Here is a 56535-nt window from a genome sequence, read left to right on the forward strand (position 1 = left end):
AGGTCGTACGGCAGGGTGTGGGCCATGCCCGTGAGGGTCCGCCAGACGCCGGGCATCAGCCGCATCGATCCGACCATGAACGCGGGCATGTTCTGCGCCTGGACCATGAACGCCTTCACGGCCTCGCTGCGCCGGTCCTCGGCGAGCAGGGTGCCGATGTGGCCGGCGAAGCCCTCGGGCGGACCGAAGTCGTCCCGGGTGACGGAGAACGGCGGTTCGTAGAGCGCGAGCCGGTCCACGTCCAGACCGGCGGCGGCCGCACGCAGCGCGAGGACCGCGCCGGAGGAACTGCCGAACACGGAGGCGGAGCCGCCCGCGTGCCCGATCAGGGCCGCTATGTCCTCGACCTCCCGCTCCACGGCGTAGGAGGCACCGTCGGAGCTGGCTCCCCGGCCGCGGCGGTCGTAGTTGATGACGGTGAAGTGCCCCGCGAGGATGCCCGCGAGCTTCCTGGTGTCGGAGCGGTCGGCCAGGGCCGAGGACACCAGGATCAACGCGGGTCCACGGCCCGATTGTTCGAAGGCGATCGATGTGCCGTCGCTCGACCGGACCTCGGTCTCGACGGTTCTCCCACTGGCTGTGGACATGTTTCCTCCGGGTGATCGGTAGCCGTCTGCAGGGGGTAGACCGGAGCGGGGGCGAAAACTCATCGGCGGGCCTCTTCCGGACCGAGACGTGCCGGCCGCCGTGCCGAACATTTCCGCGTTACCACTTCCCGGTTCACCGGAGTGCGCAACTCCACCCCCCAAGTACACGACAGTGCGCAGTCGTTCCGGGACGCTGGTCACCGCAGGTGAGGGCCGTCAGGCTCTGCTCATGGAACAGAAGAGTTCACCGGGCCCGACGCCTTCCTGGGTCCCCGCCAGTGGGCACGCCCTTCGGCACACGGGCATCCACTTCGACACCGTGCGCATCGCCGGGCTGCCGGGTGAGCAGGTGGCGTCCGAGCTGATGCGGTTCACGGACTTCCGCGCGGGTCCGATCGTGCGGTCCGGGACCGGTGAGCGGAGCGTGTACTTCCTGTTGCCGCCGCACAGCGCGGCCGTGTACCGGTGGCCTGCCGGGGCGCGGCTGATGGGCAGGGACGCGCGGTGCGACGCCTTCGTGGGCGTGCCCGCCCTGGACGGGCGGACGTGGCCGCTGGAGTGGCGCTCGCGGCCCACGGCCGAGACACCGTTCGTGGATGCCGGGCTGCTGCACGAGCTGGCGACCCTGACCCTGGAGGGTGCCTGATCGAATGCGTGTGCCTACGGCATATGTGTAAGGGGTGTGCGCGTCGTGCAGTAACGTGATCGTGTCATTACGCTCTGTGCGCACGGGTGCGCAGGGCGGCCCCCGGAGGTGCTACCAACACCGGCCCGGGGACCTACACCCACGAGTGGAGAGAACCCACCGAGATGATCCGGCATGTTATCGCGCCCTCCCGGCGCTTCACCAAGGCTTCGCACGATGTCGTGCGCCATCCGCGACTCACCAGCGACGCGAAAGTCCTCCTCCTCTATGTGCAGGGCCTCCCCGACGAGCAGAGCGAGAAGCCGCTGAGCGAGCTCGCGCGGCAGCTCGGGATCACGGGCCGGGCGTACCAGAAGACCAAGCAACTCCTCCTCGGCCACGGCTTCCTGCACGAGCAGCGGCGGCAGGGGGACCGCGGGCTGTGGACCACGGCGCAGCTGCTGTCCAACGTGCCTCTGACGGCGGAGGAGGTGGCCGGGATCCGGACCTCCGAGGGGGCACCGGCGGCCCTTCCGGTCCCACCGGTGCCTCCGGGTGTGCAGGCTCCGGTGGTCGGTGCGCCAGCGGATCGGGCGGTCGGCCGCCAACTACCGGTAGACGAAGAACGTGAGAAGAACTATCCCCGCCCACCCTCCGAAGCGGAGCCGGAACCTGGGCCGCCGCCGCCGCCGGAGTCGAGTCCGGAGCGGGCCCCGGAGCCGGAGCCGGAGCCCGAGCCGGAGTCGGCGGACGTCGTGGAGGGCGAGAAGGTGTTGCTGTCGCTGCGGCACGTACGCCGCGAGCTGTACCTCGGCGCCAAGGAGGCCCGCGGCCTCGCGGCCCTGGCGGGCCAGTGGCTGCTGCGCGGGATCACGGCGGCCCAGCTGCGCCAGGTGCTGACGAGCGAACTGCCGGAGGGCGGGGTGCGGTCGGCGGTCGGGTTCCTGCGGTACCGGCTCGTGAACAAGATGCCGGAGGAGGTCCGCCGGCCCGAGCCGCGACCCGATCCGCGGGCCGAGGCGCTGCGGGTCGCCCCGCTGATCGCCTGTGCCGGACCCGGGGACGACCACGTGTTCCGTGCGCTGGACGGCGAGACGCACTGCGGGGACTGCCGGCGCGAGGAGGCGGTGCGGCAGTGGCAGGCGCGGCGGGCGCGGGAGGCGCTGCTCCCGGCGGACCGGTCGTGGCGGGAGCGGTTCGCGGCAGTCGCCGCAACGGCCGGTGATCCGTGCTGACCGTACGATCAACTGGCCGGGCAGCCAGAGGACTTCACCGGAAGGGCGGCGCGGCGCAGCACCCTTCCGGGCAGCGGGGCGAGGACAATGGCGCACGCGCCATGCAGAGGTGACGAAGCCCTCTTCCGCGCTCGCGACCCCGCTCAGCCGTCGCCGCGACAGTCGGAGATGTGGCAGACGAAGGAGGATCCGTGGTGGATGTCCCGGTGGACCAGGTGACCGGCACCGTCGACAGGGCTCGTGTGCGGGCCCAAGAGCAGCTTCTTGACGCGGGACGGGAGATGTTCGGCGTCTACGGCTACGCGCAGACGTCGGAACAGGCGCTCTGCGAGGTGGCCGGAGTCCCGGAGGAGGTGCTCTGGGAGGAGTTCGGCTCCAGGGAGGGCGTGCTGATCGCCCTGCACAACCAGGTGACGACGTCCGGGCTGCGGGCGGCGGAACAGGCGCTGCTGTCACCGGGGATGGACGACTGCCCGGTGGAGCAGCGGTTCCGGATCCTCTTCGACGCGTACGTGTCCGCGGTGACGCGGGACCTGCGCGAGGCCCGGGTGACGTTCGTCGAGGTATTGGGTGTGAGTCCGGCCGTCGACGAGCACTGCAAGCGGTGGCGGGACCTGTGGGCCGACTTCCTGACCGGCGAGGCCGAGCGGGCGGCGGTCCGCGGCGAGGCGGAGGAGCGGGACCACCGGGTGGTGGTGATGGTGATGGTCGCCACGGTGCACGAGCTCATGGCCCACCACAGCCGCCGCCCCCGCAGGGCCCGGCCGGAAGAGGTGTCGGCGGAACTGACCCAGCTGGGGCTGGCGATGCTGGGGAGGGAGCCCGGATAGCGGCCCGAGGACATCCGGGGCCGGCTGACGGCGCGCGGCGTGTGCCGCAGAGGCCCGCCGGGGCGGGTGGGGTGACCCGGCGGGCCTTCGGGGCGGCCGGGTCAGGCGGGCGCCGGACGGCCGGGCAGGGGGTGCGTCAGGAGGAATTCGGTCGCCCGGGCGATGGCCTCGGCGGAGGTGGGGTGGACGGCCTCGGACTCCTCCTCCCGCTGGTCAGCGGCGGTGGCGGTGTACCACCAGGCGTCGGCGTCCGGGTCGTGGTGGATGACGGCCGAGCCTCCTGCGTAACGGAGGGGGACGGACTCGCCGGCGGATTTCTTGACCACGGCGTACGGCCACTTGAGACGGGCGGACTGGCGCTTGATGCCACCCCAGGCGGCGCCCAGCTGGGTGTAGTTGGCCCCGTTGCGGCCCGCGACGGTGGCGGCGCTCTCGGCCAGCCTGTCGACGGACCGTCTGGTCTCGTGCAGGGACCGCAGCAGGGCCAGCTGGACGTCGGGGGAGGCCATCAGGGCGGCGTCGAAGGGCTTGCCGGCGGTGCGGTAGGCCAGTGCGCGCGTGGAGATCCGCTCGGCCAGCGCGCGGGCCGCTTCGAGCACCTTGTCGTCCATGGTGAACGTGTCGTCGTCGGTGGGTTCACTCCAGGGGGGTTCCACCAGGGTGGTGACGGTGGACCAGAAATTCTCGTCGTCCCTGTCGGGGACGGGGATCGCCGCTGCGTCGTCCATGCGACAAGGTTATCTGTCGATCGGATCGCTTGACAAGGAAAACTGTCAACGAGGTCGGCGACAGCTTGGATTGTCGTCGCCCCGGCCTGATGTCGGCGGTCAGGGGCGGGCCGGCGTTTCCCGTCGCGGGCGCGTTGCACGCGGGTGGCGACCCCTGGCCCGATGCCGGCCCTGGGATCCACGGGCCGGTGGCGTAGTTCGGGGGCCGCGGCGGACCTCGCGCCGGTCGCCCGCGGTCAGGACCCGCAGGGTCGGCTGCCCGTCCCCGATGGTGTCCACGGCGCGGCCCGAGATCCGTCCGGGCCGGTGCGGACGCAGGTCAGAACCTGATACGGGCGGCCACGGGCAGATGGTCGCTGCCCGTCCCGGGCAGCGACCAGACGCGGGTGACCGTCGCCGACCGGGCCATGACCTGGTCGATCCGGGCCAGGGGCAGCTTCGCCGGCCAGCTGAACGCGAAGCCGGACTCGGCCCCGGCCAGTTGTGAGGTGACCGGTTCCAGCCCCCGGTCGTCCAGGGTGCTGTTGAGGTCTCCGAGGAGGATCACCCGGTCCAGCGGCTCGGCGGCGACGGCCGCACCGAGGAGGGCCGCGCTCTCGTCCCGCGGGCCGGAGCTGAATCCGCTGCCCGGACCCAGCCGGACCGAGGGCAGATGCGCGACGTACACGGCGACCTCGCCCCGTGCCGTCCGGGCCGTCGCCCGCAGCCCGCGGTCCCAGCCGTCCCCGACGGACTCCGGTTTGATGTCCACCTTCCGCACGTCGGACAGGGGGTGCTTCGACCAGAGCCCGACCGTGCCCCGGGCCGCGCGGTGCGGATAGTCCGCCGACAGGGTGGCCTCGTACGCGGGCAGAGCGGCGGGCGTCAGCTCCTCCAGGGCGATGAGGTCGGCCCCGGCCCGGAGCAGCGTGCGCACCGTGCCCGCCGGGTCCGGGTTCTCGTCGCTGACGTTGTGCTGGAGGACCGTGAGGGTGGGCGCGGAATCGTCGGCGGGGAGCAGATGACCGCCGAAGAGGCCGAGCCAGGCGGCGGCCGGCAGCAGGGTCGCGGTCAGCGCGACGTACGAGCGGCGCAGCAGGGCCAGGACGAGCAGGACGGGGACGGCCAGGCCCAGCCAGGGCAGGAACGTTTCGAGGAGGCTGCCCGCGTGGCCGGGCGTCTGGGGCACCGCGGGGTGGAAGACCAGGAGGAGGGCGGTGAGGACGGCCAGCAGCCCGAGGACCCGCCCCCTCCGCGAACCCCATGGCCCGCCGCTGTTCTCCGGCTTCGTCATCGCACGTTCCTCCCCGTTGCCGTCCACGCCGTCGCCGTCCCCCACCGGACCGGTTCCGGGCGGGCCCTGCGGCGCCTCAGGCGAAGGCGGGCACGCCCGCGTACGGGCCGCCCACTTCCCACGCCTGGTGCATCGCGTCCGCGAAGGCCCCGGCCAGTTTGTGCTCGCCGCTGGGGCCCGGGTGCGTGCCGTCGTACGTGTCCGTGCGGAGGTCGTATCCCGCGGGGTGCGAGGCCAGCAGGAGCGGGGAACGCGGGTCGTCCAGGTCGGCGACCACCTTGGCGAGCAGCATGTTGAAGCGGTCGCACTCGGCGGCGAAGGGTGCGTCGGACTCGGCCCGTATGTTCGGTATCACGGGCAGCAGCACCATCTTGACGTGCGGGTTCGCGGACCGGGCGGCGGTGACGAACGCCCGTGCGTTCCCGGCCGTCTGCTCGCTGTCCGTGTAGAAGCCGAGGTCGATCAGGCCGAGCGAGACGAGCAGGATGTCCGCGCGGGCCGCCGTGACCGTGTCCGCGATGACCGGAGCCATGTGGAGCCAGCCCTCGCCCCACCCGGCCAGGTGCCGCCTCGCGGGCGCCGGGAAGGCCGGGTCGCCGTACGCGTGGGACAGCGGGGCGTCCGCCCCGGTGTCGTACAGCCCGGCGCGCGGGCCCGTGATCGCGTACCCGCCGTCGCCGACGGTCGCTTCGAGGTGCTGCCACATGCGGTAACGCCAGGTGAAGTCACCGGCCTTGCCCACGGTCATGGAGTCGCCGACGAAGAGAAAACGCATGGCGCCATCATGGCCGATCACGGCTCCGGCCTGATACGTGACGGTGGACACTTGTGCCATGAGATCGCTGACTGTCTGCGCTGCCGCCGCCGTACTCCTCCTCACCGGGGCGGTGCCCGCCGCGGCGGACGACGGGGACGGGGCCGACCGGACCTTCACGATCGAGGACCCCCGGATCACCGAGTCCAGCGGCCTCGCCGCCAGCCGCCTCCACCCGGGGGTCTACTGGACGCACAACGACAGCGAGGACGGGCCCTACGTCTACGCCGTCGACTCCCGGACCGGGAAGACCGTCGCGACGATCACCATGCGGGGGGTGGGGGAGCCCCGCGACGTGGAGGCGATCTCGCTCGGGCCGGACGGCAGTCTGTACGTCGGGGACATCGGCGACAACCTCGGCGGGTCGTGGGACCACGTCTGGATCTACCGCTTCCCCGAGCCGAAGCAACTCGCGGACGCCACCGTCCAGGCCACGCAGTTCGACGTGAAGTACGCCGACGGGGCACGCGACGCCGAGGCGCTGATGGTCCATCCGAAGACGGGGCGGGTGTACATCGCGTCGAAGAACGAGGACGGCGGCGGTCTCTACGAGGGCCCCGCGAAGCTCACCACGGGCGGGGCCAACGTGTTCCGGCGGGTGGGCGAGGTGCCGTGGGTGACGGACGGGGCGTTCTCGCCGGACGGGAAGGACCTGCTGCTCCGCTCCTACTTCAGCACCCGGGGATACGCCTTCGAGGACGGCAGGCTCGGCGCGGACTACCGGGTGAGGGCGCCGATCCAGGGGCAGTCCGAGTCGGTGACGTACACGGCGGACGGCTCGGCGATGATGTTCGGCTCCGAGGGGGAGCGGAGCGAAGTGGTGCGGGTGGACGTCGAGGGCGGCGGAAGCGACGGGGGCGGCAGCAAGACGCCCTCCGGGGAGGACGGGGCGTCCTCCTCCGGAGCCGGCGGGGACGGGAAGCTCGGTGTGACCGGGGGCGCCGTGCTCATCGGCGTGATCGTGCTGGCCGCGATCGGCGTCAAGCGGCGGCGCGGCCAGGGGTGATGTGCCAGGGGTGATGAGCCGGGGGAGACGCGGCCGGGAGTGATGCGACCCGGGCCGTCCGCGGTGGCGGACACGGCGGGGCGCGGGGCCGGGCGCGGGATCAGTCGTCGTCGGTGAACGGGCGGAGCTCGTAGTGCAGCGTCCGGTCCCGCTTCACCCGGTGGACCAGCGGTACCACCACCCCCTGGAGGGCCGGGTGTTTGCGCGAGATCATCCGCGCCGCGTGGGTGTCCTCCGCCGAACCGGCCTGGAGCAGCCGGGCCCGGGCCTCGATCTGCGGCCCCGTGGGCCGGCCGCCCACCGTGCACGGACCGATCCGCACGACCGGGTGGTTGCGCATCCGGTCCACCTTCCAGGCCGAGGAGAACGTACGGATGTAGGCGTGATCGCCCTCGACGGCGATGTTGACGGGGGTGTGGACCTCGGATCCGTCCTGACGCCGGGAGCTGAGCAGAACGGCGTACTGCTTCACGAACGGCTCGAGCTCGCGGATCGTCTCCATACCTTCCATGGTCCACGGATCCGGTGCCGCGTCACTTCCGCGCGCGCTCCCGCACGAGCACTTCGAAGCCGTCGACGAGACGGCCGAGGCCGAACGCGAAGTGGTCGAACCCGTCTCCGAACGCGTCGTGGGGCAGTGCGGCCATCCGCGGATAGGCACCGCTCAGCATGGCCCGCTCCAGGTAGGGGCGCTGGTTCTCCCAGAAGGCCTCGTGGCTGAGGCCCGTCTCCCGGGCGGCCTCGGTGGCGTGGCTCTCCGTCCGGACGAAGCCCTCCACGTAGCTGTTGACCGTGATGATCACGCCGATCAGTTCGGGTCCGTCGAGACCCATGTCCTTCAGACCGGTCAGGGCCAGCTCCATGCCGCGCAGGGCGCTGGGACCGAGGACGGTGCGCGCCTGGTTGATCTTGAGGAGCCAGGGGTGGGCGCGGAGGTTGTCCCGGTAGGTCCGGGCCATCTCGTCGATGGCCCGCCGCCAGTCGTCCGGTACCTGTGATGCGTCCGCCGCGAGCGGTTCGCCCTGGACGCGGTCGAGCATCAGATCCAGCAGTTCGCCCTTGCCGGGGACGTACCGGTAGAGGCTCATCGTGCCCGTCCCGAGCTCGGCCGCGAGCCGCCGCATCGACAGGGCGGCCAGCCCCTCGGCGTCGGCGACGTCCACGGCGGTCGCGACGATCCGGTCCAGGGTGAGGCCTGGCCTCGGCCCCCGGCTGGGGCGTTCACCGGTGCCCCACAGCAGCTCCAGGCTGCGCGCGATGTCGCCGCTGCCGGTGGTGGTGCCGTCTGCCGCCGCTGCCGGTCCGCTCTTCGTCATGGCCTCAGGGTAAGCCTCCCGCATAGAACTGGGTACGGTGTACTCTCATTTGGGTACAGCGTACTCAGTGGCTGTCGGCAGCGACGGCCGAGAGGGGAGTGAGCCATGTCCGCATCCGGATACGCGGTGCTGGCCGAAGGAGTCGTGAAGCGCTACGGGGGCCGGAAGGGGGCGGCGGAGAAACGCGCGCTCGACGGATTCGACCTGGCGGTCCGCCCCGGGACCGTGCACGGCCTGCTCGGGCCGAACGGCGCGGGGAAGACCACGGCCGTGCGGGTGCTCGCCACCCTGCTCCGGTACGACGCCGGCCGGGTCGAGGTCGCGGGACTGGACGTGGCGCGCGAACCGCGGGGCGTACGGGGCAGGATCGGGCTCACCGGGCAGTACGCCGCCGTGGACGAGGTGCTCACGGGCCGGCAGAACCTGGAGATGTTCGGCCGCCTGTTCCACCTGGGCCGTGCCGGGGCGCGGCGGCGGGCCGGTGAGCTGCTGGAGCGGTTCGACCTGGTGGAGGCCGCCGGTAAAGGCGTCACGGAGTACAGCGGGGGCATGCGGCGGAGGCTCGACCTGGCCGCCTCGATGATCCTCGCGCCCGCGGTGCTCTTCCTGGACGAGCCGACGACCGGGCTCGACCCGCGTGGGCGGGGAGAGGTCTGGGACGCCGTACGGGCCCTGGTGGCGGGCGGTACGACCGTACTGCTGACCACGCAGTACCTGGACGAGGCCGACCGGCTCGCCTCGCACATCACGGTCATCGACCGGGGCCGGGCCATCGCCGACGACAGCCCGGACGGACTGAAGGACCGGGTCGGCGGGGACCGCATCGAGGTCGTCGCCGCCGAGGCGGCCGACCTCCCCGCGGTGGCGAAGGCCGTGGGTCGGGTGGCCGGCGGCGGGCTCGTGGTGACGGACGACACCGGCCGGCGCGTGCACACCCAGGTCAGCGACCGGGTGGCCGCGCTCACCGAAGTGGCGCGGGCCCTCCAGGACGAGGGCATCGCGGTCGAGGACATCGGGCTGCGCAGGCCCAGCCTGGACGACGTGTTCCTGCGCCTGACCGGACACGGCACGGATCTGGAGGTCGCGGCATGACCGTGCTCGAACTGAACGCCCGCACCGGCCCCGAGCGGAGCCGGGCCCACTGGTTGCTCGCCGACTGCTGGAACATCACCCGGCGCAGCCTCACCCACTACCAGCGCCAGCCCCTCGCCATCGTCTGGCAGCTCGGCTTCCCGATCGTCTCCGTACTGCTCTACGGATACGTCTTCGGCAGCGCGATGAAGGTGCCCGGGGGCGGCGACTACCGGGAGTTCCTGATGCCCGGCATGTTCGCCACGACCATGACCATGGGCTTCATGAACACCGCCATGGCCGTGGTGACGGACGCGGGCAAGGGGGTCATCGACCGGTTCCGGTCCATGCCGATGGCCCCCTCCGCCGTCGCCGTCGGGCGCGGGGCCGCGGACCTCGTGGTGGCCTGCGCCGAGCTGACGATCCTCGCGCTCACGGCACTCGCGATCGGCTGGCGGGCGGGCGGCGGACCGCTGGAGGCCGCGGGCGCCTTCGGGCTGCTCCTGCTGCTGCGGTTCAGCCTGATCTGGGTGGGCGTCTGGCTGGGGCTGATGGTTCCCACCCCCGAGTCGGCGGGTGGCCTGTACGCCGTCGCCTTCCCCGTCACGATGATCTCCAGCGCCCTGGTGGCGCCCTCGCTGATGCCGGGCTGGCTGGGCACCGCCGCCGCGTGGAACCCGGTCTCCTCGACGGTGACCGCGGCCCGGGAGCTGTTCGGCAACCCCGTGGCGAGCGGCGGCACCTGGGTCGAGGAGCACGCGCTGCTGATGGCGCTGGTGTGGCCGCTGGTGATCACCCTGGTGTTCCTGCCGCTGGCCGTACGCAGGTTCCAGCGCCTCAGCCGCTGACCTGCCGGGCCGCGGCGCGCCGGGCCGGTGCGGCGGGGGTGTTGGGCGCCTGCCCCAGGGCTCTCGCGCCGGGGTGGGCGCCGACCCGGGGCGGGCGCCGGACCGGGAGCACGGTCACTGATCACGACATGGGGGGAATTGTCTTATACCGTCGGAGGGCGGGGTGCGTGCACGCCGCAGCTCCCGCCAAGCGATCGACGGAGGCCCTGAAGTGGGCGAACTGGGGAGGCTGGAAGCCCTGCGGCTCGCAGGGCTCACCGCCGCTGCCGATCCCGGCATGGACCGGTTCGCGAGGCTGGTCTCCCGGTTCCTGCACGTCCCGGTCGCACTGGTGTCGCTCCTGGAGACGGACCGGCAGGTCTTTCCCGGGATGGTCGGACTCGCCGAGCCCTGGGCGGGGCGGCGCCGGACACCCCTGAGTCATTCCTTCTGCCAGCACGTCGTCGCCAGCGGCCGGCCCCTGATCCTCGATGACGCGCGGCAGAATCCGCTCACCTGCTACAGCCTGGCCATCCCCGACCTCCAGGTGATCGCCTACGCCGGTATGCCGCTGACCGACGCCGACGGACACGTCCTCGGGTCGCTGTGTGCCATCGACCACGTGCCCCGGAAGTGGACCGAGGACGAACTGCAGGACCTCGGTGACCTCACCGCCGCCTGTTCGGTGGAACTGCGTCTGCGGATCGCGAGCGAGCGGATCAGGCAGGACCGCGACCATGCCGGCCTGCTGCTGCGCTCCTCGGTCGAACTGGGCCACTCCCGTGACCTGACGGACATCACCAGGCGACTGCGCCGGCTGTTCCGCGGGCCCGCCGAACCGTCCTACGTGGGACTGCTGCTCGCGGACCACCGGGGGCTGTGGCGGGTGGTCGACCCGGAGAACGTGCTGCCGGTGGAGACCGTCATCGACCGTCTGGAGATGGACGCGGCCTTCCCCAGTACGCGGGCGATGCGGGAGCAGCGCACCGTCTTCGTCCCGGACCGGGACGCCCTCGTGGCCGGCTTCAGCCCCGAGGCGGTGGCGGGGTACGACTCCCTGGGTCTCCACTCCGCGCTCTGCGTGCCGCTGTCCCGGGGCCGTGGCGTGCTGATGTGGTGCTGGGACGCCGCCCACATCCTGGAGGTGACGGAGGAGGCGGTCCTCACCGCGGTGGCCGAGTACGTGAGCCAGGCGGTGGAGCGCACCCTGTTCGTCGAGGTCCGTCTCAGCACCGCCGAACAGCTGCAGGCCGCGATGCTGACCGAGCTCCCGACCGTGCCGGGCCTCGACATGGCCGCCCTCTACCTGTCGGCCACGGACCAGGACATGGTCGGCGGCGACTGGTACGACGCCTACCTGCTGCCGCACCCGGCGGCCGACCGGGCCGCCTTGATGCTGTCCGTCGGGGACATCATCGGCCACGACGTCCAGGCCGCCGCGGTGATGGGCCAGGTCCGCAGCATGCTCCGCCAGGCAAGCCTCGGACATCCCGCCCACTCACCCGCCGCCGCACTGGACGCCGTCGACCAGGCGTTCGACGCACTGCCCCTCGGCCCCGGCGCCACCGCCGTGCACGCCCGTCTGGACCCGCACGGTGACCGGTGGCGGCTGACCTGGTCCAACGCCGGCCATCCACCCCCGCTGCTGCGGACCCCCGACGGCCGGGTCTCGACCCTGGGGGAGCACGACCTCCTCCTGCTCGGTTCCAGGGACGGCCCCGCCCGCCACGACCACACGCACGAACTCCTCCCGGGCAGCGTGCTCCTGCTCTACACCGACGGGCTGGTCGAGCGCCGTGACAACGACATCGACGTGAGTATCCGGCAGACGGCGTCCACCCTGTCGGCCGAAGGCGACCGGCCACTGCCACACCTCCTGGAGGCGCTCTCCCTGGGGCTGGAGGACGTCCCGCAGCGCGACGACGTGGCGGTGCTCGTCGTCCGCGTCACGGGCGGGAGCTGAACGGCCCCCGGGCGAGCCGCACACCACGCCCGTGCGCCGGCTCACGGGTGCCCCGGTCGAGGGGGTGCCGCTACAGTGCCCGACCGTGACCGCCTTCGACTTCCTCCAGAGCACCCGGGCGTCGTACGACGCCATCGCCGACGAGTACGCCACCCGCTTCCGGGGCGAGCTGGCCGCCAAGCCCCTCGAACGGGCCCTGCTGGTGGCGTTCGCCGAGCTCGTACGGGACAACGGCGGCGGGCCGCTCGCCGACGTGGGCTGCGGCACCGGCCGGGTGACGGGCTTTCTGCACGGTCTGGGCGCCGACGTGTTCGGCATCGACCTGTCCCCGGGGATGCTGGCTGCGGCCCGGCGCGATCACCCGGAACTGCGGTTCGAGGAGGGGTCCATGCTCGCACTGGACCTGCCGGACGGCGGACTCGGCGGGCTGCTGGCCTGGTATTCCACGATCCACGTACCCGACGGGCAACTTCCGGGAGTGTTCGCCGAGTTCTTCCGGGTGCTCGCCCCCGGCGGCCACCTCCTGCTGGGGTTCCAGGCGGGTGACGGGGTGCTGCGTCGCACGGAGGGGTTCGGGCACGACATCGACCTCGACTTCCGCCGCCGCGATCCGGAGTGGGTGGCCGGACGCCTGACCGGGGCGGGGCTGACGGTGAGTGCCCGGGTGGTGCGCGAGATCGACGACACGGGCGACTTCCCCGAGACGACCCGCCAGGCCTTCCTGCTGGCGCGGAAGCCCGTTGTCAGTGGTGGGCGGCAGGATGGTGACACCGACTGAGGAGGGGGCTCCGATGGGGACCTGGGGCATGGGCCATTTCGACAGCGACGCGGCCGCGGACTTCGCGGGAAGTCTGGACGACGCGCCGTCCGACAAGCGCGAGAGCGTGATCAGGGAGGCGTTGACCTTCGTCGTCGGGACGGGACCCGAGGAGTACCTCGACGCCGACGGCGCTGTCCTGGCGGTGGCCTCGGCGGCGCTGCTCGCGGCCCAACGGCAGGGCGGCACCCCTGTGGACACCGCGTACGGCCCCGACGAGCCACTGCCCCGGTTCGCCCCCGACCTGGGCCCGCTGGCCGTGCTGGCCCTGGACCGGGTCGTCGCGGACGAGTCCGAGCTGCGGGAGCTGTGGGCGGACGTGGGACAGGACGAGCAGTGGCGTGCGGGGGTGCTCGCCCTCCGCGAGGTCCTGGCGCGGGGTGCGGGTGGCGCGCAGGGAGCCGGGGAACAGGAAGCGGGCTGAGGGCCGACGACCCACGGCACCCGGCACTCGTCACGTCCGGCAGCGTGGTGGCCGGCACGGGCAGAACCTAGCTACGGGGCCGTCCGGCCTTCACCAGGGCGGCCACGTCGAGCGTCACCTCGGCGCCGATCGACTCCGGGAGCGTGACGGTCTGACCGGGAGCGTAGATCTGGTGGCTGTCGTACGTGCCGCCGGCGGGGACGGTCAGGACATGGATCCTGCTGTGTCTGCGGTCGACGATCACATACGCCGGGACCTTCGCCTCGGCGTAGGAAGTGACCTTGTTGCGCAGGTCGTTGTTGTAGTTGCTGGAGGTGACCTCCAGCACGAGACGGAACACGGCCGGGTCGTAGCAGTTGTTCTCGATCAGATGCTCGTCGAAATCCGCGTCGACGACGGCCAGGTCCGGGATGGCGTAGTCCTCGGGGCCGCCGGGCAGCCACAGGCCGATCGCCTGGAGGACCCTGGTCTCGTCGTTGTGGAGACCTGCGGCCAGGAAGGGGATCATGAGTGTGGTCAGCGCATTGGCGTGCGGGCCGTCCGGGGGTGGGGCCACGGTGATGACGCCTCCGATGATCTCGACGCGATAACCCGGAAGCTGCTCCGTGAGGTGGTTGGCCGTCACGAGCATGGGTTCCGGCTCATCGTCACAGGGGTGCTCGACTGCTGCTGCAGACATTGCGGGCCTCCTGGGATGGGCTGGTGTCGAGAGCGTCATCGTAGGACGGTGCGCCCCACTTCGTCCCGTAGGCGGTGCGTCACCCGACCGGATGACGCGGAACGGCCCCGCACTCATCACGTGTGCGGGGCCGTCTCGTACGCGGCGGTGTTACAGCTTGTCGATCACGTAGTCGATGCACGCGGTGAGCGCCTGGACGTCCGCCGGGTCGATCGCCGGGAACATCGCCACGCGGAGCTGGTTGCGGCCCAGCTTGCGGTAGGGCTCCGTGTCGACGATGCCGTTGGCGCGGAGCACCTTGGCGATCGCCGCCGCGTCGATGCCGTCCTCGAAGTCGATCGTGCCGATGACCTGCGAGCGCTTCGCCGGGTCGGTGACGAACGGGGTCGCGTACTTGGACTCCTCGGCCCAGCCGTACAGGTTCTGCGAGGAGGCGGCCGTGCGGCCGGTGGTGAAGTCCAGGCCGCCCTGGGTGTTCATCCACTTCAGCTGCTCGTTCAGCAGGAAGAGCGTGGCGAGCGCCGGGGTGTTGTACGTCTGGTTCTTCAGGGAGTTGTCGATCGCCGTCGGCAGCGAGAAGAACTCCGGGACGTGCCGGCCGGAGGCGTGGACACGCGCGGCGCGCTCCAGGGCCGCCGGGGAGAAGACGCCGATCCACAGGCCGCCGTCGGAGGCGAACGACTTCTGCGGAGCGAAGTAGTAGACGTCCGTCTGGGTGATGTCGACCGGCAGGCCACCCGCACCGGAGGTGGCGTCCACCAGGACGAGTGAACCCTCGTCGGCGCCGGCGACCCGCGTGATCGGGGCGGCGACACCGGTGGAGGTCTCGTTGTGGGTGAAGGCGTAGACGTCGACGCCCGCCTCGGCCTTCGGATCCGGGTGGGTACCCGGTTCGGAGGCGATGACGGTCGGGTCGGCCAGCCACGGGGCGAGCTTGGCCGCCTTCGCGAACTTGGACGAGAACTCGCCGAAGTTCAGGTGCTGGGACTTGTTCTCGATGAGACCGTGCGTCGCGACGTCCCAGAAGGCGGTGGACCCGCCGTTGCCCAGGACGACCTCGTATCCCTCGGGGAGGGAGAAGAGGCTGCGCACACCGTCGCGTACCTCGCCGACCAGGTTCTTGACCGGGGCCTGGCGGTGGGACGTACCGAGAAGAGAGGTGCCCGTGGCGGCCAGCGCGTCGAGCGCCTCCGTCCGCACCTTGGAGGGTCCGGCGCCGAAACGTCCGTCGGCGGGCTTCATGTCAGCGGGAATCTTGATATCGGCCACGATCCGGAGCGTAGTCCCTCCGTGACCCGGTGGAGGGCCGTGTCCGTCGGATGAGACGAGCGACACGGCCCGTGGCCGACATACCGAACAGAAGGATCAGCCGAGGTCGACCGGGAGCTCGTGCAGGTCGTTCTGGGTCACGATCGGCTTGTTGCGGAGCTCGGAGGCCGGTACCGCCAGGTCCAGCTCGGGGAAGCGCTCGTACAGCGCCGGAAGGGCCACTCCGGCCTCCATCCGGGACAGCGCGGCACCGGGGCAGACGTGCGGGCCGTGGCCGAAGGCGATGTGCCGGTTCGGGGAGCGGGTGATGTCGAAGTCGCCGGCGGTGGGCCCGTACTGCTGCTCGTCGCGGCCGAGCGCCCCGAAGGAGACGATCAGCGCCTCGCCCTTGGGCAGGACCCGGTCGCCGACCTCGATGTCCTCGGTCGCGAAGCGGATGAGGACGTGCGTGGTCGGAGTGTTCCAGCGCAGGGTCTCCTCGATCACGTTCTCCCACGGCACCTCCCCGTTCAGCACGCGCTTGCGCTGCTCGGGGTGGGTCTGGAGCGCCTCGACGACGTTGACGATCAGGCTGATCGTGGTCTCGTGACCCGCCGCGATGATCAGCTGCAGCGTGTTGACGATCTCCTCGTTGGTGAGGCGGTCGCCGTCCTCGGAGGCCGCGATCAGCGCGCTCGTCAGGTCGTCGCCCGGGTTCGCCCGCTTGCCGTCCACGATCTTCGTGAAGAGGCTGCCGAGGTCCGCCATCATCTGCGGCACCTCCTCCGGCGGGGTCTGCGTCGAGAAGAACTTCTCGAAGAGCTCCTTCAGCCGCGGGTGGTCGGCCGCGTCCACGCCCATCAGTTCGCTGATGACGTTCATGGGCAGCGGGTAGGCGAATTCGGCCTTGAGGTCGACGCGCTCGCCCTTCGGCAGCGCGGCGAGCCGGTCCAGGCTCGCGTTCGTCAGCGCCTCGATGCCCGCCCGGAGCCGCTCGACCCGCTTCACCGTCAGCGCCTGCGCGACCAGGGTCCGCAGCCTCCGGTGGTCGGCGCCGTCGACCGTCAGCATGGAGCGGCCCGGGTTGACCAGGCCGATCAGCGGCCAGTCCATGGGGATCTCGCCGCGCTGCCAGGCGTTCCAGACGTTGATGTCCTTGACCACACGGGGGTCGGTGAGCAGCTGGCGCGCCTCGGCGTGATGCGTGACCGCGTAGCAGTGCACCCCGCCGGGGAGCTCCACCTCGGCCAGCGGCCCGGCGGCGCGCAGTGCGGCGCTCTCACCGTCCAGGTCCGCGACGAGGGGATCGAGGACGATCCGGGTCATTTCTGGCCTCCAAGTGCAGGGGTCGGGGTGAAGCGCACCGGCAGCTCCGCCAGCCCGCGCAGCCACGGGGACGGGCGCTGGGTCAGCTGGTTCTCGGGCACGTCGAGGTCGATGTCCGGGAGCCGGTCCAGGAGCACCTCGATCCCCGTACGGGCGATGACCTCGGCGGTCTCCTGGGCCGGGAACGGGCAGCGGTGCTCGCCGTGGCCGAAGGAGAGGAAGGCGTTGTTGCCGCCGGTGAGCGTGGAGCCGTCGGTGCGTACCTGCGGGTCGGCGTTGGCGGCGGCGATGCCGAGGAGCAGCATGTCGCCGGCGCGGATGTGCCGTCCCCCGAGGTGGGTGTCGCGGGAGGCCCAGCGGCCGGCCACGTTCTGGGTGGGGGTGTCCTCCCAGAGCACCTCGTTCATCGCCTCGGCGACGCTGTGCCGGCCTCCGGAGAGCGATGCGGCGAAGCGGTCGTCGATCAGCATCAGCCGGAGCGAGTTGCCGATCCAGTCGGCGGCGGGCTGGTGACCGGCCGCCATCATGACCATGAGGTCCTGGGCGATCTCCTCGTCGGTGAAGCCGCCGGGGTCGTTCAGCATCCTGGTCGCGACGTCGTCGCCGGGCTCGGCGTGCTTGTCGGCCAGGAGCTGGTACATGGCCCCGCCGAGGTGCTGCTGGCCGGCCAGGGCCCGCTCGGTGCCGTTGATCATGTCGTTGAGCGCTCCCACGAGCGGCCCCCCGACCTCGTCGCTGAACCCGTAGAGCTTCGCCAGCACCCGGGCGGGGAGCAGCATCGCGTACTCGGCGATGATGTCGGTCCGTCCGGTCGCGCAGAACCGGTCGATGAGACCGTCGGCGAACTCCTCCGCGTACCCCTTCAGCGCGAACGGGTCGACGGCTTCCAGCGCGTTGCTGATCATGGCCGCGCGGACGGTGTGCCGCTCACCGACCGTGTAGAGGATCGACGGCTGCTTGCGGCCGATCATCGGCCGCAGCGGCCAGCCCTCGGGGATGTTGTCCCACTGGTTCCACAGGTCCGAGTCCCGGCTGAAGAGCACCGGGTCGTTGGTGACCTGGTGCAGCTCGCGGTAACCGATGATCAGCCAGGCGGGGATGTCACCGTCGAGCACGACCGGCGCGACCGAACCGTGGTCGCGGCGCATCTCCCGGTACACCTGCGCGGGCTCGGTCTGGAACCGTGGCCCGGACAGGGGGACGGAACCGTGGGACACGGGGCACTGGGTCACAGCGTTGGCTCCGGGGTCTTTGCGGCCGCCGGGGCAGGGCTTCCTGCCAAGGCCGCGTCCGCGGTCTTCGCACGGGCGACGGAGAGTGCGTGGAGGTGTTCGACGAGCGTGATCAGCACGTACTTGCTGGAGGAGCGGTCCCGGGCGTCGCACTCGACGAGCGGGACGTCGGGGGAGAGGTCCAGCGCCTCGCGGATCTGCTGCTCGGAGTGGAGCGGCCCGCCGAAGTCGTTGCACGCGACGATGAACGGGGTGCCGTGGTGCTCCAGCCGGTCGATCGCGTACCAGGAGTCGGCCAGGCGCCGGGTGTCGACGAGGACGACGGCGCCCAGGGTCCCGGAGAAGAGGCGGTCCCACAGGAACCAGAAGCGTTCCTGTCCGGGGGCGCCGAAGAGGTAGAGGACCGAGCGCGCGTCGAGCGTGATCCGGCCGAAGTCGAAGGCGACCGTGGTGGACGTCTTGGACTGCACGCCGTCGAGGTGGTCGACGGCCTCGCCCGCGCGGGTCATGGTCTCTTCGGTGTTGAGCGGACGGATCTCGCTCACGGAACGGACCATGGTGGTCTTGCCGACCCCGAAGCCGCCGACGACGACGATCTTCAGTCCGTTGTCGGCTGTCGCCTGCAGGGCGGCACGGTCAGAGGTTGCGGAGTCCAACGAGTACCTGTTCCAAGGTGTCGGTGTCGGGGAGCCGGTCCGCGACACGGGCAGTACGGGGGTGGCGGGCGCTGATCCGGCCGGTGTCGAGCATGTCGCAGAGCATGATGCGGACGATGCTGACGGGCAGGTTCAGGGTTGCCGAGATCTCGACGACCGCGGTGGGGCGTTGGCACATCCGCAGGATCGCGACGTGCTCCGACTGCATCCCGGGGTTCGGATCGCACTCGGCGACGACGAGCGTCACGAGGTCGAACGCGGCCGAGTCGGACCGGCTGCGGCCACCCGTGAGGGTGTACAGCCGGTCCGGGTCGTCGTCCCGTCCGGGGCGGGGGCGCGGAGGCGACGTCATACGTCCGCGGTTTCCGCGGCGTGGGCCGCTGCGTCGCCCGCCTCCGCGGGGGTCCTGGGCGGGGCGACGAGGTACTCGCCGAGCTGCTCGACGAGCTCGCTCATGTTGTGACCGACGAGACCGACGTCGGAGTCCTCCGCGGCGACGACCGCGAGGTGGGCGCCCGCGCCCGCCTCGACGATGAACAGCACACCGCCGTAGAACTCGGCCATCGCGGACCGCACGCCACCGGTGCCGTCACCGAACTCGATGGACGCGCCGTGCGACAGGCTCTGGATCCCGGCCGAGATCGCGGCCAGCTGATCGGCCTGGTCGACGGAGAGCTCGGGGGTGCGGCACAGCTTCAGGCCGTCCCTGGACAGGACCAGGGCGTGCCGGGCGCCGGGCGTGCGGTCCAGGAGCCCCTCCAGCAGCCAGTTGAGCTTCTCGTCGGTGGTCGCGGTCATCGGGTGTTGCCTTCCGGGTGCGGGGTGTTGGCTCGTACCGCCTGGCTGAAGGTGCTGAAGCGCGCGGCCTGGACCTTCGGGTCGGTGGCACGGGGCCTGGGGGAGTCGGCGCCGCCGTGAGTGGCGTTGCCGGTACGGGATTCGGCGGCGGCCAGGGTGCGGCCGCGGCGGCGCTTGGGCAGACCGCTGTCGCCGAACTGGGGCACGGCGCCGGTGGACTCGGACGCGGACTCCGAGCCGGACTCCGCCGCAGGCTCCGGCGCGGAACCCAGGGCGGAACCGGTCACGGACCCGGGCGCGGAGCCCTTCGCGGCTGCGGAGGAGCCCGGGGCGGCGGCCGTCGCGTGGTCCGGCTCCGGCTCGGGGCGGCCGGCCGCCGGGGCCGGGGCGGGTGCGGAGACCGGGGCGGGGATCGGAGCGCGGGAGATGAGCTCCTGCGGGAGCATCATCAGCGCGCCCGTACCGCCGCGCGCCGACGGCCGGAAGGAGACGGTCAGACCGTGCTTGCGGGCCAGCCGGCCGACGACGGCGAGGCCGAGCCGGGTGCCGGAGAGGCCGGTGAGGTCCTGGTTCTCGGCGGACACGGCACGCTCCGCGCGGCGCAGCTGCACATCGCTCATCACCAGGCCGCTGTCCTCGACGGTGACGACGATGCCGGCCGGGACCTCCTCGACGTACACGTGCACCTCGGCCGTGGGCGGCGAGAAGTTGGCGGCGTTGTCGAGGAGTTCGGCGAGTGCGTGCATGACGCCCTCGGCCGCGTGGCCGGCGATCGCCACATCGCTGGTGGAGTGCAGGCGGATGCGCTGGTAGCCGCCGATCCGCCCCATCGCGCCGCGCAGGATCGACTCCATGACGATCGGCTTCGCCCAGCGGCGGCCGGAGCGTGCGCCGGTCAGCACGGCGATGGAGTCGGCCAGACGGCCCGCCTGTGCGGTGCGGTGGTCCAGGTGCAGCAGATCGCCGAGCACGTCCTCGGCGGTGTGCCGGTGCTCCATCTCGCGCAGGTCGGCCAGCATGCTCGTGGACAGCGCCTGCATGCGGCCCGCCGCGTTGGCGCAGGCGGCGACCGCCGCGGCGCGCTCGGTCTCGCTGCGCCGGGCACGGGCGGTGAGCCGTGCGACCTCGGCGGTGAGCCGGTCGCCGCGCTCGGCTGCCTCCTCGGTGGCGCGGGCGACCAGGCCGTTGGCCTCGGCGGTGACGCGGGCGGTCTCGGCGGCGGCGGCCGCCCTGATCCGGGCCGTCTCCGCGGTGAAGCGCTGCGCCTCGGCCGCGGAGGACGAGACGAGCCGGGAGGTCTCGGCGGTGAAGCGTTCGGAGTCGGTGGCCCGCAGCGCGCGAAGGTTGCGCGCGGTGGCGAGCGTGTGGACGGTGACGGTCACCGCGACGCACAGCAGTACGGCAGCGGCGCTCGCCCCCCAGAACAGCGGGGTCCGTACCGAGGTGGGAGCGGCGGCGACCGCCCACAGGCACAGGGAACCGGTAACGGCTGCCGAAATCAGCAGAGCGAGTGCGGTTGGCCGGAGTGAAGGGCGCAATCGGAGTCCTCGGGGCGGACGGTTCGGGGGGAAGGGACAACCGGGACACTCGGTGTGACTGCAGTGAAAGTGTCACAACTGGAGCTGATTGTTCCTGATCAAGTCATGGCAACTATAGGAGAATTGACGAGTTGTTTGGGGGTTCCTTGTGGCCACTTCTGTTTGAAATCTGGCTTGAAAGTGACTCTGGCTGAGTGTTTCGGTCGTCGCCGTGGGGGTGAACGGGTGGGGTGAGTGTGAATTGCGTGCCGTATGTGACGTTATGTCCCCTGTGGGGGGCTGGAATTGTCACGATCGTCGCTCAGCGGCGGGTGGCCAGCTAGTGTGAGCGCTCCGGTGCAGCCGGCCCCCCGGGTCGCGCACTGCCGTATGACGCACCGCGCGCCTTGAAGGGGGAGGCGCCGGCGTGGGCCCCGACGGAGGACGCAGGCAACCGTGGACGCGCAAGGCCGTGGGCGGGACGAGGGAATCGACCCCGCAGACCAGTGGGTACTCAACCCGGACACCGGTGATTACGAACTGCGACTGACCCCCTCCACAGGGCGATCGGACGCACCGTCCTCCCCGGGAGGCGCCCCGGCACCGCCGGCGTCGCGCCGCCGCTCCAAGCCCGCCGCACCGCCCCCGGGCGGGCGGGCATCCGTGCCGGGCCAGCGCACCGCGCGCAGTGGCACCGACGCGCCCGACGACGACCCCCGGCCGGAGCAGCCGGAGCGGAAGCCGGGCGGCCGTGCCGCGAACCGGTCCGCCGGAGGCGGCCGGGGTGCCGCGGTGTCCACGGGGCGCCGCAGGCCGAAGCCGAAGAAGAAGGCCGGCAAGAAGAAGGCCCTGGTGTGGACCGGCGGTGTGATGGCGTTCCTGCTGGTGGGCGTCGGGACCACGGGCTACTTCGTCTACGAGCACTTCAACGGCAAGATCACGTCCGTCTCCAGTGACGGGGCCGGGACCGGTGGCTTCAGCAAGGACCGGGCCATCAACATCCTGGTGATCGGGACCGACAAGCGGACCGGTGCGGGGAACGAGGGCTACGGGGACAAGGAGAGCGTCGGTCATGCCGACACCTCGATCCTCTTCCACGTCTCCAAGGACCGTACGAACGCCACCGCGCTGAGCATTCCGCGCGACCTGGTGTCGACCGTCCCGGACTGCCCCACGACGCAGGACGACGGCTCGACGAAGGACATCCCCGGGACCGCGAACGCTCGCTTCAACACGAGCCTGGGGCAGTTCGACCGGACCCCCAGCTGCACCATGCGCACGGTCGAGGAGCTGACCGGCGTCAAGGCCGACCACTTCATGGTGGCCGACTTCAACGCGGTCAAGACCCTCAGCACCGCCGTCGAGGGGGTCGAGATCTGCCTCGACAAGGACATCGACGACGAGAAGTCCCACTTGAAGCTCGCGAAGGGCAAGCACACGCTGGAGGGCGAGGAGGCGCTGTCCTTCCTGCGCACCCGGTACTCCGTCGGCTTCGGCAGCGACCTCAGCCGGATCGAGCTCCAGCAGCAGTTCCTGGGATCGCTCATGCGCAAGCTGAAGTCCAACGACACCCTGACCAGTCCCACCAAGATGTGGAGCCTCGCCGAGGCGGCCACCGGGGCGCTCACCGTCGACGACAAGATCGCCGACATAAACGAGCTGCGCAAGCTGGGCATGGAGCTGGCCTCGGTCGACCCGAAGAACATCACGTTCACCACGGTGCCGGTGCTCGACAACCCGCAGGACAAGGCCACCGTCATACTCGACGAGTCCAAGGCCCCCCAGGTCTTCTCGATGATCCGCGAGGACGTCTCCTTCACCGCGGTGAAGAAGCAGGAGAAGGCCGCGGCGAAGGCGGAGGCGGCCGCCAAGCTCAAGGGCGAGATGGCCGACCCGGCGGACGTACGGGTCGACGTCTACAACGGTGGCGCCCCGTCCGGGTCCGCGCAGAACGCCCTGGACTGGCTGCAGAACGAGGAGGGCGTGCTGAAGTCCGCCAACAAGTCCAACGCCCCCCAGGACGTGAAGAAGACCCAGCTCGTCTACGCCCCCAACCAGGCGGACCAGGCGCGCAGGCTGGCCGACCTGATGGGCCTGTCGGCCTCGGTGATGAAGCCCACCGCGACGGACGCGGGCGAGATGGACCCGATGGTGCTGACCCTCGGCCCCGACTTCACGGAGGGGGGCACTCCGCTCGCGGCCCCGGAGAAGGCGCCGGCCGACATCCAGCAGGTCCAGGCGGACAAGGCGGTCTGCGCGAAGTAGCACCTCCGCCGCGCCGCCTCCGGGCGCGCGCGGGGCGGCTTCCGCGGGGTGCGGGTGTCAGGTCGCCGCCGCCTCGCTCACGGCCGGGACCGGCCGACGATCTCCCGTGCGAGTGACACGAGTCGGGGCAGTGCGGGGTGCCCGGGCCCGTCCCGCCGGGCCAGCAGGACGGGCAGCGGCGGGGCGTCGTCGAGGGGCCGGAACGCGACCCCGGCGTGCGGGTGCATATCGGCTGTGGACGCGCCGGAGACCCCCGCCCCCCGCCCGGCGGCGATGGCGGTGAGCCAGTCGTCGGTGTTGGCGACGGTGACCGTGGCGGCCGGCCGCGCGTGCGGGGGCCACAGATCGAGCGTGGTGGTCCCGGACACCGTGTTCAGGACGACGGCCTCCCCGGCCAGGTCCGCGAGCGACAGCGACCGGCCGGCCGCCAGCGGGCCGTCGGCGGCGACGGCCGCCACCCGGTCCTCGGTGAACAGCAGCTCCGTGACGAGCCCCGGGGCGTCCACCGGCCCCCGCAGCAGTGCCGCGTCGACCTCGCCCCGCGTCAGCCCCGCCGTACGGTCGTCGATCCTCCGCAGTTCGAGCGGGGTCAGGGGATGGCGCTGCTGCCACGTCCGCAGCAGGGGCGTGGTGTACGGGCCGAACGCCGACCAGGCGTGCCCGAGCCGCAGCGGCCAGTGGCGCAGCCGTCCGGAGTCGACGGCCTCGTCGAAGGCGCCGACGGCGGCGGCAGCCTTGTCCCGGAAGAGGACGCCCTCGGCGGTCAGGGCGAGATGGTGCGTCGACCGGTCGACGAGCCGGACGCCCAGGTGATTTTCCAGGGACGCGAGCGTCCGGGATACGACGGGCTGGCTGAGGCGGAGCCTCGCCGCGGCCCGGGTGACGCTGCCCTCGTCGGCGATCGCGAGGAAGGCCCGCAGATGGCGTACGTCGACACCGCGTCCGCCGGCCTCGCCGTCGCCCTGTCCTGTGCTCATGCGTGGGGAGCATAACGGGAGCGCAATCGGCATTTCACGTGCGGCGCGCGCGTCCCTACGGTGAGAAGGTGGGGGCCGTCGGTCTGGTGCCGTATCGTAGACTTCGTAGTGCAGTATGTTGAACTTTTGAAAGGTGTCAGGTGAACGACCCGCGGAGTACCGCAGAGCCGGCCGCAGCCGTCGCCGTACCGGAGGCGGTGTCCGCGCTCGACGAGCCCGGCCACGGCCGACCGGGCCGCCCCGGCGCACGCAGGGCCGCCCTGGGGCCGGTCGCGCTGGTGGTCGCGGGCGGGCTCTCCGTGCAGTTCGGCGCGGCGGTGGCGGTGCTGCTGATGCCGAGGGCGGGTGCGCTCGGCGTGGTCACCCTGCGCCTCGTCGCCGCCGCGCTCGTGCTGCTGGTCATCTGCCGTCCGAAGCTGCGCGGCCACTCCCGCGCGGACTGGGGCACCGTGGTGGCGTTCGGCATCGCGATGGGCGCCATGAACACGCTCTTCTACCAGGCCGCCGACCGCATTCCGCTGGGCGCGGCCGTCACGCTGGAGGTGCTCGGCCCGCTGGTCCTCTCCGTGGTCGTCTCCCGCCGCCTGGTCAACCTCGTCTGGGCGGGCGTGGCGCTCGGCGGTGTCCTCCTGCTGAGCGGCGGGGGATTCGACCGTCTGGACCCGGTGGGGGCGGCGTGCGCCCTGGGGGCGGGCGCCATGTGGGCGGCGTACATCGTCTTCAGCGCGCGCACCGGCCGCCGCTTCCCGCAGGCCGACGGCCTGGCCCTGGCGATGGTGGTGGCCGCGGTCCTCTCGCTGCCCCTCGGCATCATGGAGGCCGGGTCGAGACTCCTGGTCCCGTCCACGCTGGCCCTCGGTGTGGCGGTGGCCGTGCTGAGCTCGGTCCTCCCGTACACCCTGGAGCTCATGGCCCTGCGCCGGCTGCCCGCCCCCACCTTCGCGATCCTGATGAGCCTGGAGCCCGCCATCGCCGCCACGGCGGGCTTCCTCATCCTCGACCAGGCGCTCTCCACGACCGACGCCCTGGCCATCGCCCTGGTCATCGGCGCCAGCATGGGCGCGGTGCGCGCCACGTCGCGGAGAGGGAGGATGGAAGGGACCTGAGGAAGGAGGCCCGCCCATGGGATCCGTGAAGGAGACCGATGAGTACGACGGGCTGTACGCGCACACCCCCTCGCAGGCCGAGGGCGACCGCGACGAACCTGCGGGCCGGGCCGCCGAGACCCACCCGGACGTCCCGCGGACCGAACCCTCGCAGGCCGAGGGCGACCGTACCGAGTAGGCGTGGGTCAGGCGTCGAAGGGCAGGATGCGGAACGCGGCGAATCCGGGCGTCAGGGGTGTGATGGCCCGGAAGTCGCGCTGATCGAGGGTGAAGATGCGATCGGTCCTGTACCGGTCCGCGAGGACGACGCCCACCGCGTCCGCGAGATCCAGCCTCAGCCCCTCGTACGTGCGGCGCACATGGTGCGCCGCACCGAGGTCTGCGGGCTTCAGCTCGGCCAGCCTGTACTGGCCGTCCGCCATGCGGGAGTTCAGTGCCTCCATCACCTGCATCGCGGCCGGGAAGCCGAGGTCCCGGTGCACCAGGTGATCCAGTTCGGTGACGACGAGCGGTGAGATGGCGAGCCTCTCGTGCTCGAGGATCTTTGCGGCCTCGGGATGCTCCGGCTGTGCCGCATCGAAGGCGGCGTACAGGGCGGACGTGTCGGCAACGATGATCAACGCCGTGCCGCTCGTTCCTTGATGTGCCCGTAGAGGGTGTCGTCCATGGCCTCGGGGGTGAGCGGACGCCCGCTGTCGAAGACCGGAAGCCTCTGGGTCCCCTTCGGGCGCTCGGCGTTCTCGAGGAGCATTGCGACGCCACGCCTGATGAGCTCGGCCTTGCTGATCCCCGTGGCCGACGACTCGGCGTCCAGTCGTACTTCCAGGTCCTCCGGAAGGTACACCGTCGTCTTTTTCATGCCCCACAGGGTACCACCTGCCATACGTAGGGCACTCGTGGAAGGTGCCTGCTCGCTACGGCCCGCGGCCATGGACGACAGCGTGTAGGTGGGCAATGCGGGGACGGATGCCGCGGTACGCGGAGGAGGAGTCCGTGGTGCTGACCGCCCGCCGGCCACCCGTCCCCGGCTGCGGGGTGACCGGCGGCGCCTGACCGGGGGACCGCCTCCGCGGTTGAGGGCGGTTCGTTTTTCGTCACAGGCGATGCCTGGCACTCGTGCCGGCGGTCGTACCGGTCGACGATGGACCCATGAGCAACGAACCCATCTCCCTTGCCAAGGCCCTGGCCTCCTTCGACGCCCTCTGGAGCCCCCGCATCGTCACGCGCGTCAACGACTACGACGTCCGCATCGCCAAGGTCGCGGGCGAACACGTCTGGCACGTCCACGACGACACCGACGAGTTCTTCCTGGTCCTCGACGGCGAGTTGCACATCGCGCTGCGGGAGCCCGCGGGCGAACGCACGGTCCTCCTCCCGCAGGGCGCGGTCTTCACCGTTCCCCGGGGCGTGGAGCACAAGCCGCACGCTCCGTCCGGCGCCGCCATCCTGATGTTCGAGCCCACCGGGACGCCCAGCGTGGGTGACCGGCACGACGACCTGCCGGACCACGTGGACGCGACGACCGGGCACCCGCTCGCCACCTGAACCGGCCTTTCTCCGGGCGCGGTTGTTCCCAGCGAAAAAACCATGCAAGCATGCTTGCTTGTTTTCTGGGGCGCTGGCATGCTCCGGGGCACACCGCCACGCCCCGAGGGAGTGCACCGTGTCCGATGCCGCAGCCGTGACCGTCGCCGTGCTCGACGACCTGCGCCTGGAGAGCGACGAACTCGACCTGCTGGTCGCGGGACTGGGCGCCGGAGGATGGGCGGGGCCGACACCCGCCGAAGGGTGGACCGTCGCGCACCAGATCGCCCATCTGAACTGGACCGACGAGGTCGCGCTGATCGCCGTCACCGAGCCCGACGGGTTCGCCGCCGAGGTGGACAGGGCGCTCGCCGCACCGGAGAGCTTCGTCGATCGGGCGGCGGCCGAGAGAGTCGCACTCCTCTCGCCCGAAGCCCTGCTCGCGCAGTGGCGGCAGGATCGGACGCGGCTCCACCAGGCCCTGCGGGACGCGCCTGCCGGGGCGCGTTTCCCCTGGTACGGACCGCCCATGAGCGTCGCCTCGATGGCGACCGCGCGGCTCATGGAGACCTGGGCCCACGGGCAGGACGTCGCCGACGCCCTCGGGGTGGCTCGGAAGCCGACCGCGCGGCTGCGGCACGTGGCCCGGATCGGGGTGCGGGCCCGGGACTACGCCTACTTCGTTCGGGGCGAGCAGCCGCCGGGCGAGCCGTTCCGGGTGGAGCTGGAGGGGCCGGGCGGCGAGGTGACCGGGTACGGCCCCGAGGACGCGGCCCAGCGCGTCACGGGCCCCCTGCTCGACTTCTGCCTGCTCGTCACCCAGCGGGCCCACCGCGACGACCTCGCCCTGGAGGCCGTGGGAGCGGACGCCGGCCACTGGCTGGACATCGCCCAGGCCTTCGCCGGACCCGCCGGCCCCGGGCGCTCCCCGAAGGGGGACCGATGACGCGGCCGCTGCGGATCGGCAACGCCTCCGGGTTCTACGGCGACCGCTTCGACGCCGTACGGGAGATGCTCACCGGCGGCCCCCTCGACGTCCTGACCGGGGACTACCTCGCCGAACTCACCATGCTGATCCTGGGCCGCAGCCGGCTCAAGGACCCCGGCCGCGGATACGCCACCACGTTCCTGCGGCAGCTGGAGGAGAATCTCGGCCTCGCCCACGAGCGGGGCGTGAAGATCGTCACCAACGCCGGAGGGCTCAATCCCGCCGGACTGGCCGACGCCGTACGGGCACTGGCCGACAAGGCGGGCCTGCCCGTGCGGGTCGCCCACGTCGAGGGCGACGCCCTGCCCGCGCCCGACGGATTCCTCACCGCCAACGCCTACCTCGGCGGCGCGGGCATCGCGGCCTGCCTGCGCGCCGGGGCGGACGTCGTCGTCACCGGACGCGTCACCGACGCCGCCCTCGTCACCGGACCCGCCGCCGCCCACTTCGGCTGGGGGCCCGAGGACCACGACGCCCTCGCCGGGGCCGTCGTCGCCGGGCACGTGCTGGAGTGCGGGACGCAGGCCACCGGAGGGAACTACGCCTTCTTCGGGGCGCACGACCTCCGCCGCCCCGGCTTCCCGCTCGCCGAGATCCACGAGGACGGCACCTCGGTGATCACCAAGCACGACGGCACGGGAGGCGTCGTCGACGTCGGGACGGTCACCGCCCAGCTCCTGTACGAGACCGCCGGGGCCCGGTACGCCGGCCCCGACGTCACCGCCCGGCTCGACACCGTACGGCTGACGCGGGGCGGGCCGGACCGCGTACGGATCTCCGGGGTGCGGGGCGAGGCCCCGCCGCCCACGCTCAAGGTCGGGCTCAACCGGCTGGGCGGATGGCGCAACGAGGTCGTCTTCGTGCTGACCGGCCTCGACATCGAGGCCAAGGCGCGGCTCGTGAAGGACCAGTTCGCCGATGCCCTGGCCCGGGGGGAGCGCCGGCCCGCGGAGGTGAGGTGGGAGCTCGCCCGTACCGACCGGGCCGACGCCCCCACCGAGGAGACCGCGAGCGCCCTGCTCCGCCTCGTCGTACGCGACGGGGACGCGGACACGGTCGGCCGTGCGGTGTCCGGGGCGGCCGTCGAGCTGGCCCTCGGCAGCTACCCGGGCTTCCACCTGACGGCCCCGCCGGGGAAGGGCGCCCCGTACGGGGTGTTCGAGGCCCGGTACGTGCCGGTGGAAGAGGTCGGGCACGTCGCCGTCCTGCCGGACGGGGAGCGGCTGGCCGTCCCCGCAGAAGGGCCCCGCAAGGAGCTCGAACCCCTGCCGGAACCCGGACTTCCCGAGCCCCTGCCGCCCGGCCCCGCCCGCACCGTCCCCCTCGGCCGCGTCGCCGGAGCCCGCAGCGGCGACAAGGGCGGCGACGCCAACGTCGGTGTGTGGGTACGGACCGACGACGCCTGGCGGTGGCTGGCCCGCGAGCTGACCGTCGCCCGCTTCCAGGAGCTGCTCCCGGAGACCGCCGGACTCACCGTCGTACGCCATGTCCTGCCGAACCTGCGGGCGCTCAACTTCGTCGTCCACGGCCTCCTCGGCGAGGGGGTCGCCGCACAGGCGCGCTTCGATCCGCAGGCCAAGGCGGTGGGGGAGTGGCTGCGCTCCCGGCACCTCCCCGTCCCCGCAGCGCTCCTGGAAGAACCGGAGGTGACCGCATGACCGTCCTGCCCACCGCACTCGACACCGCCGGACCCGAGTACACCGCCCACCGCGAGGCCATGCTCGCGAAGCTCGCCGAGCTCGACACCGAGCACGCCAAGGCCCTGGCGGGCGGCGGCGAGAAGTACGTGGCGCGGCACCGCAAGCGCGGCAAGCTGCTGGCCCGCGAGCGCATCGAGCTGCTGATCGACCCGGACACCCCGTTCCTGGAGCTGTCCCCGCTCGCCGCCTGGGGCAGCGACTACGCGGTCGGCGCCTCGCTCGTCACCGGGATCGGGGTCGTGGAGGGGGTCGAGTGCCTGATCACCGCCAACGACCCGACCGTACGCGGCGGAGCCTCCAACCCGTGGACGCTCAAGAAGGCCCTGCGGGCCAACGAGATCGCCTTCGCCAACCGGCTGCCCTGCGTCAGCCTCGTCGAGTCGGGCGGCGCCGACCTGCCCTCCCAGAAGGAGATCTTCATCCCGGGGGGCGCGCTGTTCCGCGACATCACCCGGCTCTCGGCGGCCGGGATCCCGACCGTCGCCGTCGTCTTCGGGAACTCCACCGCCGGCGGCGCGTACGTCCCCGGCATGTCCGACCACACCGTGATGATCAAGGAGCAGTCCAAGGTCTTCCTCGGCGGCCCGCCCCTCGTCAAGATGGCCACCGGCGAGGAGAGCGACGACGAATCGCTCGGCGGCGCCGAGATGCACGCCCGCACGTCCGGGCTCGCCGACCACTTCGCGCTCGACGAGCACGACGCGCTGCGCCAGGCCCGACGCATCGTCGCCCGGCTCAACTGGCGCAAGGCGCACGCCGATCCGGCGCCCGCCGAGCCGCCGAAGTACGACGAGGACGAGCTGGTCGGGATCGTGCCCGGGGACCTCAAGATCCCCTTCGACCCGCGCGAGGTCATCGCCCGGCTGGTCGACGGATCGGACTTCGACGCGTTCAAGCCGCTGTACGGGACGAGCCTCGTCACCGGCTGGGCCCGGCTCCACGGCTACCCGGTCGGCATCCTGGCCAACGCCCAGGGTGTGCTGTTCAGCGAGGAGTCGCAGAAGGCCGCGCAGTTCATCCAGCTCGCCAACCAGCGCGACATCCCGCTCCTCTTCCTGCACAACACCACCGGCTACATGGTCGGCAAGGAGTACGAGCAGGGCGGCATCATCAAGCACGGCGCGATGATGATCAACGCGGTGTCGAACTCCAGGGTCCCGCACCTGTCGGTCCTCATGGGCGCCTCCTACGGCGCCGGCCACTACGGCATGTGCGGCCGCGCCTACGACCCCCGTTTCCTCTTCGCCTGGCCCAGCAGCAAGTCCGCCGTCATGGGCCCCCAGCAGCTCGCCGGGGTGCTGTCCATCGTGGCCCGCGCCTCCTCCGCCGCCCGGGGCCTGCCCTACGACGACGAGGCCGACGCCGGACTGCGCGCCATGGTGGAGCAGCAGATCGAGTCGGAGTCACTGCCCGTGTTCCTGTCCGGGCGGCTGTACGACGACGGGGTCATCGACCCGCGCGACACCAGGACCGTCCTCGGGATGTGCCTGTCCGCGATCCACACGGCACCGGTCGAGGGCGCCCGCGGCGGCTTCGGCATCTTCCGGATGTGAGGCCCAGATGATCACCACTCTCCTTGTCGCCAACCGGGGCGAGATCGCCTGCCGGATCTTCCGCACCTGCCGTGAGCTGGGTATCGCCACCGTCGCCGTGTACTCGGACGCGGATGCCGGAGCCCTGCACGTCCGGGAGGCCGACACCGCCGTACGGCTCCCCGGGGCGTCCCCCGCCGACACGTACCTGCGCGGCGACCTCGTCGTGGCCGCCGCCCGCGCGGCCGGTGCCGACGCCGTGCACCCCGGCTACGGCTTCCTCTCCGAGAACGCCGGCTTCGCCCAGCAGGTGCAGGACGCCGGAATCGTGTGGGTGGGGCCGCCGGTCAAGGCCATCGAACTGATGGCGTCCAAGACCCGGGCCAAGGAACTGATGGCCGCCGCCGGGGTCCCGCTCCTCGCGCCCGTCGATCCCGCGGGCGCGACGGCCGCGGATCTGCCGCTGCTGCTCAAGGCCTCGGCAGGCGGTGGCGGACGCGGGATGCGGATCGTGCGGGACCTCGGCGAGCTGCCCGGAGAGCTGACGGCCGCCTCCGCCGAGGCCGCCTCCGCCTTCGGCGACGGCGAGGTCTTCGCCGAGCCCTACGTCGAACGCGGCCGGCACGTGGAGGTCCAGGTCATGGCCGACGCGCAGGGCACGGTGTGGGCGCTCGGCACCCGCGACTGCTCCCTCCAGCGCCGCCACCAGAAGGTCATCGAGGAGGCCCCGGCCCCGGGCCTCGACGACGGACTGCGCCGGCGGCTGCACGACGCCGCCGTCGCCGCCGCCCAGGCGGTGGGCTACCGGGGCGCGGGGACCGTCGAGTTCCTCGTATCCGCGGAGGGACGCCCGTACTTCCTGGAGATGAACACCCGACTCCAGGTCGAACACCCCGTCACCGAGGCCGTGTTCGGGCTCGACCTCGTCGCCCTGCAGCTGCGCGTGGCGGAGGGCGCGCCGCTGCCGGCCGCCGCACCGCCGACGCCCCACGGGCACGCGGTCGAAGCCCGGCTCTACGCCGAGGACCCCGCCGCGAACTGGCAGCCGCAGACCGGGACGCTGCACGCCCTGGACGTCCCGGACGGACCCGGCCTGCGGCTCGACACCGGCTACACCGGCGGCGACACCATCGGCGTCCACTACGACCCGATGCTCGCCAAGGCCGTCGCCCACGCCGGCACCCGCGCCGAAGCCGTACGCCTCCTCGCCCGCACCCTCGAACGCGCCCGCATCCACGGTCCGGTCACCAACCGCGACCTGCTCGTACGGTCCCTGCGCCACCCCGACTTCGCCGGGGCCCGCCCGGACACCGGCTTCTACGACCGGCACCTCACCGCGCTCACCCGGACCGAGGACGAGGACGGCCGCCGCCTCGCCGCCACCGCCGCCGCGCTCGCCCGGGCCGCGACCCGGCCCGCCACCGGGCCCGGCCGCTTCGGCGCCTGGCGCAACCTCGCCTCGCAGCCCATGACCGCCGGCTACCGCAGCGAGCCGGACGGCACCGAGTACGCGATCGCCTACCGGACCGGGCGGGCGGGCCCGCACCCGGAGACCGGCGAACGCGTCGTCGCCGCCGCACCCGGCCACGTCACCCTCGAAGCCGGCGGAGTCACCCGGCACTTCGCCGTCGCCGTCCACGACGGGCGGGCCTACGTGGACGGCGACGGCGGCTCGTACACCTTCACCGTGCTGCCCCGGTTCACCGACCCCGCCGAACGCACCGAGCCCGGCTCCCTGCTCGCCCCCATGCCCGGCACCGTCGTCCGCCTCGCGGACGGCCTCGCACCGGGCACGGCCGTCGAAGCCGGGCAGCCGCTGATCTGGCTGGAGGCGATGAAGATGGAGCACCGCATCCTCGCCCCCGCCTCCGGCACCCTCACCGCGCTCCACGCCGCCCCCGGCCTCCAGGTCGAGGTCGGCGCCCTGCTCGCCGTCGTCAGCGACACCGCCGCACCGGATTCCACCGCCCCGGAGGAGAACGCATGAGCACCGTCCTGGAAACCGAAGAGCACAAGGCACTGCGCGCCGCCGTCGCCGCGCTCGGCAAGCGGTACGGCCGCGCGTACTCCACCGACCTCGCCCGCAAGGGCGAGCACCCGCGCGAGCTGTGGGACGAGGCGGGCAAGCTCGGCTACCTCGGCGTCAACCTCCCCGAGGAGTACGGCGGCGGGGGCGGCGGCATGGCCGAACTCTCCATCGTCCTGGAGGAGCTCGGCGCGGCCGGATCACCCCTGCTGATGATGGTCGTCTCGCCCGCGATCTGCGGCACGGTCATCGCCCGCTTCGGCACCGAGGCCCAGAAGCGGAAGTGGCTCCCCGGCCTCTCCGACGGCACGCTGTCGATGTCCTTCGGCATCACCGAACCCGATGCCGGCTCCAACTCGCACCGCATCACGACCACCGCCCGCCGCGACGGGGACGACTGGCTCCTCACCGGCCGCAAGGTCTTCATCTCCGGCGTCGACATCTCCGACGCGACCCTCGTCGTCGGGCGCACCGAGGACGCGCGGTCGGGCAATCTGAAGCCCTGCCTCTTCATCGTCCCGCGCGACACCCCGGGCTTCGGACGCACGGCGATCGACATGGAGCTGTACGCGGCCGAGAAGCAGTTCGAGCTGGTCCTCGACGACGTACGGCTGCCCGCCGACGCGCTCGTCGGAGGGGGTGCCTCCGGCGCGGGCGAAGCCGGGAGCGAGGGAGGGGACGCCGGTCTGCTCCAACTCTTCGCAGGCCTGAACCCGGAGCGCATCATGGGCGCCGCGTTCGCCATCGGCATGGGGCGGTACGCCGTCGGACGGGCGGTGGAGTACGCGAAGACCCGCACCGTCTGGAAGGGCGCGCCCATCGGCTCCCACCAGGCCATCGCCCACCCGCTGGCCCAGGCCCACATCGAGCTGGAACTGGCCCGGCTCATGATGCAGAAGGCCGCCAGGCTGTACGACGAGGGCGACGACATCGGCGCCGGCGAAGCGGCCAACATGGCCAAGTACGCGGCCGGCGAAGCCTGCGTGAAGGCCGTCGACCAGGCCGTCCACACCCTCGGCGGCAACGGCCTCACCCGCGAGTACGGCCTCGCCTCGCTGGTCACGGCGGCACGCGTGGCCCGCATCGCGCCCGTGAGCCGGGAGATGATCCTCAACTACGTCTCCCACCAGTCGCTGGGACTGCCGAAGTCGTACTGACGACTCATGTCCGGGGTCTCCCCCTTCCGTACCGACAGGGGCGACCCTGCTCTTCACACCCGCACGGCGGCCCCGCCTCCCGAGGGGGCGCCGTGCCCGCCGCACCGCGACGACAGGGGACCACCATGGTGTTCCGCAGTGAGTACGCAGACGTTCCGGCTCTCGACATTCCCATCCACGAAGCGGTCCTCGGCGGGGCCGCGGCCTTCGGCGACACCGTCGCCCTGGTCGACGGCACGAACGGCCTCTCCGTCACCTACGCCCAGCTCGACACCTTCCACCGCCGCATCGCCGCCCACCTCGCCGGGGCAGGACTGCGCAAGGGCGACGTCCTGGCCCTGCACAGCCCCAACACGATCGCCTACCCCGCCGTCTTCTACGGGGCCACGCGCGCCGGGGCCTCCGTCACCACGGTGCACCCGCTGGCCACGGCCGAGGAGTTCGCCAAACAGCTCAAGGACTGCGCCGCCCGCTGGATCGTCACCGTGTCCCTGTTCCTCGACGTCGCCCGCCGGGCGGCCGAACTCGCGGGCGGCATCCAGGAGATCTTCGTCTGCGACCAGGCCGACGGCCACACGTCCGTACTCGACATGCTGGGCTCCACCGCCCCGGAACCCGAGATCGTGTTCGATCCCGCCGAGGACATCGCCGCCCTCCCGTACTCCTCCGGGACCACCGGCACCCCCAAGGGCGTGATGCTCACGCACCGCTCCATCGGCACCAACCTGGAGCAGCTGCGCCCCTTCATCCCCATGGAGCCCGGCCACAGCATCCTCGCCGTGCTCCCCTTCTTCCACATCTACGGGCTGACCGCCCTCATGAACGTTCCGCTGCGCTGCGGAGCCACCGTCGTCGTGCTGCCCCGCTTCGACCTCGACCAGTTCCTCGGAGCCATCCAGGAGCACCGCATCACCGGGCTGTACGTGGCCCCGCCGATCGTCCTGGCCCTGGCCAAGCACCCGGCCGTCGGCACCTACGACCTGTCCTCGCTCCAGTACATCGTCAGCGCCGCCGCCCCGCTGGACGCCGAGCTCGCCGAGGCCTGCTCCACCCGCCTCGGTGTGCCCCCCGTGCGGCAGGCGTACGGCATGACGGAACTGTCGCCCGGAACCCACGTCGTGCCCCTCGACGCCGAGAACCCGCCGCCCGGAGCCGTCGGGAAGCTGCTGCCGGGCACCGAGATGCGGATCGCGTCCATCGAGGACCCCGGGACGGACCTCGGCATCGACACCGACGGCGAGATCCTCATCCGCGGACCCCAGGTGATGAAGGGCTACCTCGGCCGGCCCGACGCCACCGCGGGAATGATCGACAGCGACGGCTGGGTGCACACCGGCGACGTCGGGCGCGTCGACGCGGACGGCTGGCTCTTCGTCGTCGACCGGGTCAAGGAGCTCATCAAGTACAAGGGCTACCAGGTCGCCCCCGCCGAACTCGAGGCGCTCCTCCTCACCCACGAATCCGTCGCCGACGCCGCCGTGATCGGTGTCCTGGACGCCGACGGCAACGAGATCCCCAAGGCCTACCTCGTCCGCGGGCCGGCCGCCCAGGACCTCACGGCCGAGGACGTCATGGCCTACGTCGCCGAGCGCGTCGCCCCGTACAAGAAGGTCCGCCGGGCCGAATTCATCGAAGCCGTACCGCGTGCCGCCTCCGGCAAGATCCTGCGCCGGGAGCTGCGCGACAGGGAGAAGAAGCAGTGACCCTCACCGCACCCAGAGCCGCACCCTCACCTGCACCCGCAGCCGCACCCGCCCGTGGCAGGAAGGAGCAGGGATGACCCTCGCCGCACCCGTCCACGACCGGGGAGTCACCACCCTCACGCTCGACTCCCCGGCCAACCGCAACGCCCTGAGCGCACGGCTCGTGTCCGGTCTGGCCGAGGCCCTCGACGGGTGCGCGGCGGACGACACCGTACGGGCGGTGGTCCTCACCCACACCGGCAACACGTTCTGCGCGGGCGCCGACCTCACCGCACCGGCCGACCCGCACGACTTCGTCGCCCTCATGCGGCGCATCGTCACCCTGCCCAAACCGGTCGTCGCCCGGGTCACCGGGCACGTCCGGGCCGGCGGCCTCGGGCTGCTGGCCGCCTGCGACATCTCCGTCGCGGGCCCCGACTCCTCCTTCGCGCTCACCGAATCACGCCTCGGCCTCGCCCCCGCCGTCATCTCCCTGCCCCTGCTGCCCCGGCTGGACCCCCGCGCGGCATCCCGCTACTACCTCACCGGCGAGCGCTTCGACGCGGCGGAAGCCGCCCGGACCGGCCTCGTGAGCCTCGCCGCCGAGGACGTGGACAAGGCGCTCGTACCGGTGCTGGACGGACTGCGCAGGGCCTCCCCCCAGGGGCTGGCGGCATCGAAGGAGCTGGTCACGGCTACTGTGCTGGAGACTTTCGACCAGTACGCCGAAGACCTCATCGCCCGCTCCACGGCACTCTTCGCCTCCGACGAGGCACGGGAGGGGATGACGGCCTTCCTGGAACGACGGGACCCCGCATGGCTGCTGTGACCCCCACGAGCCCCAAGGCTCCGAAGCAGGACCGCAGCCGCGCCACCCGCCAACGGCTGCTGGAAGCAGCGGTGGCCTGCCTCGCCGAACACGGCTGGGCAGGCTCCACCGTCTCCGTCGTCGCCGAGCGCGCCGGGGTCTCGCGCGGTGCCGCCCAGCACCACTTCCCGACCCGCGAGGACCTGTTCACCGGTGCCGTCGAGTACGTCGCCGAGGAACGCTCCGCCGCCCTGCGCGCCCTGCCCGTCCAGGACCGGTCGGCTGTCCTCGCGGCCCTCGTCGACCTCTACACGGGCCCGCTCTTCCGCGCCGCGCTCCAGCTCTGGGTCGCCGCCTCCAACGAGGAGCAGCTCCGCCCCCGCGTCACCGAACTGGAAGCCCGCGTCGGCCGGGAGACCCACCGCATCGCCGTCGGACTCCTCGGCGCCGACGAGAACCGCCCCGGCGTCCGCGAAACGGTCCAGGGCCTCCTCGACATGGCCCGCGGCCTGGGCCTCGCCAACGTCCTCACGGACGACGCGGCACGCCGCCACCGGGTCGTCACCCAGTGGGCCGCCCTGCTCGACGACGTGCTGGGCTGAGCAACCGCGGGTGGCACGCGGGGCCGCGGTGCCCCGGGGCGGTGGGACGACGTCGTTCCCTTCCGCTCCCTCCCGCGGCGCGGCCGTCGCCGGCCGGCGACGGCGGCCCGGTGCCGGCGGCCGGTGCGACCAACTCCCCACGGCACGGCGGTAGTACGCCTTCATGCCCCAGCCCTCGGGGATGGCGGGAACCACCCCTGCGGCATGGGAAGATCATCTTGCGCGAGTGCCTTGCCGGCCGCTTCCGACGTGCTTCCTGTGGAATACCGTCATCGCAGGTCACAGGGTGCGTCCTCGTTCCCGGGAGATCGTTCCGCAGGCATCGGCCGATGGGTCCGGGCCGAGGGCGGCGAGGTGTGCCGCATCCGCGCCGACCGTGACCGGGAGACCCTCGGCCACGGCGGACCGGCGAGCCGATACCGGGCCCGCGGATGTCGGACACCCCATGCGGCACGAGGGACGCGGGCCGAGCCCGTTCCTCGACGACCCCGCAGCACGGGTGCGTGCCCCGACCGTCCCTTCGAGCCCGGCGATGAGGAACTGAGCTTGATGCACGTCCTGGTGCCGGAAGACCCCGTCTTCATGACCAGATTCCTCGCGATGGAGGATCCGCTCCTCCACTCGCTGTACTACTTCTACCTGCGGGATCTCCCTCCCGGCCACGCGGAGACCATCCGTACCGCCTACGAGGGCTGGGCGGACATCCAGTACCGGATGCCTCCGTGTCTCCACTGGCAGGAGATGGCGGTCCGCAGGGCCCCTCGGCCGCGGGATCGGGAAGGGTACACACTCCTCGGCCGGGGCGGTGCGCCGCTGACCTGCCTGCACGCCGTGGAGATGAACGCGGAGAGCATCGCGGTGCTGAAGGCCTGCCACGCCCTGCTGGTGGAGGCGGAATCCGACGGCGTCGGCCCGTTGGCCCGAGCCCTCGGCGAGATCGCCGAGCACGGCCGGAACACGGTGGACGACTTCCGTCGCGTGGTGGACGTCCTGCAGTTGCAGGCACCCCCTCGCCTCCTGGGATCGCTGAGGCGGGCGGCGCCCGCCGGCAGGGCGACGGCGATCTCCCTCGACGGGACGCAGCAGGAGGAGTACGAGACCTTCTGCGACCGGATCGTGCGCACGCTGAGCGCGGGCGACAGATTCACGTACGCGATGCACCGGGCGCTCTACTTCTGACCGGCCCCGCCGGCCGCCGGCGGTGCGTGGCGGCCGACGGGGCTGCGACGCGGTGGCAGCCTCCCTTCAGCTCAAGGGTTGAGCATGGGATAGGTGTCCAGGAGCGCGTCGGGCACCGCGAAGGCGTCGGTGAGCGTGAGCGCGTGCGGTGCCAGAGCGGCCACGACGTCCTCGACGGCGTCGGGGAGCTCCTGGACCTGAGCGGCCGTCATCCGTCCCTCGGCCAGGAGGTCACCGCTGTGCGCGGCGATCCAGCGGAGGGCGAAGAGGGCGTGCAGCCCTCTGAGGAGATCGCGGGAGAGCGGAGCAGCGGCCTGGCTGAGGGCGGTGAGCAGGGCCTCACCGGCCAGCCGGTGGACGTGGCTGTCGACCAGGTGCAGAGCCGGTGTGACGGCCGCGTTCCATCGCGCCATGGGCGAGGCCGCCCGCTCCCGGAGCCGCTTCCGGGCACGGGCGTGCCATATGCGTTCCAGATCGGCCATCAGGTCCTGCAGGTGCTCGGGATCCGTCAGCGCACGGTGCTCCGGGGCGATCTCGCTGGGCGGCTTCGGCGCGAAACCGCCCAGGAGCATCTCGCCCGCGGCCTTCACCCAGATGACCTTGTTGTCGCCCTCGGCCGTGATCGTGCCCTCGTTGGCCGCGAGCTGGCCCGCTATGCCGTTGGCCAGCAGCAGACCCTGGGCTCCGCACCGCTCCCGGCACTCGGTCATGACCGTACGGGCCTGCCAGGTGATCCACCCCTTGGCGACGGCGGTCAGGCGCTCGTTCGCCTCACGGTCGGAGTCCTCGGCCCAGGTCCACTGCTGTACGACGGACCGGTGCAGCAGCGTGGCCGCGTAGGTGGTCGCGACGGCGTCGAGCAGCGGGGCGTGGTGACTGCGGTGCGCTATCAGCGGCACCTTCTGGCCGCTGGTCATGCCGGACGTGACCCGGGAGTGCGCGTGGCGCATGGCGACGGCCAGCGCATGGCGCGTCACGCCCAGGCTGTACGCGCTCATGCACAGCTTTCCCATGGTGACGCGTCCGATGGACCGCAGGAACCGCTTGCGAGGACTGCCGAGGGAGCTGCTGAACGCCCCTTCCGGAGTGAGGCGTCCGTGGTCGCCCTGGAGGAGGGCGCCGAGGGGGAGGCGGACCTCCCGGAAGACCGTGGTGCAGTGGTCGACGGGGCTGCTCGCCGCCTGCGGCAGCGGGCTCACCTCGACCCCCGGCAGCGGGCGCCCCGCCTCGTCGCTCAGCGGGGTCAGGAAGAGGAAGACACCGTTGTCGTCACCGTCGATGATCAGGCGTGCCGCCACGACGGCACTCTTGGCTCCGCCGGTGGGGCCCGTGTTGGGCATGTACTTGGCCGCCCCGGGGGTGGGGGTGTTCAGGACGAGCTCGCCCGACGCGCGGTCGAGCGTGGCCGTGGTCTCCATCTGCGCGGCGTCGTTGCCGTGGGCGAGCTCGGTGCACAGGAAGGTCCCGACGCGATCGGCCCGCAGGAACGCGGACACGTCCCGCCCGGCCTGGTCGTGGTCCTGGAGGCTGCCGAGGAACAGGTTGTAGTGAATGCTGGCGACGGTCGCCATGCCCGGGTCCACGATGCCGGCCCACTCGTGGAGCGCGGTGAGCTCGACGGGGTCGGCCACCAGATGCCGGGGGTCGGCGACTTCGGCGTTCACCAGTCGGAGGCGGTCGTAGGACAGCGCTATGCGCTCCTGATGGCTCAGGCCCTCCCGGAACGCGAAGGGTGTGGAGCCGAACAGGCTCCTCCACCGTTCGTGGGTCGATTCGAGTCGATGCGCGAAGAGGATGTCCGTGAGTTCGGCGAGGGGGGTCTCGGTGCGTTCGATCTGAAGGGGGATCACATCCGAAAGCTAGTCGTAGTGATCACTTTGCGCAGCGTGATGATCAACACGCTGGGCGAACCGGGAGCAACGGTGGGTGCGCGTCAGGGTGCCGCCCCGGCAGGTCTCCGCGGGCTGCCCGACGCCGACTCCCCTGCCGGCGTGGCCTGTTCTCGCGCTCGACTCGAGCACGAACCGGCGGTGCGGGCCGGGACGGGCCCCTCGCGCGCACTCCGGAGCTCCTCGGGGAGGGGGACCGAGGCGCGGTGGGCAGACGCGGCGCTTCCGGAAACCCGCACCCGGGGCCGTGGCCCGGCCGGCCGGTAACGGGGCCCGGGGTGGGGCAGCATGGACCGGATGAACTCCCGTGCGCAGCCGGAGCGGACGCCCGACGGCCGGTACATCGTGGTGGAGGGCCGGCGTTGGCGGGCGACGGACCCGGAGATTCCCGAGGACGTCGCCGCCGGCCTGCGCCGTCACCTCATGGCCGCCCGCCGCGCGGTGGCCGCCGCGCTGCGGAACGAGGACACGGCAGCCGAGAAGCGGGCCCGGAGCCGGGTGCAGGCGGCCAAGGTCGCGCTCGGCGAGCGCGGCACCGCCTGGTGGGAGCAGTCCGCCGCCGAGCGGCGCAAGCGGTGGGAGGACGGCGCGGCCGAGCTCGACGCCGACGGGGCGGACGACGGCCGCCCCGCACCGTAGGCACCCGCTCGCGGTGCGGGGCGCCCGCGTACGTGTACGCCGGGGAGCCCCGGCCGGTACGAGCCGCGGGGGCGGGTCGTACGCCCTGACCGGGGCCCCGGCCCGTCAGTTCCCCAGGTCCGCCAGTTGCTCGTAGCCCGGGATCTCCTGCGGGGCGCGGGCGCCCGGGCCGGTGTACGTCGCCGAGGGGCGCACCAGGCGGCCCGTCCGCTTCTGCTCCAGGATGTGTGCCGACCAGCCGGCCGTGCGGGCGCAGCTGAACATCGACGTGAACATGTGCGCGGGGACCTCGGCGAAGTCCAGCACGATCGCCGCCCAGAACTCCACGTTCGTCGCCAGCACCCGGTCCGGGCGGCGGGCGTGCAGTTCCTCCAGCGCGGCCTTCTCCAGGGCCTCCGCCACCTCGAAGCGCGGGGCCGCCAGCTCACGGGCCGTACGGCGCAGGACGCGGGCGCGGGGGTCCTCTGCCCGGTAGACGCGGTGGCCGAAGCCCATCAGGCGCTCGCCCCGGTCCAGGGCCTGCTTCACGTAGGCCGTGGCGTCGCCCGTGCGCTCGATCTCCTCGATCATGCCGAGGACCCGGGACGGGGCTCCGCCGTGCAGCGGACCCGACATCGCGCCCACCGCACCCGAGAGCGCCGCAGCCACGTCCGCGCCGGTCGACGCGATCACGCGGGCGGTGAACGTCGACGCGTTCATGCCGTGCTCGGCGGCCGACGTCCAGTAGGCGTCGACGGCCTTGACGTGCTTGGGGTCCGGCTCACCGCGCCAGCGGATCATGAAACGCTCCACCACGGACTGCGCCTTGTCGATCTCACTCTGCGGCACCATCGGCCGTCCCTGGCCGCGCGCCGACTGCGCGACGTAGGACAGGGCCATCACGGCCGCCCGCGCCAGGTCGTCGCGTGCGGTCTCCGCGTCGATGTCGAGCAGCGGTTTGAGCCCCCACACGGGCGCCAGCATGGCGAGCGCCGACTGCACGTCGACACGGATGTCGCCGGAGTGCACGGGAATGGGGAAGGGTTCGGCGGGCGGCAGGCCGGGGTTGAACGCCCCGTCCACGAGGAGTCCCCACACGTTGCCGAACGACACGTGGCCGACGAGGTCCTCGATGTCGACGCCTCGGTAGCGGAGCGAGCCGCCTTCCTTGTCGGGTTCGGCGATCTCCGTCTCGAACGCGACGACTCCTTCAAGTCCGGGTACGAAGTCGGACATCGGGCGGCTCCCTCGGCTCGGCGGGTGTATGCAGGCCACACGGGCCTGCCCACGATATTGGCGGCTTCCCACGACGCGGGGAAGGGTGACGTCCGGCACAGCCTCCCGATGCCCGAACGGGCGGCCGCGCCGCCCCCTCCCTGCGGGGAGTACCGGCCCGCTGCGGCAGGATGGCCGTCGTGCCCACAGCTGATGCCACTCCGTCCTCCGCTTCCGCCTCCTCTCACGCCTCTGCCTCCGATTGCACCACCGATCCGGCCGCGATGCGCGAGCAGTACCGTTCCGAGGACTTCACCGAGAAGGACCTCGCCGCCGATCCCATGGACCAGTTCGCGCACTGGTTCCGCCAGGTCGCCGCGGGCGGGGCGCTCCACGAGCCGAACGCGATGGTGGTCTCCACGGCCACCCCCGAGGGCCGGCCGTCCTCCCGCACGGTGCTGCTGAAGCACTACGACGACCGCGGCTTCGTCTTCTTCACCAACTACGGCTCCCGCAAGGGCCGCGAGCTGACCGCGAATCCGTACGTCTCCCTGCTCTTCCCCTGGCACCCGCTGGCCCGCCAGGTCATCGTCACCGGCACCGCGGCCCGCGTGGGCCGCGAGGAGACGGTCGCCTACTTCCGCACCCGCCCGCACGGCTCCCAGCTGGGCGCCTGGGCGAGCGAGCAGTCCACGGTGATCGGCTCGCGCGAGGAGCTGGTGGGGCGCTACGAGGAGCTGGCCGCCCGCTACCCGGAGGGCGAGAAGGTCCCGGCACCCCCGCAGTGGGGCGGTTTCCGCGTCGTACCGGAGGCGATCGAATTCTGGCAGGGACACGAGAACCGGCTGCACGACCGGCTGCGGTACGTCCGCGAGGGCGCGCACTGGAGCGTGGAGCGGCTCTGCCCGTAGGCCCTCCGACGGGTCCCGGGCACGCCGGGCCCGGACACGCGGAAACCCGCAGGCTCTGGTCCCTCCTCACGGAGGGGCCGGCCGGACCTACCGGCGAGCCTGCGGGTCGGTGACTGCTTGGGTTCCGGCGGGCAGCCCGCCGACGTGCACTGGGTGCGACGACGGGCTGTCAGCCCGCAGCCACCTCACGAATCCGATAAGACTGCACTTTTCGGATCACCTCCTTTCAGCGTGTACGCACACCTTAGGAACGCCTCCGGGGACGCACAACCGATTAATCGGGCCGAGGTGGCCGCCGGATTTCCAGGAAGTGGCTGTGCGGTGGCTCACGTTCGAGTTCAATGGTCTGACGTGCGGCAATGCGGAACACGTCCTGCGGGAGGTACGGAGTGAGTGCTTCCAGGAGCAGCGGCACCACGGACGCGATCGGCCCCGAGGAGGACCCCGGGCGCGAGCCCCCGGCAGGGACCGTCCCGGGGTCCCAGTTGCTCGCGGCGCTGCTCGACGGGATGGACGCCGCGCTCTGCGCGTTCGACGCGGACGGCGCGATCACCCACTGGAACCGTGAGGCCGAGCGCATTCTCGGCTGGTCCGCCGCCGAGGCCGTCGGGCGCACCGGCTTCGCCGGATGGGCGGTGCGGAGCGCGGACGCGGGGGACGTGCAGGGGCGGCTGATGGCCGCGATGGGCACCCCCGGCCGGCAGGTCCACGAATTCGCGCTGCTGCGCAAGGACGGCGGGCGGGTGCTCGTACGGACCCAGTCGTCCGGGGTGCGCGGCGAGGACGGGAAGCCCGCCGGGGTGTACTGCGCGTTCAGCGAGGTGCACGCACAGATCGATCTGGAGCGGTCCATCGCCCTCAGTGAGGCGCTGCTCGAGGACGCGTCGTGGGGCGTGGTCCTCGTCGACGTCGACCTGCGGCCGACCGTCGTCAACGCCTACGCGGCGCGGGCGCTGGGCGGCCGGCGTACGGCGTTGCTGGGGCGCCCGCTCGGCGAGCTGGTCGTGCAGGGGGTCGAGGACCTGGAAGGGGCGCTGCAGCACGTGCTCGCCGAAGGCGCCCCGTCCGCTCCGGCCGAGCTGTGGGTGACGCTGCGGACGGCGGAGGGCGACCGGCGGCGCTGCTGGCGCAGCGGCTTCCTGCGGCTGGCGTCACCGCTCGCCGAAGAACCGGTTCCGCTGGGGGTCGGCTGGCTGTTCCGGGACGTGACGGTGGCGAAGCTCGCGGAGCAGGAGGCGGACCGGGTGCGCTTCCGGTCGAACCAGCTGCACCGGGCGGCCCGCCAGGCGTCCGAGTGCGAAGACCCCGTGGAGGCGGCGACCTCCACGCTGGACTACGCCCTGGCCGGGTTCGCCGACCACGTGGTGGTGGATCTGCTGGCCGGGGAGCGGCTGGTCCGGGCCGCCGCGACGCCGTCCGACGCCCCCGGCCCCTGCCTGCCGGTGTCCGGGGGCGCGCTTCCCGCGCGGTACGGGCCCGGGCATCCCGCTCTGCAGGCGGTGGAGCGCACGGGATCGGTCCGGGCCAGTGCGCGGACCGGGGCGGGTGAGGCGTGGGCGGTGGAGCGCCAGTGGCCCCGCGACTCGGTGCACGCGCTGTGCGCGGTGCTGCGGAGCCGGGGGCGGACGCTGGGCGTGGTGACGTTCCTGCGCGCGGCGAACCGCGGCGCCTTCGAACGCCCGGACGCGATGTACGCGGAGAGTGTGGCGGTGCGGGTCGCCTCGGCGGTCGACCTGGCCCACCTGACCACCGGCTTCGGCGACCAGGACCGCCCCGGCGGCGGCCTCGGCCGGTCCGACGGCTGAGGGCGGGGCCCGCACAGCGTGGCCGGCCGGCCTGTCCGGCGCATCCCTTCCGGCGTGCGGGTCGGCGTGCTGTCCGGCGTGCTGTCCGGCGTGCGCGGACGGAACCGTTCAGTGCCGGTAGAAGATCCGGTCCCCGTACTCCCGCATCACGCGCCCGTTCCACTCGTGCCCGCCGTCCACGTTCCCCGACCGCAGCAGCGGTGGCTCGATCCCCCGGGCGACCAGCTGCTCCGCGGCCGTGGCCATCATCGCCTGCATCAGGGCGCTGGTGACCACCGTCGACGCCGGTGCGAAGGGCGCCTCGACGCCTTCCGCGGTCAGCTCCGCGTCGCCGATCGCGATCTTGCTGTCGAGCACGATGTCGCAGTGGTCCCGCAGGAAGCCCCCCGAGGCGTGCCGCGACCGGGTGCCCGTCGCGTACGCGACCGAGGTGACCCCGACGACCGTCAGTCCGAGAGCCCGGGCGTTCTGCGCCATCTCCACGGGCAGCGCGTTCCGCCCGGACAGGGAGATGACCACGAGGAGGTCGCCGGACTTCGCGGGGCTGGAGTCGAGCACCGCTCCCGCGAGCCCGTCCACCCGCTCCAGCGCGGAGCCGAGCGTGGCCGGCATGACGTCGACGCCGAGCGTGCCGGGCACGGCGAGCAGGTTCATCAGGGCGAGCCCGCCCGCCCGGTAGACGACGTCCTGCGCGGCCAGCGAGGAGTGCCCGGCGCCGAAGGCGAAGAGCCGGCCGCCCGCGGCGACCGTGTCGGCGATGGCGGCGCCCGCGGCCGCGACGGCTCCGGCCTCCTCGTCGCGCACCCGCTCCAGCAGGCCGATCGCGGCGTCGAAGAACTGACCGGCGAGCTTGCTGTCGCTCATCGAGGAGGCCTTTCCTACGGGGGTGGGGTGTCTGTGCCGCGATCACGTTGCGGTCTGGACCACTGACCTGTCAACCGTCCGGCACCGCTCCCGCGGAGATGCTTCGGAGAGCACGGCACGGTTGTCGGCCGTATGCGTCAGAATTGGCGGAAGGGCCATCGCACGACGATTTCATGTCACAGCATCGAGGGGCACGTATGTCCGGACTGATCGACACAACGGAGATGTATCTCCGCACCATCCTCGAGCTCGAAGAGGAAAACGTGGTCCCGATGCGCGCCCGGATCGCCGAACGGCTGGACCAGAGCGGTCCGACGGTCAGCCAGACGGTGGCGCGCATGGAGCGGGACGGGCTGGTCCAGGTCGCGGGCGACCGCCACCTGGAGCTGACCGAGGAGGGGCGCCGCCTCGCGACACGGGTGATGCGCAAGCACCGGCTCGCCGAGTGCCTGCTCGTCGACGTGATCGGCCTGGAGTGGGAGCAGGTCCACGCCGAGGCGTGTCGCTGGGAGCACGTGATGAGCGAGGCCGTGGAGCGCCGTGTTCTGGAGCTCCTGCGGCACCCGACGGAGTCTCCGTACGGGAATCCGATCCCGGGCCTGGAGGAGCTGGGCGAGAAGTCCGAGGCCGATCCGTTCCTGGACGAGAGCATGGTGAGCCTGTCCGAGCTCGACCCGGGCCCGGAGGGCAAGACCGTGGTGGTGCGCCGGATCGGTGAGCCGATCCAGACCGACGCACAGCTGATGTACGCGCTGCGACGTGCGGGCGTGCAGCCCGGCTCGGTGGTGAGCGTGACGGAGTCCGCCGGCGGTGTGCTGGTGGGCTCCAGCGGAGAGGCGGCGGAGCTGAACACCGAGGTCGCCTCGCACGTCTTCGTCGCGAAGCGCTGAGCAGGGCCGATGTGATCACCGGTGCCCGGTGCAGTTGCAGGCACCGGTGCAGATGCACGTGCAGAAGTGAACGGTTGCGCCCGCTTTCTGTTTTCCGTCCGGAATCGCAGCGGCCGGGCGAATCGCGTGCCAGGCTGTGGCCAGGCATATGACCTGAGGGTGCCGGCAGGGCCTGCCGCGCGGTCGGGAGGGAGCGGGTAATGCGCCCGTCGTACTGGCATGTGCACCGCGAGGTGGCAGCCCTGCTCCCGGCCGCCCTCACTGCCGCACGGGGCCGGCACGACGCCCCGACGGGTCCGCGTGCGCGCGGACCGATCTGTTCCGGAACAGGGGACGGCCCCGGCGCCCGAAGGTGCCGGGGCCGGTCCTCCCCTGCGCCGACCCGGAGCCCCGAGCTCTCGAGGTCGGCCTCCGCGGACCCCTGTCCCCGAGCGGTCCGCGTCCTGGAGGAAATCTCCCCCCGGCGGCTCGCGCCAATCCTGGAGTGGTGTCACTCGAACGTGGGATGTTGCGAGCCGAACCCCTCTGTTCGAATAAAGGTTCGATAGTCTGGCGGAGGCGACCACACGGTGATCGAGAACCCGAAGGAGGTGCCAGAACCTATGGTGCGGCGCGTTGATGTGACCGGGACCGACGGCGTACGCCTCGCGGCCTGGGAGTTCGCCGACTCGCCCAAAGGGCGCGCCGAGTCCGAGCGCGCCCCCGGGATCTTATTGCTGCACGGCCTGATGGGCCGGTCCGCGCACTGGGCCTCTCCCGCCCGCTGGCTCTCCGAGCGTCACCGCCCGGTCGGCCTCGACCAGCGGGGACACGGCCGGAGCGACAAGCCGGCCGAGGGCCCGTACACCCGTGACGCGTACGTCGCCGACGCCGAGGCGGCAATCGAACAGCTCGGCCTCGCCCCCGTCGTCCTCATCGGGCACTCGATGGGTGCCCTCACGGCCTGGCAGCTCGCGGCGAAGCGTCCGGATCTGGTGAAGGCCCTGATCATCTGCGACATGCGGGCCTCCGCGCTCGGGGCGGCCTCGCAGCGCGAATGGGAGGACTGGTTCGCGTCGTGGCCGCTGCCCTTCGCGACCCTCGCCGACGTACGCAAGTGGTTCGGCGAGGACGACCCCTGGGTGGAGCGGCCCAATCCGTCCCGCGGTGAGTTCTTCGCCGAGGTGATGGCCGAGCGGGCCGACGGCTGGCGGCCCGTCTTCTCCCGCGAGCAGATGCTCCGGTCCCGGGCCACCTGGGTCTACGACGCCCACTGGGAGGAGCTCGCCCAGGTGCGGTGCCCCACCCTGGTCCTGCGCGGGATCGACGGCGAGCTGGGCCGGGCGGAGGCCCAGGAGATGGTCCGCGTCCTGCCGCGCGGACAGTACGCGGAGGTGGCCGACGCGGGTCATCTCGTCCACTACGACCAGCCGGAGGGCTGGCGCACGGCGGTGGAGCCGTTCCTGGAGCAGCTCGCCGAGGACCACCCCGACGACGGGGACGAGGAGGAGGACCGGGACGACCGCGACCCGTCGGCGGCCGATCCCGCGATTCCGTAGGCCCCGTGCCCTGTCCCGCCCCGCCCCCGCCCCGGTCCTCGCTGACCGCCGTAAGGATCTCCGGGAGCCGGTCCGGCGCAGGCGGTCACCGCACGTCGTCTACCGCACGGCGACGTGATCCCCGGCCGACGACTTCGCCCCGGAGGTGGAGTTCCCGTAGTACGTCCACCGCCACGTCCCCGGCCCGGTGGCCTTCACCGTGGTCTTGAGCGCCCCCGACGTACTCGACGTCGCCTTCTTGACCGTCGTGTACGAGGAGGCGCCCGTCGCCTTGAACTGCAGGCTCACCGTGCGGCCCGCGTAGCCCTGGTACGTGTGCGTGTCCCAGTTCGCCCGCGTGACCCGCCCGGTCACGGTGAGGGTCCTGCCTTTCGTGACGGGTTCCGGCGCGGCGTTGACGGTGACGCGGGTGGCCCGCCTGAGCTGCAGCGGGAGGTTCTCGTCGTCGATGTCGTGGGCGTCACCGGCGAGAAAGACCCGGGCGGCGGTTCGCCAGGTGCCCGCGTCCTCGTTCCCGAAGTCGTGGTTCCGCGGGTCGATGTACAGCCATTCCTCGAAGTCGCAGACCCCTTGCGCCTTGTTCACGACCTCGCAGTCGCTGGTGATGACGGCGCTGTGCAGCGTGTCCGTGTTGCTGAGCTTCCCCCGGTAGGGAAACACCGTCGGCCCGTAGTCGTAGCGCAGCTTCGTCGTCATCCGGAAGACCGCGTGCACCTCGACCTCCTCGGCCACCCCGATGACGATCGGCTTCCCGCCGTTCACCGCGACCCGGGTGAAGGAGACCCCGCCCTCCGCCGCCCCGGCAGGCGCCGCCGCCACCCCGGTGAACACGACCGCCGCTCCACCGGCGACCACCGCTCTCCACATCGACTTCCCCATCTTCGAACCCGTCCTTCCCCTGCGGCCTGGACCGGGTGCACAGGCGCACCCGTCCGCGCGGCTGACTGTGGGACGGGGGAGGGCCGTTCGCGGTTGTACGCGGTGCGGCAACGATTCGATCACCACGTCCCCACCCCGGCCGGGTCCCGGGGAGGGACCCGGCGCCCGCACGGAGAGAGGACCGCCTCGGAGCGGTGGCGCGGGGCGCCGAGTGCCGCTCCTCAGCCCTTGCTGACCGCCGTCAGGATCTCCGGGAGCCGGGCCGCCGCGCGCGGAGCGGCGAGCCGTACCCCCAGCCATCCGACGAACGTCCCGTACACCGCGCCCACCGGCAGCAGCAGCCACAACCAGCCCCGCAGATCCGCCCCATGCAGCCAGACGGTCAGCCCGATGACGGGTGCGCAGAGCAGTGCGGACGCCACCATCCCGCCGAGGATGGAGATCCAGGCCAGCCCCGCCTGCCCCGGCGCCACGTTCTTGAACGCGCCCTCCTGCGGGATCGAGTACGGGAACAGCGCGGAGGCCACGGCACCCGTCGCCAGCATCGCGCCGAGCAGGGCCAGGGACAGGCCCATGGACGCGGGGAGCGCCGCCCAGTCCCCGAGCACCGCCGCCGTCACCGCGGTCACGAGGACCGTGTACGGCAGGGTGATCAGCAGCAGGGCCAGGGCCCGCGCCCGCAGTTCGGCATAGGCGTCCCGGGAGGACGAGATCGACAGCGCCACCATCCAGAAGGCGGAGGTGTCCTGCCCGAACTGGTTGTACATCTGCATGCCGAGCATCCCGGCGGCGAAACAGGCCAGGTAGACCGAGCCGGACCCCTGCACCGCGTTGAGCACGGGCACGATCAGGCCGATCGCCAGTGCCGCCACCCATGTCGCCTTCGTCTTCGGGTCCCGGGCGACGTACCGCAGACTGCGCTCCATCACCGTCCCGGTACGCCCTTCGGGGAACCGCGCGAAGAGTCCGGACCGCTCGGAACCGGCGTCGCGGCCCGCGGCGGCGATCGTGGAACCGTCCGGCGACGTCATCAGCTTCGAGAGACTGCGCTGCCACAGCCCCACCAGGGCCCCCAGCGCCAGCACGGAGAGCAGCAGCTGCCCGGCTGCGGCCCCGTACGCCCCCTCCGACGCGGAACCCACGGCGCCGAGCGCCGATGCGGGCGGCAGCCAGCGCACCACGTCCGCCAGCGGCTCGAGCGAGGACAGGCCGCCGGCCCGGCCCAGGCGCTGAGCGGCGACGTTGACGAACTGGATGCCCACCGCGATCACCAGCCCGCTGAGCAGCGCGAGATCGCGCCCCTTGCGTGAGGTCAGCAACCGCACGTTGGCCGTGGCGACGGACCGGGCCAGCGCCACACAGACCAGCAGCGTCACCGGTACGGCGACGAACGCGACCACCACCGCCGTCGCACCCCGCGCCACCGCGATCACCGAACCGAGGGCCAGCGCGAGCGTGAAGAGCGGCCCGATACCGATCAGCGAGGACACCAGCAGCGCCCCGACCAGCGGGCGGGGCCGCAGCGGAAGCATGACCAGCCGGCTCGGGTCCAGGGTCTCGTCACCGCTCGGGAAGAACAGCGGCATCACCGCCCAGCCGAGCGCCACCACCGCGGTCAGCAGCACCACGAGGGTCTCGGCCTGGGCGTGGCCGCGCAGCGCGACCAGCCCGGCCACCTGACCCGCGGCGAACAGCAGGGTGACGACGAGGGACGTGATGTAGACCGCCCGGCGCCCGGACGACCGGCGCAGCCCGTTGCGCAGCAGCGTCAGCTTGAGCCGTACGAAGACGGGCACGAGGCCCTGGCGGGGGGCCGCCGGGACGGCGTGCCCAGCCGGGCTGTCGAGGACGGTCATCGGGCACCGCCCAGCCAGTCCAGGGACTGCCCGGTGTCCCGGGCGCCCGCGCCGACGAGCTCGAGGAACGCGTCCTGCAGCGAAGGCGCGTCCCCGCGCACCTCGGCGAGCGTGCCCCGGGCCCGGATCCGGCCCGCCGCCATGACGGCCACCCAGTCGCAGAGCGACTCGACGAGCTCCATCACATGGCTGGAGAAGACCACGGTCGCGCCGGAGCGCGTGTACCGCTCCAGCACCCCGCGGATCGTCTGCGCCGACACCGGGTCCACGCCCTCGAACGGCTCGTCGAGGAAGAGCACTTCGGGATTGTGCAGCAACGCCGCCGCGAGACCGATCTTCTTGCGCATCCCGGTCGAGTAGTCCACGACCAGCTTGTGCTGTGCCCCCGCCAGATCGAGGACATCGAGCAGCTGCGTGGTCCGCTTGTCGACCTCGGCTCCCGGCAGCCCTCTCAACCGTCCGGTGTAGGAGAGGAGTTCACGCCCGGAGAGTCGCTCGAACAGCCGTAGTCCCTCCGGCAGCACCCCGATCCGGGCCTTCACCGCGACCGGGTCCCGCCACACGTCGTGACCGCCGACCTCGATGCTCCCCATGTCGGGCCGGAGCAGCCCCGTCACCATGGAGAGCGTGGTCGTCTTCCCCGCACCGTTGGGACCGACCAGACCGATGAACTTGCCCGCGGGCAGCTCCAGATCGATTCCGGAGACCGCCACCTGATCCCCGAACCGCTTCCACAACCCCTGGACCCGCACGGCGGGCGGTGCCGTGGAGGCACCGCCCGCCGTGCTCGCTCCGCCCGTGATGTCCGTCTGCTCCGGCATGGCACTGCCTTTCGATATCCCCGCGTGTGGGGACCACCCTACGAAAGGCGAGTCCGGGCGTCCGCCGTCTCCCGCGCGCACGCGTACGCGAGCGGACTGATCAGTTCCTCGGCGTCCGGCAGCCACCGGTTCGTCGGCGTGGGGCGCCGCGCCCACTGCACGGCGCCGCGCCCCCCGACGCGGGTCGGGGGCGCCGCCACGTAATGGCCCTCGCCGCGTCCCACCATGTCGAGGGAGTCGGCGTCCCAGCCCAGCCCGCGGACGAGGCCGGGGGCCTTGGCCGCGCCGCCCGGCAGCACGAAGAACAGCATCCGGCGGTCGGGGGTGCGGGTCACCGGGCCGAGCCCGAGGCCCATCCGGTCCATCCTGGCCAGCGCGAGGAAGCCCGCCGACTCCGGTACGTCGAGGGCGTCGAAGGACCGTCCCGTCGGCAACAGGACCGAGGAGGAGGGGCGCTGGGACCACATCCGACGGGCCGCCGCGGCGCTCCCGGTGGCCTGGCCGGCCCAGTCGGGGCGCGTGGGATGGGCCCCGGGGGAGGCGCAGCCGGTGTCCCCGCACGAGCAGCGCTCCGCCCCGCCCACCACGTCGAGCCAGGTGCCGGGGAACACGTCCCAGTGCCGCACCTCCGCATACCGCGCCGCGGCGTCCAGCGGTGTCTCCCCCCGCTGTTGGGGGACCTGAACGACCTGTACGACCTGCGCGGCTTCCGTCACTCCGATGGGCTCTTCCACGAACAGCACAACTTCCGGCGCCACCCGGGGTTACGGGCGCACGGACGTCGGTTACGGCGGATCGATCCTGCACGCGGGGCGCACGGAGGCATGGGCGGGGGCGCGCGTGAGGCAGTGCACCGAAGCGCGGGTAACCACTTGCAGGACTGTGCCAACTCGCCTTCGCTCGTACCCAATACAGATGAATATGCGCATTTCTTGTCCATATGCCGGGCAGTGATCCCTACCAATGATCACTGCGGTCCCAGGGGGAAACATGGCAGCCAGGCCTCTCGTCGCCCGCCAGCCGAACGAACGGCTCCAGACGCTCATCCAGGAGGCGGCCTGTTCCAACGCGGGCCTCGCCCGCCGCGTCAACATGGTCGGAGTCGAGCGGGGGCTCGACCTCCGCTACGACAAGACCTCCGTGGCCCGTTGGCTGCGCGGGCAGCAGCCGCGCGGTCGGGCGCCCGGAATCATCGCCGAGGCGCTCGGCCGCAAGCTCGGCCGTACGGTCACGATCGACGAGATCGGCATGGCCAACGGCAAGAACCTGGCCTCGGGCGTGGGCCTCCAGTTCGCGCCCACCGTGCTCGGGGCGGTCGAGCAGGTCTGCGAGCTGTGGCGCAGCGACGTGGGCCGCCGTGATCTGCTGTCCGGTTCGGCGGTCGCCGCGTCCGCGCTGGTCGAGCCCAGCCGCGACTGGCTGATCACGGGCGCGGACCCGCAGGTGGCACGCACCGCGGGGGCGCGGGTCGGGATGCCGGACGTGGAGGCGGTGCGCGCCATGACGGCCGCGCTCGTCGACCTGGACCACCGCTTCGGCAGCGGGCACGTTCGGCCCGTCCTCGTGCACTACCTCAACAGCGTGGTGTCCGGGCTCCTTTCCGGGGCGTACCGCGAATCCGTGGGCCGGGAGCTGTTCGGTGCGGTCGCCCGGCTCACCGAGCTCGCCGGGTACATGGCCGTCGACACCGGCCAGCCGGGGCTGGCCCAGCGTTACTACATCCAGGCCCTGCGCCTGGCCCAGGCCGCGGGCGACCGGGCGTACGGCGGCTATGTGCTGGCCGCCTCGATGAGCCACCTCGCCGCCCAGCTCGGGAACCCGCGCGAGATCGCCCAGCTGGCGAGGGCCGCGCAGGAGGGTGCACGGGGGCGGGTGACACCGCGTGCGGAGGCGATGTTCCACGCGGCGGAGGCCCGGGGACACGCGCTGATGGGGGACGCGCGCACGTGCCAGGTGGCGGCCGGCCGGGCGCTGGCGTCCCTGGAGCAGTCGGATCCGGACACCGGTGACGACCCGTCCTGGATCGCCCACTTCGACGCCGGCTACCTCGCGGACGAGCTGGCGCACTGCCACCGCGACCTGGGGCAGGGTGAGCCGGCCGCGCGCCGGGCGAAGGAGGCCCTGGCGGCCCTCCCGCAGTCCCGGACCCGGCGCCGCGGCATCGGCCTGGTGCTGCTGGCCACGGCACAGGTGCAGCAGCGCGAGGTGGAGCAGGCGTGCCACACGGGGCTGCGGGCCATGGAGCTCCTGAGCACGGTGCGCTCCAGCCGGGGTGCCGAATATCTCGATGACCTCCAGCAGCGGCTCGTGCCGTTCGGAGAGACCTCCGCCGTCCGGGAGTTCGGTGAGCGGATGGAGCTGCAGGCTGCCTGAGCTGCCGATTCCGTGAATCGACCATGAACAGCGCCGGGGGAGCGCTCCGTGTTACCCGCTGTGTGAAGGGGTGGTGAGCGCCTTCGGGCGCTTGGCGCCGGGTGGTTGCCACCCGGTAGCTTGAGCCGACGATTCCGTTGGTTCACACGTAGGAGTCCCGGTGACGCAGAGCGGACAGGGTGACGAGCAGCTCCCTGCTGTACGACCCGCCCACGAAGGTGTCGTGCTGCCCGCGGAGGGCGGCGCCCCCTGGTCCGAGGGCGGCCGGACGGCCGACCGGGCCGCCCCCGCGGGCGGGCAGCCGTGGGGAGGGCCCTGGGGCCCGGACGCCCACCAGGACGGCCGGGCACCGGGTCAGCTGCCGCCCGAGCAGCACCAGCCGGACGCGTACGGGCAGTACCGGCCCCAGCAGCCGTACGCGTCCCAGCAGGACCCGCAGCAGTCCTACGCGCCCCCGCACGACCCGCAGCAGCAGTCCTACGCGCCCCCGCAGCAGCAGTACGGGTCCCCGCAGGACGCGTACCAGCAGGACCCGTACCAGCAGCAGGGCCCTCAGCAGTCGTACGCGCAGCCGCTGCCGCCGGAGGCCGTGCCCGGCATGCCGGGGGGCGGGGACGCGGACGCCACGCAGTACATCGCCCCGGTACCCGGCGGGCTGCCGCCCACGCACCCCGCGGAGTCCACCCAGTACCTCGGGCAGTCGGGCCAGGGGGCCGACGCCGACGCGACCCAGTACATACCGCCGGTGCCCGGCGGCGCCCCGTACGGGATCCGGCCCGGGCCCCCCGGCGAGCGGCAGCCGCCCGCCGAGTTCGACAGCCTGTTCCGCGACGAGGGGCCCGCGGGCGCCACGCAGCAGATGCCCCAGGTCGGCCCCGCGCACCAGCAGCCCCCGCACCAGCAGCCCCCGCGCCGGCAGCACCAGCCTCCGCAGGGGGCCCAGCCGTCCCCGTCGGGGCCGCAGGGGGTCCGGAACACCCAGGAACCCGAGCACGGGGGCGGCGGGGCGCCGCGCAGGCGCTCCGCGCACATCCCGCTCATCGCCGCCGTGGTCATCGGCTGCGCCGTCATCGGACTGGGCGCGGGCGCCCTGATGAGCGGCGGCGACGAGAAGTCGGGGGACGACAAGCAGTCGGTGTCCGCGCAGAGTTCACCCGCGGGCGAGGCGTCCGCCCCGGCGGCGGCCGACCCCGCCGAGCCGCAGGCGCAGGGACTCGACAAGCTGCTCGCGGACAGCAACGACAGCCGTGCGACGGTGATCAGCGCCGTGGGGAGGATCGAGAGCTGTCAGGCGCTGGACCAGGCGGCCACCGACCTGCGGGGCGCGGCGACGCAGCGCCGTGATCTGGTGACCCGGCTCGAAGGGCTGAGCATCGACCAGCTGCCCGCTCACGCCGAACTGAAGTCCGCGCTGACCGCGGCCTGGCAGGCCTCGGCCCAGGCGGACGACCACTACGCCGCCTGGGCCGACCAGGCCAGGAACAACAAGAAGGTCTGCAAGGGCGGCAAGGCCAGGTCGACCGACGAGAAGGGCAAGGCCAATGCCGCCAGCGGCGTGGCCACCCGGGAGAAGCAGAAGGCGTCGGGGCTCTGGAACTCCATCGCGGAGAAGTACGGCCTGACGAAGCACACCCCGACCGACCTCTGACGCACGCACCGCCGACGACGGCCCCCGCTGCCCGGGACCACGGGCGACGGGGGCCGTCGCCGTAGGCGGTCAGCCCCTGATGCGGGCGTCCACCAGGGTCTCCGTCACGTCGACGAAGCCCTTCCGATCGGCGACCAGACGCCCCCCGCGGACCACCTGGAACGTCACCCGGCCGTTGACGATGCGAGGGTACGCGGCCGAACCGACCGTGTCCTGGAAGCGCCAGCGCAGGACCGGCGTGAGCCCGCCCGTGTCCACCTCGGTGCCCCGGTTGAGGCTGACGGAGACTCCGCCCGCCGTGATCGTCTCCTGGTCCAGCGCCTCGATGACCGTCCTGAGCACCGTGTACGCGATCCAGGTCGTCTGCACGCCCGTGTCGTCGGGGTCGATCCTGTTGTCGCCGAACGCGTACTTCCGGATCACCTGGCGCATCGGCTTCCACCGGGCATCGCCCGACTCCGGGTACCAGCCGGTGACGTACGCCCCCTCGAAGGGGCTGTTCCGGCCGCCCGTGCGGTCGATGAGCGGCTGCCCGACGCTGCCGAGGACCGACGAGATCCGTACGCCGCTGTTCTCCGGTTCGAGCCGGCGGAACGAGTCGAAGAACGTCTCCGTGCCCTTGCCGAGCACCGCGGTCACGCAGCCGTCGCCCGCCTCCTTCAGGGCCTCGGCCGCCTGGGAGTCGTAGGACGTGGCCTCCTCGGGGGCCA

The 56535-nt window shown here is 72.3% G+C and carries 54 protein-coding genes (2 of these 54 cut by a window edge); 29 read left to right on the forward strand and 25 right to left on the reverse strand.

The features are described from left to right. On the reverse strand, positions 1-587 hold the 5' portion of the coding sequence (locus OG927_RS18745) for an alpha/beta fold hydrolase (RefSeq protein ID WP_056797055.1). The gene continues 256 nt to the left of window position 1, outside the view; the window shows 587 of its 843 coding nt (coding positions 1-587); its start codon is at positions 585-587; its stop codon lies beyond the left edge, outside the window. Between the two features lie 229 nt (positions 588-816). Between OG927_RS18745 and OG927_RS18750 the strand changes: the two genes are divergently transcribed. The 3 genes from OG927_RS18750 to OG927_RS18760 all read left to right on the forward strand — a co-directional run bounded on the left by OG927_RS18750 (position 817) and on the right by OG927_RS18760 (position 3277). Further along, positions 817-1233, forward strand: a complete 417-nt coding sequence (locus OG927_RS18750) for a hypothetical protein (RefSeq protein WP_056797787.1) — start codon at positions 817-819, stop codon at positions 1231-1233. A 164-nt stretch (positions 1234-1397) separates the two neighbouring features. Next, positions 1398-2447, forward strand: coding sequence for a hypothetical protein (locus tag OG927_RS18755; RefSeq protein ID WP_330320497.1), 1050 nt, complete (start codon positions 1398-1400; stop codon positions 2445-2447). 191 nt (positions 2448-2638) lie between these two features. Then, positions 2639-3277 (forward strand): TetR/AcrR family transcriptional regulator, encoded by a 639-nt coding sequence (locus tag OG927_RS18760; protein WP_056797048.1) that lies wholly within the window; start codon positions 2639-2641, stop codon positions 3275-3277. A gap of 101 nt (positions 3278-3378) precedes the next feature. Here OG927_RS18760 and OG927_RS18765 read toward each other — a convergent pair whose 3' ends face one another. From OG927_RS18765 to OG927_RS18775, 3 genes are all read right to left on the reverse strand, one after another. Then, positions 3379-4005: a hypothetical protein gene (locus tag OG927_RS18765; protein ID WP_209469961.1), complete on the reverse strand. Its 627-nt coding sequence runs from the start codon at positions 4003-4005 to the stop codon at positions 3379-3381. A gap of 319 nt (positions 4006-4324) precedes the next feature. After that, entirely contained in the window at positions 4325-5278 is a 954-nt protein-coding gene (locus OG927_RS18770; protein WP_330320498.1) for an endonuclease/exonuclease/phosphatase family protein, read from the reverse strand. Between the two features lie 76 nt (positions 5279-5354). Then, a complete protein-coding gene (locus OG927_RS18775) occupies positions 5355-6113 on the reverse strand; it encodes a GDSL-type esterase/lipase family protein (RefSeq protein WP_319104702.1) in 759 nt (252 codons plus the stop codon). Here OG927_RS18775 and OG927_RS18780 point away from each other — a divergent pair. Further along, on the forward strand, positions 6112-7098 hold the full coding sequence (locus tag OG927_RS18780) for a hypothetical protein (protein ID WP_056797040.1): 987 nt from the start codon (positions 6112-6114) through the stop codon (positions 7096-7098). The two genes, OG927_RS18775 and OG927_RS18780, sit on opposite strands and share 2 nt — an antisense overlap. Before the next feature lie 100 nt (positions 7099-7198). On the opposite strand, the gene OG927_RS18785 is transcribed toward OG927_RS18780, so the two are convergent. Next, on the reverse strand, positions 7199-7600 hold the full coding sequence (locus tag OG927_RS18785; RefSeq protein WP_056797037.1) for a PPOX class F420-dependent oxidoreductase: 402 nt from the start codon (positions 7598-7600) through the stop codon (positions 7199-7201). A gap of 31 nt (positions 7601-7631) precedes the next feature. Next, positions 7632-8414 carry a TetR/AcrR family transcriptional regulator gene (locus OG927_RS18790; RefSeq protein WP_319104697.1) on the reverse strand — a complete coding sequence of 261 codons (783 nt, stop codon included), beginning with the start codon at positions 8412-8414 and terminating at the stop codon, positions 7632-7634. A gap of 105 nt (positions 8415-8519) precedes the next feature. Between OG927_RS18790 and OG927_RS18795 the strand changes: the two genes are divergently transcribed. The 5 genes from OG927_RS18795 to OG927_RS18815 all read left to right on the forward strand — a co-directional run bounded on the left by OG927_RS18795 (position 8520) and on the right by OG927_RS18815 (position 13516). Further along, positions 8520-9506, forward strand: coding sequence for an ATP-binding cassette domain-containing protein (locus OG927_RS18795; RefSeq protein ID WP_056797030.1), 987 nt, complete (start codon positions 8520-8522; stop codon positions 9504-9506). Next, complete coding sequence (locus OG927_RS18800; RefSeq protein WP_330320499.1) at positions 9503-10333, forward strand: ABC transporter permease; 831 nt, start codon at positions 9503-9505, stop codon at positions 10331-10333. The genes OG927_RS18795 and OG927_RS18800 overlap by 4 nt, the downstream gene beginning before the upstream one ends. A gap of 211 nt (positions 10334-10544) precedes the next feature. Then, positions 10545-12275: a GAF domain-containing SpoIIE family protein phosphatase gene (locus OG927_RS18805; RefSeq protein WP_330320500.1), complete on the forward strand. Its 1731-nt coding sequence runs from the start codon at positions 10545-10547 to the stop codon at positions 12273-12275. Between the two features lie 85 nt (positions 12276-12360). After that, a complete protein-coding gene (locus OG927_RS18810; RefSeq protein ID WP_319101047.1) occupies positions 12361-13053 on the forward strand; it encodes a class I SAM-dependent DNA methyltransferase in 693 nt (230 codons plus the stop codon). A 13-nt stretch (positions 13054-13066) separates the two neighbouring features. Next, positions 13067-13516, forward strand: a complete 450-nt coding sequence (locus OG927_RS18815; protein WP_209469957.1) for a DUF4259 domain-containing protein — start codon at positions 13067-13069, stop codon at positions 13514-13516. 67 nt (positions 13517-13583) lie between these two features. Here OG927_RS18815 and OG927_RS18820 read toward each other — a convergent pair whose 3' ends face one another. From OG927_RS18820 to OG927_RS18855, 8 genes are all read right to left on the reverse strand, one after another. Continuing rightward, complete coding sequence (locus tag OG927_RS18820; protein ID WP_330320501.1) at positions 13584-14195, reverse strand: Uma2 family endonuclease; 612 nt, start codon at positions 14193-14195, stop codon at positions 13584-13586. A 150-nt stretch (positions 14196-14345) separates the two neighbouring features. Then, positions 14346-15464 carry a phosphoserine transaminase gene (gene serC, locus OG927_RS18825; protein ID WP_056797017.1) on the reverse strand — a complete coding sequence of 373 codons (1119 nt, stop codon included), beginning with the start codon at positions 15462-15464 and terminating at the stop codon, positions 14346-14348. Between the two features lie 96 nt (positions 15465-15560). Continuing rightward, positions 15561-16769: a cytochrome P450 family protein gene (locus OG927_RS18830; RefSeq protein WP_056797014.1), complete on the reverse strand. Its 1209-nt coding sequence runs from the start codon at positions 16767-16769 to the stop codon at positions 15561-15563. Further along, positions 16766-18001: a cytochrome P450 gene (locus OG927_RS18835; RefSeq protein ID WP_056797011.1), complete on the reverse strand. Its 1236-nt coding sequence runs from the start codon at positions 17999-18001 to the stop codon at positions 16766-16768. The genes OG927_RS18830 and OG927_RS18835 overlap by 4 nt, the downstream gene beginning before the upstream one ends. Continuing rightward, entirely contained in the window at positions 17998-18657 is a 660-nt protein-coding gene (locus OG927_RS18840; RefSeq protein ID WP_056797008.1) for a GTP-binding protein, read from the reverse strand. The genes OG927_RS18835 and OG927_RS18840 overlap by 4 nt, the downstream gene beginning before the upstream one ends. Beyond that, entirely contained in the window at positions 18638-19009 is a 372-nt protein-coding gene (locus OG927_RS18845) for a DUF742 domain-containing protein (protein ID WP_056797007.1), read from the reverse strand. The genes OG927_RS18840 and OG927_RS18845 overlap by 20 nt, the downstream gene beginning before the upstream one ends. Then, entirely contained in the window at positions 19006-19455 is a 450-nt protein-coding gene (locus OG927_RS18850) for a roadblock/LC7 domain-containing protein (RefSeq protein ID WP_056797002.1), read from the reverse strand. The genes OG927_RS18845 and OG927_RS18850 overlap by 4 nt, the downstream gene beginning before the upstream one ends. Next, complete coding sequence (locus OG927_RS18855) at positions 19452-20993, reverse strand: sensor histidine kinase (protein WP_124281447.1); 1542 nt, start codon at positions 20991-20993, stop codon at positions 19452-19454. Before OG927_RS18855 ends, OG927_RS18850 begins: the two co-directional genes overlap by 4 nt. Positions 20994-21428: 435 nt before the next feature. On the opposite strand from OG927_RS18855, the gene OG927_RS18860 reads away from it, so the two are divergent. Continuing rightward, entirely contained in the window at positions 21429-23237 is a 1809-nt protein-coding gene (locus tag OG927_RS18860; RefSeq protein ID WP_330320502.1) for an LCP family protein, read from the forward strand. Between the two features lie 77 nt (positions 23238-23314). On the opposite strand, the gene OG927_RS18865 is transcribed toward OG927_RS18860, so the two are convergent. After that, entirely contained in the window at positions 23315-24214 is a 900-nt protein-coding gene (locus OG927_RS18865; RefSeq protein WP_319101034.1) for a LysR family transcriptional regulator, read from the reverse strand. Between the two features lie 140 nt (positions 24215-24354). On the opposite strand from OG927_RS18865, the gene OG927_RS18870 reads away from it, so the two are divergent. Together OG927_RS18870 and OG927_RS18875 are read left to right on the forward strand one after the other, a co-directional pair. Beyond that, positions 24355-25320, forward strand: coding sequence for an EamA family transporter (locus OG927_RS18870; RefSeq protein ID WP_056796991.1), 966 nt, complete (start codon positions 24355-24357; stop codon positions 25318-25320). A 16-nt stretch (positions 25321-25336) separates the two neighbouring features. Continuing rightward, entirely contained in the window at positions 25337-25498 is a 162-nt protein-coding gene (locus tag OG927_RS18875; protein ID WP_164494137.1) for a hypothetical protein, read from the forward strand. A gap of 7 nt (positions 25499-25505) precedes the next feature. Here the strand turns inward: OG927_RS18875 and OG927_RS18880 are convergent, their stop codons facing one another. Together OG927_RS18880 and OG927_RS18885 are read right to left on the reverse strand one after the other, a co-directional pair. Next, positions 25506-25940 carry a PIN domain-containing protein gene (locus OG927_RS18880; RefSeq protein ID WP_330320503.1) on the reverse strand — a complete coding sequence of 145 codons (435 nt, stop codon included), beginning with the start codon at positions 25938-25940 and terminating at the stop codon, positions 25506-25508. After that, on the reverse strand, positions 25937-26179 hold the full coding sequence (locus tag OG927_RS18885; protein WP_056796984.1) for a ribbon-helix-helix domain-containing protein: 243 nt from the start codon (positions 26177-26179) through the stop codon (positions 25937-25939). The genes OG927_RS18880 and OG927_RS18885 overlap by 4 nt, the downstream gene beginning before the upstream one ends. Before the next feature lie 290 nt (positions 26180-26469). Here OG927_RS18885 and OG927_RS18890 point away from each other — a divergent pair, with 290 nt between their 5' ends. The 10 genes from OG927_RS18890 (at position 26470) to OG927_RS18935 (ending at position 38518) form a co-directional block, all read left to right on the forward strand. Then, the gene (locus OG927_RS18890) at positions 26470-26865 is read left to right on the forward strand and encodes a cupin domain-containing protein (protein ID WP_056796982.1); all 396 of its coding nucleotides are present in this window, start codon (positions 26470-26472) and stop codon (positions 26863-26865) included. A gap of 118 nt (positions 26866-26983) precedes the next feature. Further along, positions 26984-27790: a TIGR03084 family metal-binding protein gene (locus tag OG927_RS18895; RefSeq protein WP_056796979.1), complete on the forward strand. Its 807-nt coding sequence runs from the start codon at positions 26984-26986 to the stop codon at positions 27788-27790. Continuing rightward, the gene (locus OG927_RS18900) at positions 27787-29490 is read left to right on the forward strand and encodes an acyclic terpene utilization AtuA family protein (RefSeq protein WP_056796975.1); all 1704 of its coding nucleotides are present in this window, start codon (positions 27787-27789) and stop codon (positions 29488-29490) included. The genes OG927_RS18895 and OG927_RS18900 overlap by 4 nt, the downstream gene beginning before the upstream one ends. Continuing rightward, positions 29487-31085: an acyl-CoA carboxylase subunit beta gene (locus OG927_RS18905; protein ID WP_124281442.1), complete on the forward strand. Its 1599-nt coding sequence runs from the start codon at positions 29487-29489 to the stop codon at positions 31083-31085. Before OG927_RS18900 ends, OG927_RS18905 begins: the two co-directional genes overlap by 4 nt. 7 nt (positions 31086-31092) lie before the next feature. Next, positions 31093-33051, forward strand: a complete 1959-nt coding sequence (locus OG927_RS18910; RefSeq protein ID WP_330320504.1) for an ATP-binding protein — start codon at positions 31093-31095, stop codon at positions 33049-33051. Further along, positions 33048-34247 (forward strand): acyl-CoA dehydrogenase family protein, encoded by a 1200-nt coding sequence (locus tag OG927_RS18915; RefSeq protein ID WP_056796967.1) that lies wholly within the window; start codon positions 33048-33050, stop codon positions 34245-34247. The genes OG927_RS18910 and OG927_RS18915 overlap by 4 nt, the downstream gene beginning before the upstream one ends. A 125-nt stretch (positions 34248-34372) precedes the next feature. Continuing rightward, positions 34373-35950 (forward strand): 4-coumarate--CoA ligase family protein, encoded by a 1578-nt coding sequence (locus OG927_RS18920; RefSeq protein WP_056796965.1) that lies wholly within the window; start codon positions 34373-34375, stop codon positions 35948-35950. Positions 35951-36023: 73 nt separating this feature from the next. Beyond that, positions 36024-36758: an enoyl-CoA hydratase family protein gene (locus tag OG927_RS18925; RefSeq protein WP_124281439.1), complete on the forward strand. Its 735-nt coding sequence runs from the start codon at positions 36024-36026 to the stop codon at positions 36756-36758. After that, on the forward strand, positions 36746-37339 hold the full coding sequence (locus OG927_RS18930; protein ID WP_056796956.1) for a TetR/AcrR family transcriptional regulator: 594 nt from the start codon (positions 36746-36748) through the stop codon (positions 37337-37339). Before OG927_RS18925 ends, OG927_RS18930 begins: the two co-directional genes overlap by 13 nt. A gap of 582 nt (positions 37340-37921) precedes the next feature. Continuing rightward, positions 37922-38518 carry a hypothetical protein gene (locus OG927_RS18935; protein ID WP_245376735.1) on the forward strand — a complete coding sequence of 199 codons (597 nt, stop codon included), beginning with the start codon at positions 37922-37924 and terminating at the stop codon, positions 38516-38518. A 71-nt stretch (positions 38519-38589) separates the two neighbouring features. Here the strand turns inward: OG927_RS18935 and OG927_RS18940 are convergent, their stop codons facing one another. Further along, positions 38590-40368 (reverse strand): acyl-CoA dehydrogenase family protein, encoded by a 1779-nt coding sequence (locus OG927_RS18940; protein ID WP_056796950.1) that lies wholly within the window; start codon positions 40366-40368, stop codon positions 38590-38592. 336 nt (positions 40369-40704) lie between these two features. Here OG927_RS18940 and OG927_RS18945 point away from each other — a divergent pair, with 336 nt between their 5' ends. Further along, on the forward strand, positions 40705-41046 hold the full coding sequence (locus tag OG927_RS18945; protein ID WP_056797775.1) for a hypothetical protein: 342 nt from the start codon (positions 40705-40707) through the stop codon (positions 41044-41046). Positions 41047-41151: 105 nt separating this feature from the next. Here OG927_RS18945 and OG927_RS18950 read toward each other — a convergent pair whose 3' ends face one another. Further along, the gene (locus OG927_RS18950) at positions 41152-42261 is read right to left on the reverse strand and encodes a citrate synthase 2 (protein WP_056796947.1); all 1110 of its coding nucleotides are present in this window, start codon (positions 42259-42261) and stop codon (positions 41152-41154) included. Between the two features lie 263 nt (positions 42262-42524). Between OG927_RS18950 and pdxH the strand changes: the two genes are divergently transcribed. Beyond that, complete coding sequence (pdxH, locus tag OG927_RS18955) at positions 42525-43151, forward strand: pyridoxamine 5'-phosphate oxidase (RefSeq protein WP_056796946.1); 627 nt, start codon at positions 42525-42527, stop codon at positions 43149-43151. 389 nt (positions 43152-43540) lie between these two features. Continuing rightward, a complete protein-coding gene (locus OG927_RS18960) occupies positions 43541-44956 on the forward strand; it encodes a PAS domain-containing protein (protein WP_330320505.1) in 1416 nt (471 codons plus the stop codon). Between the two features lie 108 nt (positions 44957-45064). On the opposite strand, the gene OG927_RS18965 is transcribed toward OG927_RS18960, so the two are convergent. Further along, complete coding sequence (locus tag OG927_RS18965) at positions 45065-45820, reverse strand: SIS domain-containing protein (protein ID WP_056796940.1); 756 nt, start codon at positions 45818-45820, stop codon at positions 45065-45067. A gap of 197 nt (positions 45821-46017) precedes the next feature. Between OG927_RS18965 and OG927_RS18970 the strand changes: the two genes are divergently transcribed. Together OG927_RS18970 and OG927_RS18975 are read left to right on the forward strand one after the other, a co-directional pair. Beyond that, entirely contained in the window at positions 46018-46710 is a 693-nt protein-coding gene (locus tag OG927_RS18970) for a metal-dependent transcriptional regulator (protein ID WP_056796937.1), read from the forward strand. A 602-nt stretch (positions 46711-47312) separates the two neighbouring features. Next, entirely contained in the window at positions 47313-48248 is a 936-nt protein-coding gene (locus tag OG927_RS18975) for an alpha/beta fold hydrolase (RefSeq protein ID WP_330320506.1), read from the forward strand. A 99-nt stretch (positions 48249-48347) separates the two neighbouring features. Here the strand turns inward: OG927_RS18975 and OG927_RS18980 are convergent, their stop codons facing one another. From OG927_RS18980 to OG927_RS18995, 4 genes are all read right to left on the reverse strand, one after another. After that, positions 48348-49127 (reverse strand): hypothetical protein, encoded by a 780-nt coding sequence (locus OG927_RS18980; RefSeq protein ID WP_330320507.1) that lies wholly within the window; start codon positions 49125-49127, stop codon positions 48348-48350. Positions 49128-49348: 221 nt separating this feature from the next. Further along, positions 49349-50983, reverse strand: coding sequence for a transporter (locus OG927_RS18985; RefSeq protein ID WP_330320508.1), 1635 nt, complete (start codon positions 50981-50983; stop codon positions 49349-49351). Continuing rightward, on the reverse strand, positions 50980-51804 hold the full coding sequence (locus OG927_RS18990; protein ID WP_330320509.1) for an ABC transporter ATP-binding protein: 825 nt from the start codon (positions 51802-51804) through the stop codon (positions 50980-50982). The genes OG927_RS18985 and OG927_RS18990 overlap by 4 nt, the downstream gene beginning before the upstream one ends. Before the next feature lie 38 nt (positions 51805-51842). Next, positions 51843-52547: a bifunctional DNA primase/polymerase gene (locus OG927_RS18995; protein ID WP_330321333.1), complete on the reverse strand. Its 705-nt coding sequence runs from the start codon at positions 52545-52547 to the stop codon at positions 51843-51845. A 247-nt stretch (positions 52548-52794) separates the two neighbouring features. Between OG927_RS18995 and OG927_RS19000 the strand changes: the two genes are divergently transcribed. Both OG927_RS19000 and OG927_RS19005 read left to right on the forward strand, forming a co-directional pair. Then, entirely contained in the window at positions 52795-54177 is a 1383-nt protein-coding gene (locus OG927_RS19000; protein ID WP_056796920.1) for a hypothetical protein, read from the forward strand. A 160-nt stretch (positions 54178-54337) separates the two neighbouring features. Next, positions 54338-55825, forward strand: a complete 1488-nt coding sequence (locus tag OG927_RS19005; RefSeq protein ID WP_330320510.1) for a hypothetical protein — start codon at positions 54338-54340, stop codon at positions 55823-55825. A gap of 69 nt (positions 55826-55894) precedes the next feature. Here OG927_RS19005 and OG927_RS19010 read toward each other — a convergent pair whose 3' ends face one another. Further along, positions 55895-56535, reverse strand: the 3' portion of a protein-coding gene (locus tag OG927_RS19010) for an ABC transporter substrate-binding protein (RefSeq protein WP_330320511.1). Its footprint extends 628 nt past the window's final position; only the last 641 of its 1269 coding nucleotides appear in the window; its start codon lies beyond the right edge, outside the window; it ends in the stop codon at positions 55895-55897.

This window comes from Streptomyces clavifer (genome assembly GCF_036345975.1).
GTDB classification, from domain to species: domain Bacteria; phylum Actinomycetota; class Actinomycetes; order Streptomycetales; family Streptomycetaceae; genus Streptomyces; species Streptomyces clavifer.

Coding starts and splice junctions, on each gene's coding strand:
- OG927_RS18750 (WP_056797787.1), top strand. CDS start 817: ATGGAACAGAAGAGTTCACCGGGCCCGACGCCTTCCTGGGTCCCCGCC.
- OG927_RS18755 (WP_330320497.1), top strand. CDS start 1,398: ATGATCCGGCATGTTATCGCGCCCTCCCGGCGCTTCACCAAGGCTTCG.
- OG927_RS18765 (WP_209469961.1), bottom strand. CDS start 4,005: ATGGACGACGCAGCGGCGATCCCCGTCCCCGACAGGGACGACGAGAAT.
- OG927_RS18770 (WP_330320498.1), bottom strand. CDS start 5,278: ATGACGAAGCCGGAGAACAGCGGCGGGCCATGGGGTTCGCGGAGGGGG.
- OG927_RS18780 (WP_056797040.1), top strand. CDS start 6,112: ATGAGATCGCTGACTGTCTGCGCTGCCGCCGCCGTACTCCTCCTCACC.
- OG927_RS18775 (WP_319104702.1), bottom strand. CDS start 6,113: ATGGCACAAGTGTCCACCGTCACGTATCAGGCCGGAGCCGTGATCGGC.
- OG927_RS18785 (WP_056797037.1), bottom strand. CDS start 7,600: ATGGAGACGATCCGCGAGCTCGAGCCGTTCGTGAAGCAGTACGCCGTT.
- OG927_RS18790 (WP_319104697.1), bottom strand. CDS start 8,414: ATGACGAAGAGCGGACCGGCAGCGGCGGCAGACGGCACCACCACCGGC.
- OG927_RS18795 (WP_056797030.1), top strand. CDS start 8,520: ATGTCCGCATCCGGATACGCGGTGCTGGCCGAAGGAGTCGTGAAGCGC.
- OG927_RS18800 (WP_330320499.1), top strand. CDS start 9,503: ATGACCGTGCTCGAACTGAACGCCCGCACCGGCCCCGAGCGGAGCCGG.
- OG927_RS18815 (WP_209469957.1), top strand. CDS start 13,067: ATGGGGACCTGGGGCATGGGCCATTTCGACAGCGACGCGGCCGCGGAC.
- OG927_RS18820 (WP_330320501.1), bottom strand. CDS start 14,195: ATGTCTGCAGCAGCAGTCGAGCACCCCTGTGACGATGAGCCGGAACCC.
- OG927_RS18830 (WP_056797014.1), bottom strand. CDS start 16,769: ATGACCCGGATCGTCCTCGATCCCCTCGTCGCGGACCTGGACGGTGAG.
- OG927_RS18845 (WP_056797007.1), bottom strand. CDS start 19,009: ATGACGTCGCCTCCGCGCCCCCGCCCCGGACGGGACGACGACCCGGAC.
- OG927_RS18850 (WP_056797002.1), bottom strand. CDS start 19,455: ATGACCGCGACCACCGACGAGAAGCTCAACTGGCTGCTGGAGGGGCTC.
- OG927_RS18865 (WP_319101034.1), bottom strand. CDS start 24,214: ATGAGCACAGGACAGGGCGACGGCGAGGCCGGCGGACGCGGTGTCGAC.
- OG927_RS18875 (WP_164494137.1), top strand. CDS start 25,337: ATGGGATCCGTGAAGGAGACCGATGAGTACGACGGGCTGTACGCGCAC.
- OG927_RS18885 (WP_056796984.1), bottom strand. CDS start 26,179: ATGAAAAAGACGACGGTGTACCTTCCGGAGGACCTGGAAGTACGACTG.
- OG927_RS18890 (WP_056796982.1), top strand. CDS start 26,470: ATGAGCAACGAACCCATCTCCCTTGCCAAGGCCCTGGCCTCCTTCGAC.
- OG927_RS18900 (WP_056796975.1), top strand. CDS start 27,787: ATGACGCGGCCGCTGCGGATCGGCAACGCCTCCGGGTTCTACGGCGAC.
- OG927_RS18905 (WP_124281442.1), top strand. CDS start 29,487: ATGACCGTCCTGCCCACCGCACTCGACACCGCCGGACCCGAGTACACC.
- OG927_RS18910 (WP_330320504.1), top strand. CDS start 31,093: ATGATCACCACTCTCCTTGTCGCCAACCGGGGCGAGATCGCCTGCCGG.
- OG927_RS18915 (WP_056796967.1), top strand. CDS start 33,048: ATGAGCACCGTCCTGGAAACCGAAGAGCACAAGGCACTGCGCGCCGCC.
- OG927_RS18920 (WP_056796965.1), top strand. CDS start 34,373: ATGGTGTTCCGCAGTGAGTACGCAGACGTTCCGGCTCTCGACATTCCC.
- OG927_RS18925 (WP_124281439.1), top strand. CDS start 36,024: ATGACCCTCGCCGCACCCGTCCACGACCGGGGAGTCACCACCCTCACG.
- OG927_RS18930 (WP_056796956.1), top strand. CDS start 36,746: ATGGCTGCTGTGACCCCCACGAGCCCCAAGGCTCCGAAGCAGGACCGC.
- OG927_RS18935 (WP_245376735.1), top strand. CDS start 37,922: ATGACCAGATTCCTCGCGATGGAGGATCCGCTCCTCCACTCGCTGTAC.
- OG927_RS18945 (WP_056797775.1), top strand. CDS start 40,705: ATGAACTCCCGTGCGCAGCCGGAGCGGACGCCCGACGGCCGGTACATC.
- OG927_RS18950 (WP_056796947.1), bottom strand. CDS start 42,261: ATGTCCGACTTCGTACCCGGACTTGAAGGAGTCGTCGCGTTCGAGACG.
- pdxH (WP_056796946.1), top strand. CDS start 42,525: ATGCGCGAGCAGTACCGTTCCGAGGACTTCACCGAGAAGGACCTCGCC.
- OG927_RS18965 (WP_056796940.1), bottom strand. CDS start 45,820: ATGAGCGACAGCAAGCTCGCCGGTCAGTTCTTCGACGCCGCGATCGGC.
- OG927_RS18970 (WP_056796937.1), top strand. CDS start 46,018: ATGTCCGGACTGATCGACACAACGGAGATGTATCTCCGCACCATCCTC.
- OG927_RS18975 (WP_330320506.1), top strand. CDS start 47,313: ATGGTGCGGCGCGTTGATGTGACCGGGACCGACGGCGTACGCCTCGCG.
- OG927_RS18980 (WP_330320507.1), bottom strand. CDS start 49,127: ATGGGGAAGTCGATGTGGAGAGCGGTGGTCGCCGGTGGAGCGGCGGTC.
- OG927_RS18985 (WP_330320508.1), bottom strand. CDS start 50,983: ATGACCGTCCTCGACAGCCCGGCTGGGCACGCCGTCCCGGCGGCCCCC.
- OG927_RS18990 (WP_330320509.1), bottom strand. CDS start 51,804: ATGCCGGAGCAGACGGACATCACGGGCGGAGCGAGCACGGCGGGCGGT.
- OG927_RS19000 (WP_056796920.1), top strand. CDS start 52,795: ATGGCAGCCAGGCCTCTCGTCGCCCGCCAGCCGAACGAACGGCTCCAG.